This is a genomic window from Caulobacter sp. DWR3-1-2 (genome assembly GCF_049896225.1).
Lineage (GTDB): Bacteria > Pseudomonadota > Alphaproteobacteria > Caulobacterales > Caulobacteraceae > Caulobacter.
The window spans coordinates 50001-103325 of record NZ_JAFCTW010000007.1 but is presented as its reverse complement, the minus strand read 5'-3'; the positions used below and the strand labels follow the sequence as shown (position 1 = coordinate 103325).

Annotated in this window: 59 protein-coding genes and 1 rRNA gene (2 of these 60 running past the window's edge); 36 read left to right on the top strand and 24 right to left on the bottom strand. The window is 66.5% G+C overall.

The genetic code is table 11. The features are described from left to right. From nusG to ACP696_RS12155, 3 genes are all read left to right on the top strand, one after another. On the top strand, positions 1-318 hold the 3' portion of the coding sequence (nusG, locus tag ACP696_RS12165; RefSeq protein WP_426014647.1) for a transcription termination/antitermination protein NusG. It extends 240 nt beyond the left edge of the window; only the last 318 of its 558 coding nucleotides appear in the window; the start codon falls outside the window, past its left edge; its stop codon occupies positions 316-318. 222 nt (positions 319-540) lie between these two features. Next, positions 541-762 (top strand): hypothetical protein, encoded by a 222-nt coding sequence (locus ACP696_RS12160; protein ID WP_426014650.1) that lies wholly within the window; start codon positions 541-543, stop codon positions 760-762. 222 nt (positions 763-984) lie between these two features. Then, positions 985-1251 (top strand): hypothetical protein, encoded by a 267-nt coding sequence (locus ACP696_RS12155; protein WP_426014651.1) that lies wholly within the window; start codon positions 985-987, stop codon positions 1249-1251. Positions 1252-1281: 30 nt separating this feature from the next. Here the strand turns inward: ACP696_RS12155 and ACP696_RS12150 are convergent, their stop codons facing one another. Continuing rightward, on the bottom strand, positions 1282-1620 hold the full coding sequence (locus ACP696_RS12150) for a hypothetical protein (RefSeq protein WP_426014653.1): 339 nt from the start codon (positions 1618-1620) through the stop codon (positions 1282-1284). Between the two features lie 128 nt (positions 1621-1748). Continuing rightward, complete coding sequence (locus ACP696_RS12145; protein WP_426014655.1) at positions 1749-2105, bottom strand: hypothetical protein; 357 nt, start codon at positions 2103-2105, stop codon at positions 1749-1751. Here ACP696_RS12145 and ACP696_RS12140 point away from each other — a divergent pair. The 6 genes from ACP696_RS12140 to ACP696_RS12115 all read left to right on the top strand — a co-directional run bounded on the left by ACP696_RS12140 (position 2082) and on the right by ACP696_RS12115 (position 6059). Further along, a complete protein-coding gene (locus ACP696_RS12140; RefSeq protein WP_426014657.1) occupies positions 2082-2726 on the top strand; it encodes a hypothetical protein in 645 nt (214 codons plus the stop codon). The genes ACP696_RS12145 and ACP696_RS12140 overlap by 24 nt on opposite strands. Before the next feature lie 240 nt (positions 2727-2966). Continuing rightward, complete coding sequence (gene rplK, locus ACP696_RS12135) at positions 2967-3398, top strand: 50S ribosomal protein L11 (protein ID WP_426014659.1); 432 nt, start codon at positions 2967-2969, stop codon at positions 3396-3398. A gap of 3 nt (positions 3399-3401) precedes the next feature. Next, a complete protein-coding gene (rplA, locus tag ACP696_RS12130; RefSeq protein ID WP_426014661.1) occupies positions 3402-4091 on the top strand; it encodes a 50S ribosomal protein L1 in 690 nt (229 codons plus the stop codon). A gap of 122 nt (positions 4092-4213) precedes the next feature. Beyond that, entirely contained in the window at positions 4214-4453 is a 240-nt protein-coding gene (locus tag ACP696_RS12125; RefSeq protein WP_426014664.1) for a type II toxin-antitoxin system VapB family antitoxin, read from the top strand. Continuing rightward, positions 4453-4848 carry a type II toxin-antitoxin system VapC family toxin gene (locus ACP696_RS12120; RefSeq protein ID WP_426014665.1) on the top strand — a complete coding sequence of 132 codons (396 nt, stop codon included), beginning with the start codon at positions 4453-4455 and terminating at the stop codon, positions 4846-4848. The genes ACP696_RS12125 and ACP696_RS12120 overlap by 1 nt, the downstream gene beginning before the upstream one ends. Beyond that, a complete protein-coding gene (locus ACP696_RS12115) occupies positions 4845-6059 on the top strand; it encodes an NAD(P)/FAD-dependent oxidoreductase (RefSeq protein WP_426014667.1) in 1215 nt (404 codons plus the stop codon). The genes ACP696_RS12120 and ACP696_RS12115 overlap by 4 nt, the downstream gene beginning before the upstream one ends. 61 nt (positions 6060-6120) lie before the next feature. Here the strand turns inward: ACP696_RS12115 and ACP696_RS12110 are convergent, their stop codons facing one another. Together ACP696_RS12110 and ACP696_RS12105 are read right to left on the bottom strand one after the other, a co-directional pair. Continuing rightward, positions 6121-7479: an alpha/beta fold hydrolase gene (locus tag ACP696_RS12110; protein ID WP_426043832.1), complete on the bottom strand. Its 1359-nt coding sequence runs from the start codon at positions 7477-7479 to the stop codon at positions 6121-6123. Between the two features lie 104 nt (positions 7480-7583). Then, positions 7584-8903, bottom strand: a complete 1320-nt coding sequence (locus ACP696_RS12105; protein ID WP_426043831.1) for an aspartate aminotransferase family protein — start codon at positions 8901-8903, stop codon at positions 7584-7586. Between the two features lie 152 nt (positions 8904-9055). Here ACP696_RS12105 and ACP696_RS12100 point away from each other — a divergent pair, with 152 nt between their 5' ends. The 8 genes from ACP696_RS12100 to ACP696_RS12065 all read left to right on the top strand — a co-directional run bounded on the left by ACP696_RS12100 (position 9056) and on the right by ACP696_RS12065 (position 18940). After that, complete coding sequence (locus ACP696_RS12100) at positions 9056-9742, top strand: GntR family transcriptional regulator (protein ID WP_426043830.1); 687 nt, start codon at positions 9056-9058, stop codon at positions 9740-9742. 160 nt (positions 9743-9902) lie between these two features. Beyond that, a complete protein-coding gene (locus tag ACP696_RS12095) occupies positions 9903-11258 on the top strand; it encodes an aspartate aminotransferase family protein (protein WP_426043829.1) in 1356 nt (451 codons plus the stop codon). A gap of 37 nt (positions 11259-11295) precedes the next feature. Continuing rightward, a complete protein-coding gene (locus tag ACP696_RS12090) occupies positions 11296-12681 on the top strand; it encodes a glutamine synthetase family protein (RefSeq protein WP_426014676.1) in 1386 nt (461 codons plus the stop codon). Positions 12682-12910: 229 nt separating this feature from the next. After that, positions 12911-14020, top strand: coding sequence for an ABC transporter substrate-binding protein (locus tag ACP696_RS12085; protein ID WP_426043828.1), 1110 nt, complete (start codon positions 12911-12913; stop codon positions 14018-14020). A gap of 160 nt (positions 14021-14180) precedes the next feature. Then, on the top strand, positions 14181-15068 hold the full coding sequence (locus ACP696_RS12080; RefSeq protein WP_426014680.1) for an ABC transporter permease: 888 nt from the start codon (positions 14181-14183) through the stop codon (positions 15066-15068). A 154-nt stretch (positions 15069-15222) separates the two neighbouring features. Beyond that, a complete protein-coding gene (locus tag ACP696_RS12075) occupies positions 15223-16083 on the top strand; it encodes an ABC transporter permease (RefSeq protein ID WP_426014682.1) in 861 nt (286 codons plus the stop codon). 208 nt (positions 16084-16291) lie between these two features. Then, the gene (locus ACP696_RS12070; RefSeq protein ID WP_426014760.1) at positions 16292-17362 is read left to right on the top strand and encodes an ABC transporter ATP-binding protein; all 1071 of its coding nucleotides are present in this window, start codon (positions 16292-16294) and stop codon (positions 17360-17362) included. A 174-nt stretch (positions 17363-17536) separates the two neighbouring features. After that, the gene (locus tag ACP696_RS12065; protein WP_426014684.1) at positions 17537-18940 is read left to right on the top strand and encodes an aspartate aminotransferase family protein; all 1404 of its coding nucleotides are present in this window, start codon (positions 17537-17539) and stop codon (positions 18938-18940) included. On the opposite strand, the gene ACP696_RS12060 is transcribed toward ACP696_RS12065, so the two are convergent. Both ACP696_RS12060 and ACP696_RS12055 read right to left on the bottom strand, forming a co-directional pair. Continuing rightward, on the bottom strand, positions 18935-19267 hold the full coding sequence (locus ACP696_RS12060) for a hypothetical protein (RefSeq protein ID WP_426014687.1): 333 nt from the start codon (positions 19265-19267) through the stop codon (positions 18935-18937). The genes ACP696_RS12065 and ACP696_RS12060 overlap by 6 nt on opposite strands. A 146-nt stretch (positions 19268-19413) precedes the next feature. Then, the gene (locus ACP696_RS12055) at positions 19414-19764 is read right to left on the bottom strand and encodes a hypothetical protein (RefSeq protein ID WP_426014689.1); all 351 of its coding nucleotides are present in this window, start codon (positions 19762-19764) and stop codon (positions 19414-19416) included. Between ACP696_RS12055 and ACP696_RS12050 the strand changes: the two genes are divergently transcribed. The 5 genes from ACP696_RS12050 to ACP696_RS12030 all read left to right on the top strand — a co-directional run bounded on the left by ACP696_RS12050 (position 19754) and on the right by ACP696_RS12030 (position 23580). Further along, the gene (locus ACP696_RS12050) at positions 19754-19990 is read left to right on the top strand and encodes a hypothetical protein (RefSeq protein ID WP_426014690.1); all 237 of its coding nucleotides are present in this window, start codon (positions 19754-19756) and stop codon (positions 19988-19990) included. The genes ACP696_RS12055 and ACP696_RS12050 overlap by 11 nt on opposite strands. Further along, complete coding sequence (locus ACP696_RS12045; RefSeq protein WP_426043827.1) at positions 19932-20408, top strand: PIN domain-containing protein; 477 nt, start codon at positions 19932-19934, stop codon at positions 20406-20408. Before ACP696_RS12050 ends, ACP696_RS12045 begins: the two co-directional genes overlap by 59 nt. Before the next feature lie 27 nt (positions 20409-20435). Next, positions 20436-21836: a glutamine synthetase family protein gene (locus ACP696_RS12040; RefSeq protein WP_426014694.1), complete on the top strand. Its 1401-nt coding sequence runs from the start codon at positions 20436-20438 to the stop codon at positions 21834-21836. Between the two features lie 174 nt (positions 21837-22010). Beyond that, complete coding sequence (locus tag ACP696_RS12035; protein WP_426014696.1) at positions 22011-23291, top strand: NAD(P)/FAD-dependent oxidoreductase; 1281 nt, start codon at positions 22011-22013, stop codon at positions 23289-23291. A 25-nt stretch (positions 23292-23316) separates the two neighbouring features. After that, the gene (locus ACP696_RS12030) at positions 23317-23580 is read left to right on the top strand and encodes a TetR family transcriptional regulator C-terminal domain-containing protein (protein WP_426031631.1); all 264 of its coding nucleotides are present in this window, start codon (positions 23317-23319) and stop codon (positions 23578-23580) included. Between the two features lie 60 nt (positions 23581-23640). Here ACP696_RS12030 and ACP696_RS12025 read toward each other — a convergent pair whose 3' ends face one another. Together ACP696_RS12025 and ACP696_RS12020 are read right to left on the bottom strand one after the other, a co-directional pair. Then, positions 23641-23883, bottom strand: coding sequence for a hypothetical protein (locus tag ACP696_RS12025; RefSeq protein ID WP_426014697.1), 243 nt, complete (start codon positions 23881-23883; stop codon positions 23641-23643). A 295-nt stretch (positions 23884-24178) separates the two neighbouring features. Then, positions 24179-24529 (bottom strand): UrcA family protein, encoded by a 351-nt coding sequence (locus ACP696_RS12020; protein ID WP_426014699.1) that lies wholly within the window; start codon positions 24527-24529, stop codon positions 24179-24181. A gap of 335 nt (positions 24530-24864) precedes the next feature. Here ACP696_RS12020 and ACP696_RS12015 point away from each other — a divergent pair, with 335 nt between their 5' ends. Together ACP696_RS12015 and ACP696_RS12010 are read left to right on the top strand one after the other, a co-directional pair. After that, positions 24865-25674, top strand: coding sequence for a M23 family metallopeptidase (locus ACP696_RS12015; protein ID WP_426014700.1), 810 nt, complete (start codon positions 24865-24867; stop codon positions 25672-25674). 162 nt (positions 25675-25836) lie between these two features. Next, positions 25837-26781, top strand: coding sequence for an alpha/beta fold hydrolase (locus ACP696_RS12010; RefSeq protein WP_426014702.1), 945 nt, complete (start codon positions 25837-25839; stop codon positions 26779-26781). Between the two features lie 203 nt (positions 26782-26984). Here the strand turns inward: ACP696_RS12010 and rpsU are convergent, their stop codons facing one another. Next, positions 26985-27224 (bottom strand): 30S ribosomal protein S21, encoded by a 240-nt coding sequence (rpsU, locus tag ACP696_RS12005; RefSeq protein WP_085953736.1) that lies wholly within the window; start codon positions 27222-27224, stop codon positions 26985-26987. A 180-nt stretch (positions 27225-27404) separates the two neighbouring features. On the opposite strand from rpsU, the gene ACP696_RS12000 reads away from it, so the two are divergent. Beyond that, entirely contained in the window at positions 27405-28049 is a 645-nt protein-coding gene (locus tag ACP696_RS12000) for a COQ9 family protein (protein WP_426014704.1), read from the top strand. A 28-nt stretch (positions 28050-28077) separates the two neighbouring features. On the opposite strand, the gene ACP696_RS11995 is transcribed toward ACP696_RS12000, so the two are convergent. From ACP696_RS11995 to purE, 3 genes are read right to left on the bottom strand one after another with little or no spacing between them, the layout of a single operon-like run. Further along, positions 28078-28788 (bottom strand): aspartate/glutamate racemase family protein, encoded by a 711-nt coding sequence (locus ACP696_RS11995; RefSeq protein ID WP_426014706.1) that lies wholly within the window; start codon positions 28786-28788, stop codon positions 28078-28080. A 3-nt stretch (positions 28789-28791) separates the two neighbouring features. Beyond that, positions 28792-29874 carry a 5-(carboxyamino)imidazole ribonucleotide synthase gene (locus ACP696_RS11990; RefSeq protein ID WP_426014708.1) on the bottom strand — a complete coding sequence of 361 codons (1083 nt, stop codon included), beginning with the start codon at positions 29872-29874 and terminating at the stop codon, positions 28792-28794. After that, a complete protein-coding gene (gene purE, locus ACP696_RS11985; RefSeq protein WP_426014709.1) occupies positions 29874-30377 on the bottom strand; it encodes a 5-(carboxyamino)imidazole ribonucleotide mutase in 504 nt (167 codons plus the stop codon). The genes ACP696_RS11990 and purE overlap by 1 nt, the downstream gene beginning before the upstream one ends. A gap of 229 nt (positions 30378-30606) precedes the next feature. Between purE and ACP696_RS11980 the strand changes: the two genes are divergently transcribed. Further along, positions 30607-31326, top strand: coding sequence for a GGDEF domain-containing protein (locus tag ACP696_RS11980; protein WP_426014710.1), 720 nt, complete (start codon positions 30607-30609; stop codon positions 31324-31326). Positions 31327-31438: 112 nt separating this feature from the next. On the opposite strand, the gene ACP696_RS11975 is transcribed toward ACP696_RS11980, so the two are convergent. From ACP696_RS11975 to ACP696_RS11965, 3 genes are all read right to left on the bottom strand, one after another. After that, positions 31439-31660: a YdcH family protein gene (locus tag ACP696_RS11975; RefSeq protein ID WP_426014712.1), complete on the bottom strand. Its 222-nt coding sequence runs from the start codon at positions 31658-31660 to the stop codon at positions 31439-31441. A 67-nt stretch (positions 31661-31727) separates the two neighbouring features. Then, on the bottom strand, positions 31728-32189 hold the full coding sequence (locus ACP696_RS11970; RefSeq protein ID WP_426014715.1) for a TIGR02444 family protein: 462 nt from the start codon (positions 32187-32189) through the stop codon (positions 31728-31730). Between the two features lie 22 nt (positions 32190-32211). Beyond that, complete coding sequence (locus tag ACP696_RS11965; protein WP_426014717.1) at positions 32212-32823, bottom strand: UbiX family flavin prenyltransferase; 612 nt, start codon at positions 32821-32823, stop codon at positions 32212-32214. Positions 32824-32952: 129 nt separating this feature from the next. Between ACP696_RS11965 and ACP696_RS11960 the strand changes: the two genes are divergently transcribed. Then, on the top strand, positions 32953-33126 hold the full coding sequence (locus ACP696_RS11960; protein WP_426014719.1) for a YdcH family protein: 174 nt from the start codon (positions 32953-32955) through the stop codon (positions 33124-33126). 133 nt (positions 33127-33259) lie between these two features. Here the strand turns inward: ACP696_RS11960 and ACP696_RS11955 are convergent, their stop codons facing one another. Together ACP696_RS11955 and ACP696_RS11950 are read right to left on the bottom strand one after the other, a co-directional pair. Continuing rightward, positions 33260-33979, bottom strand: coding sequence for a DUF1013 domain-containing protein (locus ACP696_RS11955; RefSeq protein ID WP_426015285.1), 720 nt, complete (start codon positions 33977-33979; stop codon positions 33260-33262). A gap of 534 nt (positions 33980-34513) precedes the next feature. Next, entirely contained in the window at positions 34514-35488 is a 975-nt protein-coding gene (locus tag ACP696_RS11950; protein WP_426015286.1) for an NAD(P)H-quinone oxidoreductase, read from the bottom strand. 88 nt (positions 35489-35576) lie between these two features. On the opposite strand from ACP696_RS11950, the gene ACP696_RS11945 reads away from it, so the two are divergent. Beyond that, complete coding sequence (locus ACP696_RS11945) at positions 35577-35783, top strand: DUF1192 domain-containing protein (protein WP_426015288.1); 207 nt, start codon at positions 35577-35579, stop codon at positions 35781-35783. 173 nt (positions 35784-35956) lie between these two features. After that, the gene (locus tag ACP696_RS11940; protein ID WP_426015289.1) at positions 35957-36463 is read left to right on the top strand and encodes a DUF1465 family protein; all 507 of its coding nucleotides are present in this window, start codon (positions 35957-35959) and stop codon (positions 36461-36463) included. 217 nt (positions 36464-36680) lie between these two features. On the opposite strand, the gene rpmE is transcribed toward ACP696_RS11940, so the two are convergent. After that, positions 36681-36908, bottom strand: coding sequence for a 50S ribosomal protein L31 (rpmE, locus tag ACP696_RS11935; protein WP_426015291.1), 228 nt, complete (start codon positions 36906-36908; stop codon positions 36681-36683). Between the two features lie 113 nt (positions 36909-37021). Here rpmE and ACP696_RS11930 point away from each other — a divergent pair, with 113 nt between their 5' ends. Continuing rightward, on the top strand, positions 37022-38875 hold the full coding sequence (locus tag ACP696_RS11930; RefSeq protein WP_426015292.1) for an ABC transporter transmembrane domain-containing protein: 1854 nt from the start codon (positions 37022-37024) through the stop codon (positions 38873-38875). Positions 38876-38904: 29 nt separating this feature from the next. On the opposite strand, the gene ACP696_RS11925 is transcribed toward ACP696_RS11930, so the two are convergent. Then, positions 38905-39612 (bottom strand): ArsR/SmtB family transcription factor, encoded by a 708-nt coding sequence (locus tag ACP696_RS11925; protein ID WP_426015293.1) that lies wholly within the window; start codon positions 39610-39612, stop codon positions 38905-38907. Positions 39613-39741: 129 nt separating this feature from the next. Between ACP696_RS11925 and ACP696_RS11920 the strand changes: the two genes are divergently transcribed. Further along, on the top strand, positions 39742-41109 hold the full coding sequence (locus tag ACP696_RS11920) for an MFS transporter (protein WP_426015295.1): 1368 nt from the start codon (positions 39742-39744) through the stop codon (positions 41107-41109). Positions 41110-41312: 203 nt separating this feature from the next. On the opposite strand, the gene secA is transcribed toward ACP696_RS11920, so the two are convergent. Then, positions 41313-44078: a preprotein translocase subunit SecA gene (secA, locus tag ACP696_RS11915; RefSeq protein ID WP_426015296.1), complete on the bottom strand. Its 2766-nt coding sequence runs from the start codon at positions 44076-44078 to the stop codon at positions 41313-41315. Between the two features lie 286 nt (positions 44079-44364). Between secA and ACP696_RS11910 the strand changes: the two genes are divergently transcribed. From ACP696_RS11910 to ACP696_RS11900, 3 genes are all read left to right on the top strand, one after another. Further along, positions 44365-45354, top strand: a complete 990-nt coding sequence (locus ACP696_RS11910) for a peptidylprolyl isomerase (RefSeq protein ID WP_426015297.1) — start codon at positions 44365-44367, stop codon at positions 45352-45354. Beyond that, positions 45354-46865: a bifunctional glutamate N-acetyltransferase/amino-acid acetyltransferase ArgJ gene (argJ, locus tag ACP696_RS11905; RefSeq protein ID WP_426015299.1), complete on the top strand. Its 1512-nt coding sequence runs from the start codon at positions 45354-45356 to the stop codon at positions 46863-46865. Before ACP696_RS11910 ends, argJ begins: the two co-directional genes overlap by 1 nt. 162 nt (positions 46866-47027) lie before the next feature. Further along, positions 47028-47489, top strand: a complete 462-nt coding sequence (locus ACP696_RS11900; protein ID WP_426015301.1) for a hypothetical protein — start codon at positions 47028-47030, stop codon at positions 47487-47489. 386 nt (positions 47490-47875) lie between these two features. Here the strand turns inward: ACP696_RS11900 and hfaD are convergent, their stop codons facing one another. Genes hfaD through hfaA form a run of 3 tightly spaced genes read right to left on the bottom strand, consistent with a single transcriptional unit; the run spans position 47876 to position 50493 of the window. After that, positions 47876-49087, bottom strand: coding sequence for a holdfast anchor protein HfaD (hfaD, locus tag ACP696_RS11895; RefSeq protein ID WP_426043826.1), 1212 nt, complete (start codon positions 49085-49087; stop codon positions 47876-47878). Further along, positions 49038-50048 (bottom strand): holdfast anchoring protein HfaB, encoded by a 1011-nt coding sequence (gene hfaB, locus ACP696_RS11890; protein WP_426015302.1) that lies wholly within the window; start codon positions 50046-50048, stop codon positions 49038-49040. The genes hfaD and hfaB overlap by 50 nt, the downstream gene beginning before the upstream one ends. After that, positions 50038-50493, bottom strand: coding sequence for a holdfast anchoring protein HfaA (gene hfaA, locus ACP696_RS11885; protein ID WP_426015305.1), 456 nt, complete (start codon positions 50491-50493; stop codon positions 50038-50040). Before hfaA ends, hfaB begins: the two co-directional genes overlap by 11 nt. 228 nt (positions 50494-50721) lie before the next feature. On the opposite strand from hfaA, the gene ACP696_RS11880 reads away from it, so the two are divergent. After that, positions 50722-51153, top strand: a complete 432-nt coding sequence (locus ACP696_RS11880; protein ID WP_426015307.1) for a CBS domain-containing protein — start codon at positions 50722-50724, stop codon at positions 51151-51153. A 70-nt stretch (positions 51154-51223) separates the two neighbouring features. Here the strand turns inward: ACP696_RS11880 and ACP696_RS11875 are convergent, their stop codons facing one another. Next, a complete protein-coding gene (locus ACP696_RS11875; RefSeq protein ID WP_426015309.1) occupies positions 51224-51664 on the bottom strand; it encodes an RrF2 family transcriptional regulator in 441 nt (146 codons plus the stop codon). A 933-nt stretch (positions 51665-52597) separates the two neighbouring features. Between ACP696_RS11875 and ACP696_RS11870 the strand changes: the two genes are divergently transcribed. Continuing rightward, a 16S ribosomal RNA gene (locus tag ACP696_RS11870) occupies positions 52598-53325 on the top strand (it continues 758 nt past the right edge of the window).

Genomic DNA, 53325 nt, shown 5'->3' with positions numbered 1-53325 from the left:
GATGAAGCCTATCACCTGATCAAGAACACTCCGAAGGTCACGGGCTTCCTGGGTAGCGCCTCCAAGCCGCAGCCGGTGTCGGAAAAGGAAGTTCAGCGCATCGTCGGCGCGATCGAAGAGGGCGTCGAGCGTCCCAAGACGGTCGTGCTGTTCGAGATCGGCGAGAACGTCCGCGTCACCGACGGCCCGTTCGCCAGCTTCAATGGCTCGGTCGAGCAGGTCGACGAGGAGCGCTCGCGCCTGCGCGTCACCGTCTCGATCTTCGGCCGCGCCACCCCGGTGGAACTGGAATACAGCCAGGTCGAGAAGATCGCCTAAAGGCGGTTTCACGACCGAAGCATTCGAAAACCCCGCGCTCGCAAGGCGCGGGGTTTTTGCATTCCGCCCCTCGCCGCTGGCAGACCGCGAAGCGGCCAGGTGGGAGCAAGTGGGTGTCGGCAGGCCTTACGCCGCCCTTACGTCTCCAGCCCGATACCGAATGGATCGCTTACGCCTTCCGGCGCGACAACGACGGCCTTATCCGCCGTCCGGAACCGTCCGATGTCCGTCTTCCACTGCAAGCTCGCTTCCCTGACCCTGGCCTTGGCCGCGGTCGGAGGCTTCGTCCTACTGCTCGTCCTCGCCGCGCACCATCCACAAGCCGCGCCTCTGCTGCGCATCCTGGCCTTCCTGTGGTTGATCGCGGCGGGCGCCTCGAAGCTGCTGTTCGACCTGACCGAGGCAGCGGGGCGGGGGAACGACAGGCCTTCTCGTCACCCGTGAAACGGCGGAGGTGGCGCGATGCGAATACGCATCGTGACGGAGGAGGCGCTCCAACGCCGCAGACGCCCCCTCCGTCACGGTGCGAAGGCGCCGCGCCACCTCCGCCGCGAAGCGGGTGAGGAGAAGAGCGGGCAGGATGCAGGCGTCCGTTTTGTGGCAATGGCGAGAATGGCCAACTTCGACCCATAGTGGTCATTGCGGACCCCGGGCCATTCTGAGCTCATGCCGAATTCTGCCTACGATGACCTTCGAGATCACATCTGTGTCGAGCTAGGCTTCTGCGGCTCCATCAAGGATGGGCTACCTCTGCATGTCGATGACCTCATCCCATCGGAAGGCGTCGTCACCGCAGATCAGTTTGCCGAGCTTGCCTTCATCGCCGAGGGCCTCGATTCAAGCAACGATCCGAAACAGCTGAAGGCTGCCATCAAGGCCGCCTTCGTGAACTTGCTGAGTAGCCACACGGTGGATGCAACGGCCCTGCGCTAGGTCGAGGACCGCTAACCCAGTCGCCAAGAACTAGTCGTTCTCGTCTGTCCAGACGTCGAAGACCAACGAGCAACGCTCCTCATCGGCATCCTGCACGATTTCCTTCAGGCGGCCCTCCGATGCTGCCAGCCTCACCGCAGCGGGTTGGTTGGCCTCGTCCGCCGACCCTTGATAAAGCCCTAGCTCGATACGTGGTATTTCGAGTTCACCCGAGATTTCGTAGGCTTCCAAATTACGGATGACCTCGCCATGTGCTGCGACATAATCGGCAAAAGCTCGTAGTTGTCGCTGCCCGAAGATACGGACACTCCCATCGCGAGCGGCAAGGAAAAGAGCGGAAAGCTCGGCCTGTGATGTGTCGTCTTGCATGCGCTTAATGTCGCCTGCGACTTAGCTGTCAACAAGGTCCGCGATCCACCCTTCTCGGACCTCTGGGAAGTTCGCTGCCTAATGATGGGCGGGAGAGCTGGATTTGATGCGAAGGGTCTGTGCCAAGCCTAGCGGGGCCAACGTCGCTTCGGCTCGCCCTTAGCCAGCGCGATGGTGGCCACGTCCCGTGACGAGATGTTGATCACGTGCTGGGGGGCGAACGGGAGTTCGATACCGCTCCAGAATTCATCGTTCTCTTCCAAGGCGTCCGGGTCGTTGTCGAGGACGCCCAGATATCCACCGGGTATGCGTTCTCGAACCAGCACCCACATTCGCTCGACCGCCACTGTCCCTTCCGCATCATCGACGTTGAAGCGGAATATCAGCTTCGCGTGATCACCAAGTTCAAGGCTCTCCCGGCTCTCGCGGGCCGGTATCCAAAAGGTATCAGGAGCCTCGGCATGATAGGCTTCGCCATCTTCCAAGCACCATCCGTCAACTTCAATATCTGGCTCGCGCATCGGCCAAGAGTAGCAAAGGATTGGATGTCCGACATCCACCCGTTGCGAACCCAAGCGACTTCGGGTCTTGATCGCCCTATGGAACCTCTTCCGATTGATCTTTCCGACGAGCGCTGGGGCGAACTCCAGAGCGCCTTCAGGCGGTCGTATGACGTGAGGCCAGCGCTTCGACGGCTCGCTTCAAGAGATGCGGCTGTGTGGGATGAATTCTGGGAAGAGCTGCATCATCAGGGCGACGTAGGCGAAGCATCGTATGCCGCCATCCCAGCAATCGTGCGCATCTACACGGAGCAGGCGCAGCAGCCCGATTGGAACGTGTATGCCCTAGCAGCGACGATCGAAGAAGCTCGGCACGGCAACGACAATCCCGCGATACCGCCTTGGCTAGCCGCGAACTACGATCTGGGATGGGCGGATTTGGAAGCGCGCGCGCTGGCAGAGTTGCCGCCGGCGAGTGACGACGCGTTGGTGAGCAGCATCCTAGCAGTGCTCGCTCTAGCCAAGGGGAAGCGGACTCTCGCCCGCATGGCGCTTCTCACCGAAGACGAACGCAAAGAGATGCTCGACAGCGCTGGATGGGGCTAAGGTTCAAGGTCCGCTTTCCACCCATAACGGTCCTCCCAAGCGTCCGCTTGCAGGCTCGTCTCTTGCGCCCCCACCTAGACTCCCCACCCCGCACCTGCTAGATCCCGCGCCTCGCTCCAGGACTTGCGTCCCGGGGCGTGCCCGTCGTTCGCGGCGAGCTCAAATCCGTGGGAGGGCCGCCAGCCCGGACCACGGCCACACAGCGAAGGCCGCTAAACCCGGCTTTCTTGAGAGGATACAATGGCTAAAAAGATCCTGGGCTATATCAAGCTCCAGGTGAAGGCCGGCTCCGCCACGCCTTCACCGCCCATCGGCCCCGCACTGGGCCAGCGCGGCGTCAACATCATGGGCTTCTGCAAGGAGTTCAACGCGCGCACCGAGAACGTCGAAAAGGGCACCCCCCTGCCGACCGTGATCACCGTGTACCAAGACAAGTCGTTCACCTTCGTCACCAAGACGCCCCCGGCGACGCACTACCTGAAGCAGATCACCGGCCTGAAGTCCGGCGCGAAGCTGACCGGTCGCGAAACCGTCGGTGAAGTCACGCGCAGCCAGCTGCGCGAGATCGCCGGAAAGAAGATGAAGGACCTGAACGCCAACGACATCGAGGCCGCGGCCAAGATCATCGAAGGCTCCGCCAAGGCCATGGGCCTTAAGATCGTGGAGGCCTAGACCATGGCCAAGCAACCCAAGCGCATCCAGGCCTGGACCGGCGATCGCGAAGCCGCGCATGCCGTCGCCGAAGCCATCGCCCTCGTGAAGGCCAACGCCAACGCCAAGTTCGACGAGTCGGTCGAACTCTCGATCAATCTCGGCGTCGATCCGCGCCACGCCGACCAACAGGTCCGCGGCGTCGTCAACCTGCCGTCGGGCACCGGCCGCGACGTTCGCGTCGCCGTTTTCGCCAAGGACGCCAAGGCGGCCGAAGCCACCGCGGCGGGCGCTGAACATGTCGGCGCCGAAGACCTGTACGAAAAGATCGTCGGCGGCTTCATGGATTTCGATCGCGTCATCGCGACCCCGGACATGATGGCCCTGGTCGGTCGCCTCGGTAAGGTGCTGGGCCCGCGCGGCCTGATGCCCAACCCGAAGGTCGGCACCGTGACCCCGAACGTGGGTCAAGCCGTGAAGGACGCCAAGGGCGGCGCCGTCGAGTTCCGCGTCGAGAAGGCGGGCATCGTCCACGCCGGCATCGGCAAGGTGTCGTTCACCGACGAAGCCCTGCTGATCAACGTCAAGGCGATGGTCGACGCTCTGGTCAAGGCCAAGCCGGCCGGCGCCAAGGGCATCTATGTGAAGCGTATCGGCCTGTCCTCGACGATGGGTCCGGGCTTCAAGATCGACGCCGCTTCGGTCAACGCCTAAGCCTCTTCGAACTATGGGTTAGCGAGCGGGCGCTGGAGCCATCCAGCGCCCGCTTTGCGTTTGGAGCCTGAGTTGGCGACGCGTCTAGCCGATGTTATGTTCCGGCTAGACGGAGGTTTCCGATGCCCTTCCATGTCCGAGACGCCGAGGCCGACGCGATGTTGCGGCAATATGCCGAGGACAACCACGTTGGCATTACCGAGGCCATCAAGCTGGCCGTACGCCGGGCGCGCGAGGCGGATGACAAGGTGCGGGCTGAAAAGCTGGCGCGCATGGACGCCATTTTGGCGGAGTTCGACGCCGTGCCTAGAACCGGTCTGACGGCGGACAAGGCTTTCTTCGACATGATCAACGGCGACTGATGTTCGTCGACGCGTCGGCCTGGACAGCCATCGTCCTAAACGAGCCCGAACGCGACCGGCTGCGCATTGCCTTGGCTGCCGCGACAATTGTTTTGACCTCGCCGATCGCCAACTGGGAGACGGTTCGCGCTGTGGCAAGAGAGACGGCGGATGAAATATCGCAGGCCAGCGCGCGTCTGGCCGCCTTCCAGGCCAGCGTTGGCGCACGACTCGTGGATATCGGCGCCGCCGAAGGTGATCTCGCCCTCGTCGCTCACGCTCGCTTTGGCAAGGGCGTGCATCCCGCCAAGCTGAACATGGGCGATTGCTTCGCCTACGCCTGTGCCCGGACCAACGGCGTGCCGTTGCTTTATAAAGGCGACGACTTCGCCCTGACCGACGTCGAGCCTGCGTGACCGCACCCCAGACCCCAGACGTCGCCGTGGTCGGCGGCGGGCCGGCCGGGCTGATGGCGGCCGAGGTGCTGAGCGGGGCGGGGCTGTCGGTGGCGGTTTACGAGCGCATGCCGACCCTGGGGCGCAAGTTCCTGATGGCCGGGCGCGGCGGGCTGAACCTGACCCATTCGGAGGACTTCGAGCGGCTCGCCGAGCGCTACGGCGCGGCGAGCGCGACGCTGCGGTCGCTGCTGGAGGCCTTTAAGCCGGCCGATCTGATCGCCTGGGCCGAAGGGCTGGGGCAGGCGACCTTCGTCGGCTCCAGCGGCCGGGTGTTTCCGAAGGCGCTGAAGGCCTCGCCGCTGCTGCGGGCTTGGATCGCGCGGCTGGAGGAGCAGGGGGTTGCGTTCAACACCCGCTCGACCTGGACCGGGTGGGATGCGACCGGAGCATTGAGCTTCGACACCGCTGATGGCGTCCAGACGGTGCGGCCGCGCGCCACGATCCTGGCCCTCGGCGGCGCCAGCTGGGCGCGGTTGGGCTCGGACGGCGCCTGGGCGGCGCTGCTGGCGGCGCGAGGTGCTGTGGTGGCGCCGTTCCGGCCGGCCAATGTCGGGTTCACGGTCGCCTGGACGGCGCTGTTGCGCGAGCGCTTCGCCGGATCACCGCTGAAGAACATTGGCCTGAGCTTCGAGGGTGCGACGTCGCGCGGCGACGCCCTGGCCGCTGGCTATGGCCTGGAGGGCGGGGCGGTCTACGCCCTCTCAGCCGCCTTGCGTGACGCGGTCGAGGCGCGGGGATCCGCAACGCTCGTTGTCGATCTGCGGCCCGACGTGTCGGAGGCTCAACTGACCGCGCGCCTGTCGCGGCCACGGGGAGGCCAGTCGCTGTCAAGTTGGCTGCGCAAGGCCGCCCGCCTGTCGCCGGTCGAGATCGGCCTGCTGCGCGAGGCCCACGGCGTGGCCCTGCCGGTCGCGCCCGACGCCTTGGCGGCGGCGATCAAGGCCGCGCCGATCGTGCTGACCGGCGTCCAGGGTCTTGAACGTGCGATCTCCTCGGCCGGCGGGCTGAGGTTCGACAGTCTCGACGGGCTGGAGCTGAGGGGCGTTCCCGGCGTGTTCGTGGCCGGCGAAATGCTGGACTGGGAGGCTCCGACCGGCGGGTACCTGCTGCAAGCCTGTTTCGCCACGGGCGTGGCGGCGGCGCGAGCGGTGGTGGATCGGTTTGGCTAGAGCCGGACAACGGACGGGGACAGCCACGTGTGCCTGCCCGCATCCAGGCCCGCCTCGGCGACTATTTCATCGCCGCCCGTATCTTCGCCGCCATCGCCTCGATCGCCTGGGGATCGCCCTTCTCATGCTCGACGAACATCAGCGGCTTGCCGGCCGCGCGGGGGATGACGTGGATGTGCAGGTGCGGCACGCTTTGGCCGACGCCGTTGTTCTGGACAATGGTGAAGCCCTCGACCCCCAGGCCGTCGACCTGGGCCTGGCCCACGCGGGCGGCCACGGCCATGATCCGCGACAGGTCCTGCGGCGAGACCTCCAGGATGTTTCGGGCCTTGGAAGTCTTGGAGATCACCAGCACATGGCCGGGCTCGGCGGGCGCGTAGTCCATGAAGGCCAGCACCTGGTCGTCCTCGTAGACCTTAGGCACGACGACCTCGCCACGCAGGATCTTGGCAAAGGGGTTGGCCTCGTCATAGGGCGCGCTCAGCGGAATCTGCGGCGTGCCCGGCTTGGCGCTCGCCGGATCGAAGCGGCCTAGCCAGCGGATCACCTCGCCCTCCAGCGCGATGCGCGCGTCGGAGAAGCTGTGGTCGGTGTCCATGTAGGTTTCGGTCAAGGCGGTGGCCTGGGCGGCCCGGACTGCGGCCGCCAGCTTGCGCATGGTCGGCGCCCTGGCATGTTCGGCGCCGATCATCAGCACGGGACGGCTGGCGATCCGGGCGCTCAGCGCTTCCAGATTCAGCTTGGCGGCGTTCTCCTCAATCTCCTTGACGAGCAACTCGGCGCTGGTCCCGGCCAGGGGAAGGGTGTCGGGCCGCATCTTGTCGGCGGCCGCCTTGCGCGTGGCGGGGCTGGTGATCTGGGCCGCGTTCTTGCCGATGTCCCAGGCGTCGATCAGTACGGTTCCGGCCACGCGTGGCTCGGTGGACGCGGCGTCAGCGGCCATGAAGCCGCCCATGCTATGGCCGGCCACCACGATCCTGGTAGTGTCGATATGGTATTTGGCGACATTGGCTGGGTCGAACAGGAAGGCCGTGGCCGCCTCGCCGTCTACCCGGGCATTGGCGAACGAGAACTTGCCGGGGCTGCCCCACGAGCCGCGATAATTGATCTTCAGCACATTCCAGCCGGCCCGGCGCACGGCCTGCATCAGGTCGATATTGGTCTCGTTGCCGGGGAAGCCGTGCAGGAACAGCATCGTCGGATGCGGCTGATCGCCCGAGGCCAGGTACATCAGCGCGTTGACGCCCACCCCGCCCGTCGAAACGGTGAAGGCGGCCATGTCGGCCGGATGGGCAGCGTCTCGCGGCGGATCGGCGATCACCGCCTTGGGGATCGGCGGGACGCGCGGCCCGGCGTGGGCCGGCGCGGCGAGGCCGATGAGCATCAGGGCGGCGAAGCCGGCGGTGATCTGGCGTTTCATGAGGGTCCCCTGAGGCAGCGGTCTCTGTTATGCGGAAATATGGGCGCATGGCCAGTCCGCCTCGCGCTTCGCGGAGGCTCTTCCCTTTCTCCGCTAAGAGAGGGTCAATCCACCCCCGCCAGCGCCGCCCGGATGGTGTCCACCACCTGATCGACCTGCGCTTCCTCGATGATCAACGGCGGCGACAGGGCGATGATGTCGCCGGTCACCCGCACCAGAAGCCCCTGGTCGAAGGCCGTCTCGAAGGCCGCCATGGCGCGGGCCGTGGGGGCGCCCAGACGGGGCTCCAGTTCGATGCCGGCGATCAGGCCGAAGTCGCGGATGTCGATGACATGGCGGGCGTCTTTCAGCGAATGCACGGCGGCGCGCCAATAGGGCTCCATCGCCAGAGCGCGGTTGAACAGGTCCTCTTCCTGGTAGACCTCCAGCGCCGCCAGTCCTGCCGCGCAGGCCAGCGGGTGGGCCGAATAGGTGTAGCCGTGGAAGAGCTCGATGGGGGCGTCGGCGCCGTCCATCATCGCCTGGTAGATTCCTTCGGACGCGGCGACGGCGCCGGCCGGGACGGCGGCGTTGGTGAGGCCCTTGGCCATGCAGATCATGTCGGGGATCACCCCGAAGCGCTCGGCGGCGAAGGCCGCGCCGACCCGGCCAAACCCGGTGATTACCTCATCGAAGATCAGCAGGATGTCGTGCTTGTCGCAGATCGCCCGCAGGCGTTGCAGGTAGCCTTCGGGCGGGACGAGCACGCCCGTGGAGCCGGCTACGGGCTCGACGATGACGGCGGCGATGTTGCTGGCGTCGTGCAGGGCGACGATGGCCTCCAGAGTGTCGGCCAGTTCGGCGCCGTTCTTCGGCAGGCCTTGCGAGAACAGGTTGCCTTCCACGCCATGGGTGTGCGGCAGGTGATCGACGCCGGTCAGCAAGCTTCCGAAATACATCCGGTTCTTGGGGATTCCGCCCACCGATATGCCCCCGAAGCCGACGCCGTGATAGCCGCGCTCGCGGCCGATCAGCCGGGTCTTGGTCCCCTTGCCGCGGGCGCGGTGATAGGCCAGGGCGATCTTCAGGGCGGTGTCGACCGACTCCGAGCCCGAGCCGGTGAAGAAGATGCGGTCCAGGCCCTTGGGCGTGATCTGGGCGATACGGCTGGCGAAGGCGAAGGCGGCGGGGTGGCCCATGTTGAAGCTCGGCGCATAGTCCATTTCTCCGGCCTGACGGCGAATGGCCTCGACGATCTTGGGCCGGTTGTGCCCGGCGTTAACGCACCAAAGGCCCGAGGTGGCGTCGAGGATCCGGCGGCCGTCGGGGGTGTAATAGTGCATGCCCTCAGCGCGGCTCAGCAGGCGCGGATTGGCCTTGAAGCGCCGGTTGGGCGTGAACGGCATCCAGAAGGCGTCGAGGTCGTTGGCGCGGATGTCGGCCATGGCGGGTCTCCGTACAGGCTTGCCCAAGGACTTGCATTGTGATCGCAATTGCGGGTCTTCTGGCAAGGTCAATCGGGCAGGGCGCGGATGTGTCGGGGACACATACGAATTCCCCGTCGGTGTGATCGTGGCGCAGGCAGAGGAGTGCGTGTGTGTCCCCATCAGCATCACCGGCCTCGCCGAGACGTCCGCTCACCGACAGCCCCACCGTCCACGACCAGGTCTATGACTCCATCCGCCAGGCCCTGGTCACCGGCCGGATCGCGCCAGGCGTCGGGGTGTCCCTGCGCAGCCTGGCCGCCGAGCTGGGGGTCAGTCCGATGCCGGTGCGCGACGCGGTGCGTCGGCTCGTGGCCGAGCGGGCCCTTGCGATCAACCCGGCCAACAAGCGGCTTTCCGTGCCGTCCCTGACCGCCGCCCGCCTGGAACAGCTGTCCCAGGCCCGGCTGTGGATCGAGCCCGAACTGGCCGCCCGCGCCGCGTCCCAGGCCGACGCCGCCCTCATCCGGGCGCTCAAGGCCATCGACGTGCGCCTGGACGCGGCCCTCGCGGCCGGCGACGTCGACGGTTACATGACCGCCAACCACGCTTTCCACTTCGCCATCTACGAACGGGCCGAGGCGGAGGTGCTGCTGTCGATGGCGCGCGCCCTGTGGCTGCAGATCGGGCCGTTCATGCGGGTCGTGTTCGGCCGGGTCGGCACGGTCGGCCTGCCGGCCGATCGCCACGCCGAGGCCATGGACGCCCTGAAGACCGGCGACGCCGAGGCCGCCCGCCAGGCCATAGCGGCCGACCTGTCGGAAGGCATGGAAAAGATGCGCGTGGCGGTGGGCGGCTAGGGTGCTTTCTTCGTCCTGCTCACGGTGTGAAGATCACGGGGAAATGCAACCTCGCAAACCCGCCGAGGCGATGACGACCTGATCTTGACAGTCGCCTGTCCGACGCAAACTGTGATCACAGTTGAGGATCATCCGTGCCTGCATTTTCTCGATCGACGCCATGACGACTGCCTCCAGCCTCTCCCACCTCATCGAGGCCGAGGCCCAGCGCTTCACGACCGAGCATCCGCGTTCGGCGGCGATGGTGTGCTCGGCGGCCGAGGTCTGGCGCGGCGGGACGCCAATGCACTGGATGGGCGACTGGGCCAGCCCGAGCCCGATCTTCGCGGCCCAGGGCGTCGGCGCCCAGATCACCGACGTGGATGGGAAGTTGTATGATGACTTCTGCCTGGCCGACACGCCGGCGATGTTCGGCCATGGCGAACCGGCCGTGGCCCGAGCCATCGCCGATCAGGCCTTGCGCGGCGCGGGGTTCATGCTGCCCACGGCCACGGCGGTGATCGTCGGCCGGTTGCTGGCCGAGCGGTTCGGCCTGCCGCTGTGGCAGGCGGCGACCACGGCCAGCGACGCCAACCGCGCGGCCATCCGCTGGGCGCGGGCGGTGACGCAGCGGCCGGTGATCCTGGTGTTCGACGGCTGCTATCACGGCATGGTCGATGACGCCTTCGTGGTGCTGGACGGCGGCGTGGCTGTGATGAAGCCCGGCCTGGTGGGTCAGGTGCACGACCTGACCGCCACCACCCGCGTGGCGCCGTTCAACGATCTGGCCGCGCTGCAAGCCGCCCTGGCCCCAGGCGATGTGGCCGCCGTTCTGGCCGAGCCGGTGATGACCAATTGCGGGATGATCCTGCCCGACCCCGGCTTCCACGATGCCCTGCGCGCCCTGACCCAGGCAGCCGGGACCTTGTTGATCCTCGACGAGACCCACACCCTCTCGACCGGCCCGGGCGGCTATAGCCGCGCCCATGGCCTGGAGCCGGATATCTTCGTGGTCGGCAAGGCCATCGCCGGCGGCGTACCGGCGGCGGTCTGGGGCGTGACCGCCGCGCTTTCCGACCGCATGGACGCCGCAGCCGCGCGGATCGGTCCGGGCCAGTCGGGGATCGGCACGACGTTGTCGGGCAACGCGCTGGCCTTGGCGGCCATGCGGGCCATGCTGTCCGAGGTGATGACCAACGCGGCCTATGACCGGATGCTGACCGGCGCCCAGAAGCTGGTCGAGGACCTGCGCGGCATGATCGCCGTGCGAGCCCTGCCGTGGTCGGTGGTGCAGGTTGGGGCGCGAGTCGAGCTGATCCTCGCCGAGCGTCCACCGAAAAACGCCGCCGAGATGCGCGAGACACTGGACGACGCCCTGCTGTCCGCGCTTCATCTGTGGCTGATCAATCGCGGGGTGCTGATCGCGCCCTTCCACACCATGATGCTGGTGTCGCCGATGACCGAAGACGCCGCTATCGACCGCCTGGTCGCGGCGGTCGACGGGTTCGCCGGGGCGCTGGAGGGGTTAGAGGCATGAGCGTTGCGCATTGGGGTTTTGGGATGGAGCAACGCCCGTGACGCTCCCTTCGGTCGCCGATCCCCAGGAATGCCGCGACTTCCTCGCCGCCAACCCAGGCGTCAAATATGTCGAGGTGTTCTTCACCTCCATGACCGGCGTGCCGCGCGGCAAACGCCTCAGGATCCACGAACTGCAAGCGGTCTATGACTATGGCCGCTTCCTGCCCGGCTCGATCCTGGTGGTCGACACCCTGGGGGCTGACTGCGAGGAGACCGGACTGGTCTGGGAAGACGGCGACGCCGACCGCCGGGCGAGGCCGGTCCCCGGCACGCTCACCCTGGCCCCGTGGCTCGGCCAGGACATGTGCCAGGTGATGCTGTCGCTGTACGAGCTGGATGGAACGCCCAACGATCTGGACCCGCGCCATGTGCTCAAACGCGTGCTGGACCGCTTCGCCGCCGACGGCCTGACGCCGGTCGCGGCCTGCGAGCTAGAATATTACCTGGTCGATCTGGAGCGCGGCCCGCACGGCGAGCTGCAACCGCCCAAGTCGGCCCTGACCGGCCGCCGGCCGCAGGGCATCGAGGTTTATGGCCTGCCCGAGCTGGAGGCCATCGCCCCGTTCCTGAAGGACCTGTGGGAGACCTGCGACGTGCTGGGCGTGCCGCTGGAGGGGGCGATCTCGGAGTTTGCCCCCAGCCAGGTCGAGCTGACCCTCAAGCACAAGTCCGACGCCCTGGCCTGCTGCGACGACGCCCTGCTCTACAAGCGCGCCGCCAAGGGCGTGGCCCTGAAGCACGGCTGCGAGGCCACCTTCATGGCCAAGCCCTGGGCCGACAAGGCCGGCAACGGCTTCCACGTTCATATGAGCTTCAACGACGCGGCGGGAAACAACCTGTGCGCGGCCGAGGATCCGGAGGGCTCCGAGCTGCTCAAGCACGCGATCGGCGGCATGAAGGTACTGATGGCCGACTGCATGGCCATACTGGCGCCCAACGCCAATTCCTATCGCCGCTTCAAAGCCAACAGCTATGCGCCGGTGGCCCCGACCTGGGGCGTCAACAACCGCACGGTGTCCCTACGCGTGCCGGCCGGCCCGCCGCCGACCCGGCATGTGGAGCACCGCGTGGCCGGGGCCGACGGCAATCCGTATCTGGTGCTGGCCGTTCTGCTGGCCTGCGCTCACCACGGGATCACCAATCGGATCGATCCAGGCCCAGCGGTGGTCGGCGACGGCTATGCGGCGGCCGCCAAGGAAAAGATCCGCCTGCCCACCGACTGGTATGCGGCGGTCAATCTGTTCGAGGCCTCCGAAATCTTGCGCGACTATCTGGGCGCGCGGTTCGTGGAGATGTTCGTCTCGGTCAAGCGCACCGAACAGGCGCGCTTCGCCGAGGTGGTCACCCAGCTGGATTATGACTGGTATCTGCGCAACGCCTGACGGTTACGCCGAGAGTGGGGAGCGAGAGTTGCAAGGCTGGTCTCCCTTCCCCCTTGATGGGGGAAGGGCCAGGGATGGGGGTGATGCGGCGGTTCAGGACATGGCGCGATCGAGGTCGCCGCCACCGCCCTGGTCACCCCCACCCCCAACCCCTCCCCCATCAAAGGGGAGGGGGGATGTATCGAGATTGTCCGTCACCAGTCGACTTCAAAGGGGAGAGACCAAGGCCATGAGCACCAACCGCATTCATACCGGGCGAGTTTTGGGCACCCGCCGCTCGCTGCTGACCGCCATGGGCGCTGCGGCCATCGGCATTTCCTTCACCGCTTGCGGCGAGAAGCCCAAGGCCCCGACCGGTCCGGGCGGCGAGGAAACCAAGCTGAACTTCTACAACTGGGACACCTATATCGGCGAGACGACCCTGGCCGACTTCAAGAAGACCTCGGGCGTCGACGTGAACATGAGCCTGTTCGCCACCAATGATGAGCTGTTCGCCAAGCTGAAGGCGGGCAATGCGGGCTATGACGTGATCGTGCCGTCCAACGAGTTCGTCACCCGCATGGGCCAGGCGGGCATGCTGGAGGTGCTGGACCACGCCAAGATCCCCAACCTCAAGAACATCGACCCGGCCTTCCTCAATCCCGACTACGACCCGGGCCGGAAGTTCTCCATGCCCTATACTTGGCTGGTGCTGGGCATCGGCTATCGCAAGTCCAAGGTGAAGGGCGTGCCCGACAGCTGGAAGTACCTGTTCGACAGCGCTCAATATAACGGCCGCATCGCCCTGCTGTCGGAAAGCGCCGACCTGATCCGCCTGGCCGCCAAGTACAAGGGCCACAGCGTTAACAATATCCCGCCCGGGCTGGTCACCGAGATCGAGCAGATGTTGATCCGCCAAAAGCCCTATGTGAAGGCCTTCCACGACGACAACGGCCAGGACATGCTGGTGGCCGGCGATGTGGACCTGGTGCTCGAATATAATGGCGACATCGCCCAGGTGATGAAGGACGATCCGGACCTGGATTTCGTGATCCCCAAGGAGGGGTCGCTGATCAATTCCGACACCCTGTGCATTCCCAAGGGCGCGCCGCGTCCAGACAACGCCCACAGGTTCATCAACTACCTGCTGGACGCCCAGGCCGGGGCCGAGATTTCCAAGACAATCCTCTATCCGACCCCGAACGCTGCGGCCAAGGCGCTGATGCCGCCGGAATATCGCGACAATCCGGTGATTTTCCCGCCCGCCGACGTCATGAGCAAGTGCGAGTACGGGGCGTTCGAGGGGGCGGAAAAGGCGAGCCTGTACGAGGAAGTCATCACCCGGGTGAGGGCGGCTTAGCGGGCGTTAGGTCCTCCCCCTGTGGGGGAGGCGATCGCGTAGCGATCGGAGGGGGGAGTTTTAGGGCCGTCGATCCGGGCTGTGGTCGTCGCCCTGATACTCCCCCCTCCGTTGGCTTCGCCGACACCTCCCCCAGAGGGGGAGGACTTGGGAGAGGGACATGGAGCAAAGCTGGAAACAGGCGAAAGCCGTCTTCGCCACGGCGCTTGGCCCGCCGCTGGTGTGGCTGGTGCTGTTCTTCCTGGTGCCCCTGGCCATCGTCTGGGCCTACAGCTTTGGCCACAATGACGGCCTGACCCAGATCGCGATCACCGGCACCTTCAAGAACTACGCGCGGGCGATCGAACCGCTGTATCTGAAGATCTTCCTGAAATCGGCCGGGGTGGCGGCTCTGACCACAGGACTGTGCCTGGTGATCGGCTTCCCCGTCGCCCTGGCCATCACCTTCGCGTCGCAGAAGGCCAAGGCCTGGCTGCTGCTGCTGATCATGCTGCCGTTCTGGACCAACCTGCTGATCCGCACCTACGCCCTGATCGCCGTGCTCCGCGATGAGGGCTATATCAACAAGGGCCTCGAAGCCGTTTGGACCCTGGCCGGCAAGGTCCTGCCCCTGGCGCCGTTCCAGCCGATTCCGATGATGCACACCAATTTCGCGGTGATCGTCGGGCTGGTTTATGTCCACCTGCCGTTCATGGTGCTGCCGCTGTATTCGGCGCTGGACCGGCTGGACAAGTCGCTGCTGGAGGCCAGCCTCGACCTGGGGGCCGGCCATATGCGGACCCTGTTCAAGGTGGTCGTGCCGCTCGCCTTGCCGGGCATCGCCTCGGGCATACTGATCACCTTCATCCCGGCGCTCGGGGCCTATCTGACCCCCGACCTGCTGGGTGGCCCCGACAGCCAGATGATCGCCAATGTCATCGAGCGCCAGTTCAAGCGCGCCAACGACTGGCCGTTCGGCGCGGCCCTGTCGTTCCTGCTGATGTACCTGACCTTCGTGGCGATCGCGGTGCAGGCGCTGCTGGGACGGAAGAAGGGGGTGAGGGCGTGAGCGTTCATCACGGCAAGTCCTCCTCCCATGGGGGAGGTGTCGGCGCAGCCGACGGAGGGGGGAGTGATCGACCATTCGCCGCCACCCCGATCCTCGATCCTAAAACTCCCCCCACCGGCCTTCGGCCGCCTCCCCCAAAGGGGGAGGACCGCGCATGAGCAAGCTCCGCAAATCCCCGCCCGGCCCGCTGGAATATCTCCGCCGCTGGCAGATGCAGGCCTGGCTCTTCGCCGTGGCCGTCTTCCTCTACGCGCCACTGCTGGCCCTGATGGCCTTCAGCTTCAATGACAGCCGGCGCAACATCGTCTGGAAGGGTTTCACACTCAAATATTATGACAAGGCCTTCCACGACTCCTCGCTGATTGAGGCCTTCGCCAATTCCCTGACAATCGCGGCCCTGTGCACGGTGTTCAGCGTGGCGCTCGGCGCCATGGTCGCCCTGGCCCTGTGGCGGTTCCGCTTTCCCGGCAAGACCGTGCTGGACGGAGCCCTGGCCCTGCCGATCGTGGTGCCCGAGATCTGCATGGGCGTGGCCATGCTGGTGTTCTTCGCCAAGGTGTTGCCCTGGCCCGTCGGCCTGCCCTGGCCGCTGAATCTGGGCGCCATCACCATCGCCCACGTGTCGTTCTCGTTCCCGTTCGTGGCCGTGGTGGTCCGCGCCCGCATGGCCAGCTTCAACCGCGAGATGGAGGAGGCGGCCCGGGATCTCGGGGCCGGCGAGTGGCGCACCATCTGGGACGTGATCCTGCCGCACATGGCCCCCGCCCTGGTGGCCGGCGCCCTGCTGGCCTTCACGCTCAGCCTGGACGACTTCGTCATCACCTTCTTCACCTCGGGGCCCGACACCGTGACCTTCCCGGTCAAGGTCTATTCGATGGTGCGGTTCTCGGTGACGCCCGAGGTCAACGCCGCCTCGACCATCCTGATCGTGCTGACCGTGCTGCTGACGGCGGTGGCGCTGAAGATGCAGGGTGATCCGGCCGGGGTGGCGGGTGGTCATGGGGACAAGCCATGATGGACGCGCGGACCAAGTCCTCCTCCTATGGGGGAGGTGGCCCGAAGGGCCGGAGGGGAGAGTTGGCGGCGCTAACCACTCACCCCTCAGTCGCTCCGCGACAGCTCCCCCACAGGGGGAGCAATTTTCTGGCGACGCGCTCGAGGGCCTTCCGGTGATTAACCCACCCATCATCACCTTCGAGAACGTCACCAAGCGCTTCGGCAAGATGGTGGCCGTCGATAACGTCTCCCTCAGCATCCAGGAGGGCGAGTTCTTCTCGCTGCTGGGGCCGTCGGGCTGCGGCAAGACCACCCTGCTGCGGATGCTGGCCGGGTTCGACACACCGACCGAGGGGCGGATCCTGATCGACGGCCAGGATGTCAGCCTGGTGCCGCCCAACAAGCGGCCGGTGAACATGGTGTTCCAGTCCTACGCCGTGTTCCCGCACATGAGCGTGGCCGACAATGTCGCCTATGGCCTGAAGGTCGACCGGGTCAGCAAGGCCGAGCGTGACCGGCGGGTGGAGGAGGCGCTGGACTTGGTGCAACTCCACGGCCTGGCCCAGCGCCGGCCCGACCAGCTGTCGGGCGGCCAACGCCAGCGCGTCGCCCTGGCCCGCGCCCTGGTCAAGCGCCCCCGCGTGCTGCTGCTCGACGAGCCGCTGTCGGCCCTGGACGCCAAGCTGCGCGACCAGATGCGCACCGAGCTGTGCACCCTGCAGGAGAAGGTCGGCATCACCTTCATCATGGTCACCCACGACCAGGACGAGGCCCTGGCCCTGGCTACCCGCTGCGCGGTGATGAACCGCGGCGTGCTGCAGCAGGTGGCCGGTCCCAGCGACCTCTACGAGTTCCCCAACAGCCGGTTCGTGGCCGACTTCATCGGCAGCGTGAACCTGTTCGAGGGCGTGCTGGCGGTCGACGAGCCCAGCCACGCGGTGGTCCGCTCGCCGGAGCTGGACTGCGACATCTTCCTCGACCACGGGGTCACCGGCGCGCGCGGCGGCACGGTCTGGGCGGCCCTGCGGCCCGAGAAGATCGAGCTGCACAAGCGTCCTGATGGCGGGGCCCCGCCCAACATGGGCGACTGCCCGTTGGGCCAGAACGCCGTGGCGGGGGTGATCAAGCACGAGGCCTATCTGGGAGGCACGAGCGTCTACGAGGTCGAGATCAAGAGCGGCCGGCGGATCAAGGTCACCCGCCAGAACCTGACCCGCTGGGACCAGGAAGACTTCAAGCTGGGCGAAGCGGTGTGGCTCGGCTGGCACGCCTGCTCGCCGGCGGTGTTGCTCAGCTGATGCCTTTTCACACCGCTCATCCCGGCGAATGCCGGGACCCAGATGGCAGGCGGCGAGGTGGGTTCCTTGAGCGAGGCGCCTATCCAATCAACCCCAGCGCCATAGGATCTGGGTCCCGGCATTCGCCGGGATGAGCGGATTTTTTACAGATAAGAACAAGACCGGAGTACCCCCATGCCCGTCCCTATCCGCAACCACGACATCGCCGAGCTCAGGCGCCTGGACCTGGCCCACCACCTGCCGGCCCAGACCGATTACAAGCTGCAGCAGGAACTCGGCGGCAGCCGGATCATCACGCGCGCCGACGGGGTCTATATCCACGATGGCGACGGCCACCAGATCCTCGACGGCATGGCCGGGCTGTGGTGCGTCAATGTCGGCTATGGCCGGCAGGAGCTGGCCCAGGCCGCCTACGACCAGATGCTGGAGCTGCCCTACTACAACACCTTCTTCAAGACGGCCTCGCCGCCGCCGATCCGGCTGGCCGCCAAGATCGCCGAGAAGATGGGCGGCCAGCTGTCCCACGTGTTCTTCAACTCGTCGGGGTCGGAGGCCAATGACACGGTCTTCCGCCTGGCCCGCCACTATTGGAAGCTGAAGGGCCAGCCGCAGCGCAAGATCTTCATCAGCCGCTGGAACGCCTATCACGGCTCCACCGTGGCCGGCGTCTCGCTGGGCGGCATGAAGCACATGCACGTGCAGGGCGACCTGCCGATCGCCGGGGTCGAGCACGTGATGCAGCCTTACGGCTTTGGCGACGGGTTCGGCGAAGACCCCGCCGCCTTCCGCGACCGGGCGGTGCGGGCCATCGAGGACAAGATCCTCGAGGTCGGCCCCGAGAACGTCGCCGCCTTCATCGGCGAGCCGGTTCAGGGGGCGGGCGGGGTGATCATTCCGCCCGACGGCTATTGGCCGGCCGTCGAGGCGGTGTGTCGCAAGTACGGCATCCTGCTGGTCTGCGACGAGGTGATCTGCGGCTTCGGGCGGCTGGGCCAGTGGTTCGGGCATCAGCATTACGGGATCAAGCCCGACATGATCGCCATGGCCAAGGGCCTGTCGTCTGGCTACCTGCCGATCAGCGCCGTAGGCGTGGCCGATTTCATCGTCGAGGAGATGCGCGAGAAGGGCGGCGACTTCATCCACGGCTTTACATACTCAGGCCATCCGACCTGCGCGGCCGTGGCCCTGAAGAACATCGAGATCATCGAGCGCGAAGGCCTGGTCGAGCGCACCCGCGATGACACGGGGCCCTACCTCGCCAAGGCCCTGGCCACCCTGAACGACCACCCGCTGGTCGGCGAGACCCGCTCGCTGGGCCTGATCGGGGCGGTCGAGATCGTCCGCGAGAAGGGGACCAACCATCGCTTCCTCGACAAGGAAGGCGAGGCCGGGCCGGTGGTCCGCGACCTGTGCATCGAGAACGGCCTGATGGTTCGCGCCATCCGCGACAGCATCGTCTGCTGCCCGCCGCTGATCATCACCCATGCGGAGATCGACGCGATGGTGGCGATCATGCGCAAGGCGCTGGACGCAGCGGAGCCGGTGCTGCGGGGATTGAAGGCGGAGCCCGCGTCATAGCGTTGAAATTTTGCGGGCTAGCCAGGACATCGGCGGAATAAGGACGCTCGCCGTGACAGCCAAAGCCCAGAGCAGGATGGTGGGGATCATGGCCATGCCCCAGACGGCACCGGCGGCGTCGGCTCCGCCCTCGGGATCGCGCGGCGGCGGCCCGCCGAAGCTGAGGCTGGTGATCAGCAATCCAGCGGGCAGACTCAGCAATATGGACGCGACGATGATGACCCATCCGAAGCGCCGGACACGGCGTGCGACCAGCCAACCGGCGATGATCATGGCGATCGGCGCGATCAAGCCTAGAAAGAAGAGCGCTATGCCCAGTCCGCTCATGTCGCCGCCCCACCATTCCTCATGCCTTCGGGATCATGATCCGGGCCGGACCATCGAGTGGAGAAACGGTCAAGGCGGGGTGCAGGCAGGAAATGGGCTTGGCGGTCATTTCGCCGCGCACGCGATTTCGCAAGGCTTCAAAATATTCAGGGGTGACTGGGTACGTTGGCGCTGAGACCGCCCTTGAGCAATTCACTTCGAAGGTGCATCGGCGTCGGCTGCTGGTCTGGCGTGCCGAGCGTCTTGAGCCATTCGCGCACGCGGGCGTCGGGCACGACGCGACCGGATTTGGCATCCGCGTCGGCCGCCGTTTCGGCGAGGCGGTCGGCCTCGTCGTCGCTGTCGTCGAAGATCGCCGGTTCGGGCTCGGCCATGGCCAAGAATAGCAAAAAACGCCCTCTGAAGCCATTGTTCTCCGGCCCATTGAGCAGAGCGCGAACCCTATCCCGACTTTGGGCTGCAGCCTGGCTGTGATACTGTGAGAACATGAAAAACATCACAGTCGCCGTGGATGACGAAACCTACCGCCGCGCCCGGATCAAGGCGGCGGAGCAGGACACGTCCGTCTCCGCGCTGGTGCGGAAGTTCCTGACCGAGACGGCGGCCGGCGAAAGCGACTTCGAGCGTCGCAAGCGCCTGGAGATGGAGGCACGAGCGGAACTGGGTGATTTCGAGGCTGGACCCCTGCTGTCACGCGACGCGCTTCACGAGCGCGGTCGTTGAGGTGCCCGTCTTCTTCGACACCAACATCTTGATCTACGCGCTCAGCACCACGCCGGCGGAAAGTCGCAAGCGTCGCAGCGCGGAGGCGCTTCTGGACCGCGCGGACGGGGTCTTGTCGGTGCAGGTGCTGCAGGAGTTTTATGTCCAGATCACCAGACCTACGCGGCCCAAGCCGATGTCGCATGACCTGGCGGTGCGGTTCATCGAAGGCTGGCGGCGGCATCAGGTGGTATCGAACACCATCGAAACCTTGTCCGACGCGCTGTCGATCAAGGGACGGTACGGTTTTTCCTACTGGGACAGCGCCGTCGTCGCCGCCGCGCGCACCGCCGGCTGTTCGGAGCTCTACACCGAGGATCTTTCCCACGACCAGATGGTCGAAGGCGTCCGCGTCATCAACCCGTTCAAGATTAGCTAGACTTCCACACGCGCGAGGAGCGCCCCCGTGAAGTACAAAGACAAGAAATCCAAACCCGCCCCGAAAACCACGCGCGGGGTCGCCTCGCTCGACGACGCCAAGGCGTGGTTCGACCGGCAGAACATCGAGGAGATCGAGTGCGTCGTGCCCGATCTGGCCGGCGTGGCGCGGGGCAAGATCATGCCGGTGCGCAAGTTCCTGGGCACGCCGTCGATGAACCTGCCGTTGGCGGTGTTCTACCAGACCATCACCGGCGACTTCCCCGAGTTCGAGGGCGAGGTCAATTCGGTCCAGGCCGACACCGACGTGATCCTCACCCCGGACCTGGCCACCCTGGCCGTGGTGCCCTGGGCCCAGGACCCGACCGCCCAGGTGATCCACGACGCCTTCCACCCCGACGGCCGGCCGGTGGAGGAAAGCCCGCGTCAGGTGTTGCGCCGGATCGTGGCCCTCTATCGCGAAAAGGGCTGGGACCCGATCGTCGCGCCGGAGATCGAGTTCTACCTGGTCGAGAAGAACACCGACCCCGACTACCCGCTGAAGCCTCCCGTGGGCCGCTCGGGCCGACCCGAGACCGGCCGCCAGGGCTATTCGATCGCGGCGGTCAACGAGTTCGACGCCCTGTTCGAGGACATGTACGAATATTCCGAGCGCCAGGGCTTGGAGATCGACACCCTGATCCACGAAAGCGGCGTGGCCCAGATGGAGATCAACCTGCGCCATGGCCATCCGCTGGAACTGGCCGACCAGGTGTTCATGTTCAAGCGCACCATCCGCGAGGTGGCGCTGGAGCACGAGATCTACGCCACCTTCATGGCGAAACCGATGGCTGCCGAGCCCGGCAGCGCCATGCACATCCACCAGTCGATCCTGGGGGCCGACGGCCAGAACCTGTTCTCGGATCCAAAGTCCGGCGAGGCCACGCCGCTGTTCTACGGCTTCATCGCCGGCCAGCAGCGCTATCTGCCGGCGATCATGGCCATACTGGCGCCCTATGTGAATTCCTATCGGCGGATCGCCCGGGAGAGCGGCGCGCCGGTCAATACCCAGTGGGGCTATGACAACCGCACCTGCGGCCTGCGCGTGCCGCCGTCCGACCCCGCCAATCGCCGGCTGGAAAACCGCATCCCCTCGTCCGACGCCAACCCCTATCTGGCCATCGCCGCAGTTCTGGCGGCGGGGTATCTGGGCATGGTCGGCAATCTGACCCCCAGCGCCCCAGTCGACACCGACGCCAATATCCGCGGCATCGAGCTGCCGCGCAGCCTGCTGGAGTCGGTGGCCCTGTTCGAGGCCGCCACCCCGCTGATCGAACTGCTGGGCGCCACCTTCTGCGCCGCCTACGCCACGGTGAAACAGGCCGAGTACGAGACCTTCATGCGCACCATCAGCCCCTGGGAGCGGGAGTTCCTGTTGCTGAATGTGTGAGGCGGTCGTCACGACCTTCTCCCAGAGGGGGAAGGAGGGGCCCGCGCCGCAGGTGTGGGAGGATGACAGGTTACGCCGCTGGCCGGAGCGCCGGCACGCCGTCGGGCGCCCTAACCCCTCACCCTCCCATTGCTACGCAACAGGTCCCTCCCTCTCCCTCTGGGAGAGGGAGTCTTGAACACCGGCCACCCCGCGAGTTGGTACGCCGCCACGGCCAACCCCTTCCCGGCGTTGTCGGCGCTAGCGACCGACACTCGCACTGACGTCTGCGTGATCGGCGCGGGCTATACCGGCCTTGGCGCCACGTTGGAGTTGGCCACGCGGGGTGTGAGGGTCACCGTCCTGGAGGCCGCCCAGGTCGGCAGCGGCGGCAGCGGGCGGAATGGCGGCCAGGTCCATACGGGCCAGCGCAACGACCAGGCCTGGCTGGAGAAGACGGTTGGCCGCGACGACGCCCTGGGCCTATGGCGGATGAGCCAGGACGCCCGCGCCCACCTGCTGGCCCTGATCGCCACCCACCAGATCGCCTGTGACTTCACGCCGGGCATGATCCACGCCCGCCACCGCAAGGGCGGCGAGGCGCAGGACGCCGCCCACATCGCCTTCCTGCGCAAGCGCTATGGCTATGACCAACTGGCCTTGATCGACGCGCCGGACCTGGCGGCCGAACTGGGGACCGAGTTCTACCACGGGGGCTTCGTCGACCATGGCGGCGGCCACCTGCATCCGCTGAACCTGGCGTTGGGCCTGGCGCGGGCGGCGATGTCGGCCGGCGCGGTGATCCATGAGCAGACCCGCGCCACAGCCTGGCGGCGCGAAGGCGGGGCGATCGTGGTCGAGACCCCGACCGGCCGGGTCACTTGTGACCAACTGATCCTGACCGGCGACGGCTATCTGGACGGCTTGGCCGGCGGCGCGGCGATGGCGCGGGTCATGCCGATCAACAACTTCATCCTGGCCACCGAGCCGTTGGGCGCGCGGGCTGACACGATCATCCGGTCGAACGCCGCGGTCGCCGACAGCCGCTTCGTCGTCAGCTATTTCCGCAAGAGCCCCGACGGCCGGCTGATCTTCGGCGGCGGCGAAAACTACAGCCCCGGCTTCCCGTCCGATCTGAAAGCCTTCGTGCGGCGGCACATGTTGAAGGTCTATCCGGACCTGGCGGATGTGAAGGTGGACTATGCCTGGGGTGGGACCCTGGGCATCACCGTCCACCGCGCGCCTTACGTGCGCCAATTGGCGCCGGGGGTGAGGGTGGCCGCCGGCTATTCGGGGCAAGGGGTGATGCTGGCCCCTTGGTTCGGTAAGCTGCTGGCGGATGCGGCGCTGGGGGATCCGTCTGGCGTGGACCTGCTGGCGAAGCTGCCGACGCCGCCGTTTCCGGGCGGACGTCTGCTGCGGTGGCCCCTGACGGTGGCCGGGCTGAGCTGGTACGCGCTGCGGGACCGGATTTGAAGGTCCTCGAAGCGGCGCCGCCCAGCTGCTGGCGGGCGAGCCGGCCAACCTGCGGGTCACCTGGCTGGCCATCGCCCTGACCGCCCTCTTGGATGGCTTGTGGCTGGAACTGTGTCTCGACGAGACCGTCTTCAAGCCCGCCGAAGCCGGGGCCATCGCCGAACGGTTGGCGGCGGGGTGTCTAGAGCATTTTTCGAGCGAAGTGGTTCCGGTTCGCGTGAAGAAAAATGCGTCAAAACAAAAGATTAGAGCCCACGGCCTGACGCAGTCAGGTCGGGAAATGCTCTAGGGTCGTTAAATGGGGACGTGCGTATGCGCACGTCCCAGCCCCTCCACGGAGAGACGAATCTTAAGCTGCGGCCTGAGCCGTGTTGACGATGCTGCGGCCCCAGGTCGCGCGGCGGACTTCCGGCTCGGCGACGTGCACCTTGGCGGTCTTGCCCTGGGCGCGCATGTGCTTGGCCAGCAGCTCGGCGACGCCAACCGCTTCAGGCTGGCACGGATAGGAGCCGATCAGGTCGGGCGCGTCATTCCAGGTGACGTGCCAAACGCCGGAGACGGGTCGGACGAAGTAGTTGTTGTCGTCGGCCATGGGTAACTCCTGGGTCTGGCTCAATCATTAGACGTACTGTGTGCGTGTGACAGATGTATCAATGCTGCACAGCAATAACTTGTTGCATTGCACACTGCAGAAGCCGGGCCAAGAGCGCGCATGGTGAATTCTCTTGCACGATTGGGGCAGCTTGAGCGCCAGAAGCGTGGTGAGGCTTGGGTTTGGGCCTCTTTCCAAAACCCCGTGGGAGAGAGTTGCCCGGCCGTACTCCGCTGCAAACAAAAGCCCCGGACGTTCCCGTCCGGGGCTTTTGCTTCGGCGATCATCCGTCCGCTCAGCGGACGGCGACCGAGACAGGAACGGCGCGCGAGGCGACGGCGACGCTCTTGCGCTGGGTCTTGGAGAGTTGCGAGTCGGCTTGCTTGTGAACAGCGACCTTGCAGCCGGCGATCGTGAAGTTGCCGCTCGGGTTGGAGCGGGCCATGTCGCGACAGACCGTGTCGGCGGCGTCGTTCAGACGGGCGGCGAATTCTGCGGCGTGGGCCGGATTGGAGAGCTCCAGGCCGACCAGGGAGACTGTGGCGGTGGGCTGGGCGGCGTGGGCGGCTTGCAGCAGGCCCAAGGCGGGCACGGCGGCCAGCGACAGGGTGGCGACGGCGGTCAGGCTGGTGATGAACTTGCGCATTTGAGTGGTCCCTTTGGTTTGTATTCGTCCGGCGCGTCCCTGCGCCCCATGTCCAAAGGTATAGTTTCGACTTTTCATGAATACTCGTTACGTCTCATTCATGACATGTAATTAAACAAGTGTACTGGAAGTAATATTCTAAAATTCCTGTAATCTCAGGAGCGGCGCTGGCTGCTCGTCATGGTCATGCTTAACGCATGGTTAAGTCGCCGCCTTTTAGCCGCATGGCTGCGGCATATGGATCGCCTTCACCATCCCGAAAGGTCGGCCATGGGATGGAAACGCGCTTTGGCGCGGTCCCTCAGGTCGACCGAACCTCTGTGAGGATCCTGCTATTGTCGTCACGAGTCCTGGCCGCAACATCATCGCCCTATTCCCTGGCCGCGTTCGCGGCGGTCGGCGGCGCTATTGTCGTCTGGGGCATGGTCAACGCCGTCTCGGCCGTGGGCGCGATGAACAGCGGGCTGGACGCGCCCGCGGCGGTCCCCGTCGCCGCGCCGGTCGACAAGGTTGAGCCACCGCCTCCGCCGCCGCCAGCCTTCGTGTTCGACGCCCCTCTGCCGGGCCGGACCATCAATTCGCCCTTTGGCCTGCGCCAGATGCCTTGGGAGGAAAACGGCCGCCTGCACGAGGGCGTCGATATTGCCGCCCCGGCTGGCGCGGCGGTCCACGTCGCCACCGACGGCGTCGTCCTGCGCAGCGGCGTGTCGTCCACCTACGGCCGGTTCGTGGAAGTGGTCCACAAGGACGGCTTTCACAGCTTCTACGCCCATCTGGGACGCGACGCGGGGCTAAGGCGCGGGACCTTCGTCAAGCGCGGTGCGACCGTGGCCTATGTCGGCAACAGCGGCCGCTCCACCGGCTCGCACCTGCATTTCGAACTGCGCAACAAGGCAGGCGAGCCCCTGAACCCGGCTCTGTTCATGGGCAAGACTTTCGCCGAGAAGGGCGATTTGCCGCTGAAGGCCGCCGCCAGGGTGGGTCGCAAGGTGCGCCTGGCCCAGGTGTCCAAATGGCCTGAGGGCATGAAGGCCAAGATGGCCGCCCAGATGGCGGAGAAGGAAGGCGCTTCCGAAGTTGGCGGCCAGGTCATTCGCGTCAAGGGCGGCCGGGTGCGCACGCGGATCAACGTCGTCGACGGCTAGGGCATTTTTCGAGCGAAGTGGTTCCGGTTCGCGTGAAGAAAAATGCGCCAAAACAGAAGATTAGAGCTCACGGCCTGACGCAGTCAGGTTGGGAAATGCCCTAGGGTTCAATATTACAGCCGCGTCACTCGACCGACATCGAAGCTCGGCTAGACTGCCCACATGCTCAGACACGTGGGACGCGCCCTTGCCGGATTTGCTCTTCTTCTCGTCTCGTTCGTCGCCGTGGGCGGCGTGATGGCCATGGCGGGACAGCCCTCCCCACGCGGGGCCATGACCGACATTGGCGAGGGGCGAACGCTGCGTCTGGTCTGCGAAGGTCCCGCCAGCGATCGCCCCGTGGTCTGGCTCGAGGCCGGAGCCTTCGGCTTCGCCGCCGACTGGGGCGCGACCCAGGAAGCGCTTACCGCCGCCGGCTGGCGCTCGTGCGCCTATGACCGGGCCGGCATGGGGTTCTCAGCCCCAGGCCCGGAGCCGCGCGACGGCCTCGCCATCGTCTCCGACTTCGAGAAACTGGTCGCCGCCTCGGGCGAGAAGGGGCCGTTCATTCTGGCGGGCCACTCGATGGCTGGCCTGCGGCTGCGCCAATATGCCGGCCGCAATCCCAGCCAGGTGAAGGGGCTGGTGCTGGTCGACGCCGCCACCGCCGAAGCGTCGCAGTCCAAAGCCTTGGGGACCTTCATCAAGGCCTTCGCCGAGGCGTCGCGATGGGCGGCGCGCGGCGCCTCGATGGGTCTGTTCAAGCCGCTGGTCCATACCGGCATAGCCGACAAGATCGGCCTGCCACCCACCGCCAAGGCCGAGAAGCGCTGGGCCTTCGCCAATGGCCGGCATAACCGCACGGCCGCCCAGGAGGTGGTCCTCTGGCCCGAGGCGGCGGTCCAGGCGGCGGCCGTGGCGTCTTATGATCCTGAGTGGCCGGTGGCGGTGGTGACCGCCGGTCCCCTGAAGGGCCGCGAGTTCTGGAAAGCGCTGCAAGCCGCTCCGGCCCAGGCGTCGAAGCATGGCTATGTGGATCATGTGGAAGCCGCGACCCACACACGGCTGCTGGGCGAGACCTTCGCCGGGCACATTGTCAAGGCGGTGGAATTCGTGGGGGAACACTAAGTCCTCCCCCCGTGGGGCAGGTGTCGGCGCAGCCGACGGAGGGGGGAGTGGTCGGCAGACGGCCACAACCCGGAGCGACCTCCTAAGACTCCCCCCACCGATCGCTTTGCGATCGCCTCCCCCACAGAGGAAGGACCAAGCAAAGAAAAGCCCGCGTGGATCGCTCCACGCGGGCTTTTGCTTCGTCGCCGTGAGGGCGTAATCTACCGAGCGCCGACCGGCTTCTTCGGCATCGGGATCAAGCCTTCGCGCTGGGCGCGCTTGCGGGCCAGCTTGCGAGCGCGACGGACGGCTTCGGCCTTTTGACGGGCGCGCTTTTCCGACGGCTTCTCATAGTGCACGTGCCGCTTCATTTCGCGGAACGAGCCTTCGCGTTGCATCTTCTTCTTCAGGGCCTTGAGGGCCTGATCGACGTTGTTGTCGCGGACGAAAATCTGGACCAGGGGTCTCTCTCCATTCGACGGCCCGACCAATGTCCCGAGTCCCTCTCAGGGGCCGGGCGGGCGAACAAAACCTGATAAACCCGGAAGGGGGGCTTCCGGGAAACGAGGGGCGGCTGATAGCAGAGGGATGGGGCTCTGTCCATCGCGACGCGGCCTAAACTCCCGTATAGACTCGGATTCATGAGCGACACCGCGGACTGGTCCGATATCACCGAGCAACGCGTGCTGGACGAGGCCCTGCGCCTGGCCCCGCGCCTGGGCTGGAACGCTGGCATGGCCAAGGCCGCCGCCATGGCCGCCGGCCTCAATGCCGGCGAGGCGCAACTCCTTTTGCCGCAAGGCCCCAAGGACCTGGCCGCCCTGCTGTCGCGCCGCCACGACAAGGCCGCCCTGGCGTCGCTGAGCGCCCTGGACCCGGCGTCCCTGAAGATTCGCGACAAGATCCGCCGGGGCGTCGTGGCGCGACTGGACGCTGCGGTCGGCGACGCCGGGGCCTTGCGAAAACTGGCCGCCTTCCTGGCCTTTCCGACCAACATGCCCCTCGCCATGACCCTGGTCTGGGAGAGCGCCGACGTGCTGTGGCGCTGGGCGGGCGACACGGCGACCGACGAGAATCACTATTCCAAGCGCGCGATCCTGTCGGGGATCCTGGTCTCGACCCTGGCGGTCGACATGGCGTCGGGCCGCGAGTCGGCGCTGCAGCACCTGGACGCGAGAATCGACAACGTCATGGCCTTCGAGAAGTGGAAGGCCGGCGTCAAGCCGATGAACCTGATGGTCGAGGTGGCGGGGGCCCTGGCGCGGATGAGATACGGGCGGGGGTAGAAGTCCTCCCCCACAGGGGGAGGACCCTCTAGCTCGGTCCGCCCAGCGCCATCTCCACCGCCGCCTGCGCATGCAGCGCCGTCGTGTCGAACAACGGAACGCTGCTGTCGGCCTGCGAGACCAACAGCATGATCTCCGTGCAGCCCAGGATCACCGCCTGCGCTCCACGCTCCACCAACCGTGCGATCACCGCGCGATAGACTTCGCGGGAGGCGTCCAGCACCTGACCGGTCACCAGCTCGCGATAGATGATGTCGTGCACTGCGGCGCGGTCCTCGACCTCGGGGATCAGCACCTCCAAGCCGAACCTGTCGGCCAGCCGGCCGCGATAGAAGTCCTGCTCCATGGTGAAGGCCGTGCCCAGCAGGCCAACCCGCGTCAGGCCCGCCGCCTGGATCGCCTGGGCCGTTGGATCAGCGATATGCAGCAGCGGGATCTTGACCGCCGCGTCGATGGCCCAAGCGCAGCGGTGCATGGTGTTGGTGCATAGCACCAGGAAGTCGGCCCCGCCGCGCTCCAGCGCCTGGGCGGCCACCACCAGCTCGCCGGCCAGGGCGCCCCAGTCGCCGACGTGCTGCAGGGCCTCGATCTTCGCAAAGTCAAACGACCACATCAGGCTGCGGGCCGAGGCCACCCCGCCGACGCGATCGCGAACGCCCTCGTTGATCAGCCGATAGTACTGCGCCGAGCTTTCCCAGCTCATGCCGCCGATGAGGCCGATGAGCGCTTGCTCGACCATGACCTAGTCCCTCAAACCGCGCAGCCTGTTCACGTGGCCCATCTTCCGCCCAGGCCGGGCTTCGCCCTTGCCGTAGAGATGGACGCGGGTCTCGGGCTCGGCGGCCAGCTTGGCCCAGGCCTCGACCTCGGGGCCAAGCAGGTTGGTCATCTCGACATGGGCGCGGGCGGCCGTGGGGCCCAGCGGCCAGCCGGCGACGGCGCGGATGTGCTGCTCGAACTGGTCGACCTCACAGCCGTCCTGGGTCCAGTGGCCGGTATTGTGCACCCGGGGGGCGAACTCGTTGACCAGCAGCTTGCCGCCGGCCAGCTCGAACAACTCCACCCCGATCACGCCCACATAGTCCAGCGCGGTCAGGATCTTGATGACGATGGTCTCGGCCTGGTCGCGGGTGGCGTCGGTGACCTTGGCTGGGGCGCTGGTGCGGCGCAGGACGCCGCCTTCGTGGTGGTTGTCGGCGAGGGGATAACAGGCGATCTCGCCGTTGCGGCTGCGCGCGGCGATCACCGACAGCTCGCGCACGAAGTCTGCGGGAGCCTCGAGGATGGCCGGCTTGGCGCCGATCTTCTCGAAGCTGGCGGCGGCGTCGCTGGGGCGCTGGATCCAGGCCTGGCCCTTGCCGTCATAGCCCTCGCGGCGGGTCTTCAGCAGCGACGGGGCGCCGATGCGCGCCACGGCGGCGGTCAGGTCTTCGGCGGTCTCGACCGACGCGAAGGCCACGGTGGGAACGCCGATCTCGGCCAGGAAGCTCTTTTCGACCACCCGGTCCTGGGCGGCGGCCAACGCCTTGGCGCCGGGGGCGACCAGCACGCCCAGGGCGGTGAGTTCGGCGACGGTGTCGGCCGGGACGTTCTCGAACTCGTAGGTGACCACGTCGCAGGCCTCGGCCAGGCGTTTCAGCGCCCAGCGGTCGTCATAGGCGGCGACGATCTGGCGGGCGGCGACCCGGCCGGCGGGGCTGTTTTCCTCGGGATCGAGGATCACCACGTCGAAGCCCAGCCGCGCGGCGGCCAGTGCCAGCATGCGGCCCAGCTGCCCGCCGCCCAGGATGCCGAGGGTGGAGCCGGGGGGGAGGGGAGCCGTCATCAGTCTTCCACGCTTTCCACCACATCCTCGGTCTGCGCGTCGCGAAACGCTTGCAGGCGCTGGCTGAGCGCCGGGTCCGACAGCGCCAGGATCTGCGCCGCCAGCAGGCCGGCGTTCCTGGCCCCCGCCTCGCCGATCGCCAGGGTCGCCACCGGTACGCCGCCGGGCATCTGGACGATGGAGAGCAGGGAATCCAGACCGTTCAAGGCCTTCGACTGCACCGGCACGCCCAGCACCGGCAGGATCGTCATCGCTGCAACCATGCCCGGCAAATGAGCAGCGCCGCCGGCCCCGGCGATGATCACCTTGTATCCGGCGTCTTGCGCGCCCGTCGAGAACGCGACCAGGCGCTGGGGGGTGCGGTGGGCCGAAACCACCTTGGCCTCATAGGCCACGCCCAGGGCGTCGAGCGCGTCGGCCGCCTTCCTCATCGTCGGCCAGTCCGAGCGGCTGCCCATGACAATGACCACGGGGGGGGGGACGGGTGGCGTGGTCGTGGGCATCGGCGATGATTTCCCTGGGCGGGCGAAGGGGCGTCATGACCCCTGAATCGCGGGCCTTATAGCCGCTGGCGCCCCGCCTCCAAAGCGCCATCTCGTCGGAAAACCTCAGGTGGGCCGGGCCGATGTCTTGACTCCGCGACGCTGCGACACAGGGTGGTGACCATTGCCATGGTTAATGAACGAACGCAGAAATGCGTGAAGCTTTGCAACAAGTGATTCCCGCCACCCCATGAAGATCACGAGCGCCCGCACCGAATCCTTCTCGGCGATCCGCCGCCGAGCCCTGACCGAGGCCGCCGGCCCGGCCGTGGCCCGCGCCGTGGTGGCCGCCGACAAGGCCGGGTTCCTGGGCCTGGGCGAGGACGACCTGACGCCCCAGGTGCAGGCCGCGCTCAAGACCCTGATGGTCGAGATCGATGATCTGCGGGCCGAGGTCGGTCGCCTGAAGTTCAAGCTCAATGAGGCCCAGGGCCTGGCCGACATGGACGTGCTGGCCCCGGTGCTGAACCGGCGGGCCTTCCTGCGCGAGATCAAGCGGGTCGCCGCCTTCGCCCAGCGCTACGGCTCGCCCGCCAGCCTGGTGTTCTTCGACCTCGATGGCTTCAAGAGCGTCAATGACCGCTTCGGTCACGCGGCGGGCGACGAGGCCTTGAAAGCCGTCGCCGAACGCCTGCTGGCTAATGTCCGCGAGACCGACGTGGTCGGCAGGATCGGTGGCGACGAGTTCGCCGTCCTGCTGGTCCAGGCCGACCAGCAGACCGCCATGGCCAAGGCCGACACCCTGGCCGCCGCCGTCAGCGGCACGCCGGTGCAGTTTGGCGAATGGTCGGCGCCGTTGCACATCTCCTATGGCGTGCGCGAGATCGAGCCTGGCGCCGATCCCGAAGTCGCCCTGGCCGAGGCCGACGCCTCGATGTTCCTGAGGAAGCGGACGCGCAAAGAGGCCTGAAACTCGCTGTCATGGACGTGCGAGCGAAGGGGACACACACTCGTCCCACCGCTCAGGACATGATCGCACAAGCCGTAGGACGAGTGCGTGTCCCCTGCTGATCCACGGCGCTCTAAGCGATGATATCCGGCATCAGCTGATCTTCGAGCCGGACGATCTCGTCCTTCAGGGCCAGCTTGCGGCGCTTGAGGCGGGCGAGCTGCAGCATGTCGGGCAGGGGTCGGTCTTCCAGGGCGGTCACCGCGTCGGCGAGATCCTGGTGCTCTTCGCGCAGGATCGCCAGGCGTCGCTCGAGGGCGATGTCGCTGTCTTCGAAGGCTTCGTCGTCGTTCATGGACGCTCCTCAAAGCCGCGCGCCTGGGCGGTGATAGATACCAAAGCCTGACAGCGGGTAAAGGGCGTCATGAAGCTTCACCGTTCAAGGCGTCGGCCAGGGCGCGCAGGGCGCTCTCGCGCGGCGGGTCGCCGGAGGCGCCGGCGGCGTCCAGCAAGGTCGAAAACATGTCCAGCGCCTGGCCCGGTTCGCCGCTCAAGGCCTCCAGGCTTTCCATCAGCACCTTCTCGCCCGCCAGTTCCGTGTCCTTGACCCGGTTGCGGAAATCGTCGCGAGCGCAGCCGTCGATCCCGGGCCAAGCGGCCTTGATCGACCGCCGCACATCGCGCAGGGGGGCGCCGACCGCCTTGTCCCAGCGCTTGACCAACTGGAAGGCGACGGCGGTGTCGGCCGCCCGGCCCTCGCTGGCCCGCCAGGCCGCCCACAGCAGATAGGGCGCGTTCTGGCCGTGGCCGTCCTGCAAGGCCAGGCACGCGGCTGCGACAGACGGTCGCGCATAGACCTCCAGCGCCCACTGCCAAAGTCGCATCTTGGTTAACCCCCAGGCCTTTTCAGGCCTCTCCGGTGATCGTCGCCAGGTCTTCGCCCCAGCGCTTGACCGGCCGCCAGGACAGGCCGAACAGGTCGAGCGCCCGGCCCACCGACTGGTCGACCATTTCCGCGATCGTCGCCGGCTTGGTATAGAACGCGGGAAGCGGCGGGGCGATCACCGCCCCCATCTCGGCCAGCTTGGTCATGGTGCGCAGGTGACCCAGGTGCAGCGGCGTCTCGCGGACCATCAGCACCAGGGTGCGGCGCTCCTTCAGCGTGACGTCGGCCGCTCGGGTCAGAAGCGAAGCCGTTACGCCCGTTGCGATTTCGCTCATGGTGCGCACCGAGCAGGGGGCGACGATCATGCCCAGCGTCCGGTACGACCCCGACGCGATCGCGGCGCCGACGTCGCCTGCCCGATGCACAACATCCGCCTTCAGATTGATCTCCGCGACGCTGAGGCCGGTTTCTTGAGACAAGGTCAGGGCCGCCGACTTGGACAGAACCAGGTGACTCTCGACTCCCAGTTCGCGGCACGCATCGAGGGTGCGCAGGCCGTAGACGACGCCGGAAGCGCCTGAAATTCCAACGACTAAGCGCGGCTTGTCCGGGAGGGGGGCAGGGTCCGACATGGTGAATTTTCGTCCGTCATGGGAGCAAGCGGGGCCACGTCAAGCGGGGCTGAGTGCAATCATATGTGATCTGACAGCGCGGCGCAGCGGGTGTTGTCTTTGATCTCCAACAGCAAGGAGCCGACAGCCATGGCCATCGAATCCCGTATCCGCGAGCTTGGGTCCCGCCACGAGAACCTCGACCGCACGATCCAGGAGGAGACCAGTCGACCGGTCAGCGACACTTCCCGCCTCAAGGAGTTGAAGCGGCAGAAGCTCAGGCTCAAGGAGGAGATCGAAGGCCTCAGGGCCAGACTTCACTAGCCCCCTCTGCGTCATCGCCTGAAGCGCGGTGACCGATTGAGGAGGCCGAAAACAGAAAGGCCCGCCCCGCGTGAAACCGGGGCGGGCCTTTTGTCTGCGGTCGGGGCAGGCGCATGCGCCTGTCCCCAATTCATCAGTCCTCGTCGTCTTCGTCCTCGTCCGGCACATAGGTGGACTTGCCGAATACGTCCTCGGCCTTGGGCTCGATGCGGCCCTTGCGGATCGCGGCCTCTTCGGCGTCGTGGTCATCGGGCAAAGCGCTGGTCTCCGACGCGGGACGCAGGGTCGGATCCTCGGGCAGGATGCCCTTCTTCAAGTCGTCCTTGGCCTTCTTCTCGGCGGCCTTCTTGACCAAGGCGTCCAGTTCCAGCTGGCCCACCAGGCCCAGCGTCACCGGATCGACCGGCTTGATGTTGGCCGAATTCCAGTGCTGGCGGTTGCGCACCTGGTCGATGGTCGACTTGGTGGTGCCCAGCAGTTTGGAGATCTGCGCGTCGGTGACTTCCGGGTGATGGCGGACGAACCAGGCGATGGCGTCCGGACGGTCCTGACGGCGCGACACCGGGGTGTAGCGCGGGGCCTTCTTCTGCGGCTTCAGCAGCTCGGCGTGACGGCTGACTTGGGCCTTCATGCGGTACTGGTCGTTGGCCTGGGCCTTGTCCAGCTCTTCGCGGGTCAGCTGGCCATTGCCCATCGGGTCGGCGCCGCGGATGTCGCGGGCGACCTCGCCGTCGGCGATGCCGCTGACTTCCAACGGATGCAGACCACAGAAGTCGGCGATCTGCTCAAAGGTCAGCGACGTGTTTTCCACGAGCCAGACGGCGGTCGCCTTGGGCATCAGGATGTCGGCCATGAGGGGCTCCAGAAATGACGGCGCCCGACCTTGCGGCCGGGCGGGATGTTCTAGTGTGGACCTATAATGCGGTTCTTCTCGAAAGGGAACGGGGATCGCAATGTGCGTCTATCAGCCCAAGTTCGCGGGGGGCTGCCGGCCATAGCGCCGCCTTTCAAGTGCTATGCGGTCTCGGATTGGCATGCGGCGGTTACGTAGAATTTCCCGCGCCGTGACCATACCGCCCACAAGCAACCCGATGCTTGCTAGCACCGCCAGGTGTGGAACTGAGGTGTCGAGACCTGTGCCCTTCGAGTCAGACCCAAACAACATCATCCCAGCAATCACCACCGACCAACCTGATCACTGAAGCAGGGGATGGGGCTTCTTAGCCGAGATCAATCCTACACCAGCTAAAACAAGGGCACCCAGCGCCACGTGGTGCGGATTCTCAATCAAGTCGCGCAGGCTATTGAGGCTCATAACGCTTCCCCGCTTTGAACCTCTAGCGCACTCAACATTGTCTCAGAGCAATCGTAAACGCAGCATGGCTCCTCACGCCAGCAGCACCACCTTGCCGACATGCTCGCCCGCTTCCAGGTGGGCGTGGGCCCGGGCGGCGTCTTCCAACGGGAAGGTCGCGTCGATCACCGGCTTGACCTTGCCTGCCGCGATCCACGGCCAGACCACGCGCTCGACTTCGGCGGCCAGGCGGGCCTTCTCGTCGGCGGAGCGGGGGCGCAGGGTCGAGCCGGTCAGCACCGCGCGCTTCTGCATCAGGGTCATGACCGGAACCTCCAGGATCGGCCCGGCCAGGGCGGCGATATAGACGATGCGGCCGCCCAGCTTCAGGGCGTCGAGATTCTTGTCGAGATAGCTAGCCCCGACCATGTCGAGCACCACGTCAACCCCGCCGGCCGCCTTGGCGATCTGCGCGAAGTCCTCGGTCTTGGCGTCGACCGCGATGTCGGCGCCCAGGGCCAGGGCCTGGGCCTTCTTGTCGGCGCCGCGGCCGGTGGCGATCACCTTTGCACCGTGCGCCTTGGCCATGGCGATCGCCGTTGTCCCGATACCGGACGTCGCGCCGTGAACCAGCAAGGTCTCGCCAGGCTTCAACGTGCCATGTTCGAACACGTTGGCGAAGACGGTGAACACCGTCTCGGGCAGGGCGGCGGCATGGGCGAAGTCGAAACCGTCCGGAATCTGCAAGGCGTGGCGCGCGTCGACCACGGCATATTGGGCGTAGCCGCCCCCGCCCAGCAGGGCGCAGACCTTGTCGCCTTCCTTCCAGCGGCCCGATCCGATCACCACCTCGCCGGATACCTCCAGGCCCAGGATGGTCGACGCGCCGGGCGGCGGCGGGTAGTAGCCCAGGCGTTGCAACAGGTCGGGACGGTTGACGCCGGCGGCTCGCACCCGGATCAGGATCTGGCCGGGGCCGGGCTCGGGTCGCGCCACGGTCTCCGCGAACAGGGCGGCGGCGGGGCCCTTGCCGCCTTCGATGGCGATGGCGGTCATGGTGTCAGACATGGCGGAGAATCCCGTGAGGCTTGCGTCCCGCCCTTGGTAGGCGTCAGATGGCGGCTCGAAAAGGGGTCGAGCCAAGGGAGACCGATCCATGCTGGAAGAACCGGTCGAGCCGCGCGCTTTCCGCGGCGATGCGCTGAGCGCGACCACGCATGAAGATCTAGAGACGTACGGGGTCGCCGAACTGGAAGAGCGTATCGACGCACTGGAGGCGGAAATCGCCCGCACCCGGACGCAGCTCTCGAAGAAAAAAGCTGGGCGCGACGCGGCCAATGCGCTGTTTGGTCGCCTGGACTAACGAACGGTTTACCCTAAAGGCGGAGTCTTCAACCCGCCTGACTCGGACAATTCGACTTCATTCGGACTTGGGGGGGCGGTCGCGAAACGGCACGGTTGCGTCTGGCACGGGGGTTGCAGTCCTCCTGCCTTGGCGAGACGTCTCGCGGCCTTTCGAAGGGGCAATGAGTAGCTATGACCGAGTTGAACGCGTCCGCGGCCCCTTGGCGCGCCGGAGTCATCCAGGACTTCGCCCGCTCCGAACTGTTCGACCGCACGTTCGAGGAAGGCATGATTCTGGTCGAGGAAACCGCCGCCTATCTCGACGGCGCGGGCCGCCACGACAGCAAGATTCTGTCGCGTAACGCGGCCCTGGCCTATGCCAGCGAAAGCATGCGCCTGACGACCCGCCTGATGCAGGTGGCCTCGTGGCTGCTGGTGCAGCGCGCGGTCAAGGAAGGCGAGATGGCCGCCGAGGCCGCCTGCGCCGACAACTATCGCCTGGGTCTGGAGTCCGGGAACCCCGCCGCCATCGAGGACTTGCCCTTCGGCCTCGTCAACCTGCTGCAACGCTCCGAGCGCCTGTACGAGCGGGTGCGCCACCTGGACAAGCGGATGTATGTCGAGGCGGCCCTGGAAGAGGCTCCGCGCCCGGTGCAGGCGCATTTCGACCGGCTGACCGCGGCGTTCGGCGCGGCTTAAAGATGGATTAGAGGCTCTTCCCCCTCTGGGGCAGGAGGGCCGAAGGCCCGGAGGGGGCAAGTGTTCGCGGCACGGGCAGCCCGCACTTACCCCCCACCTGGCGGCTTCGCCGCCTGTCCGCCCCCATAGGGGGCGGAACTCCCCCAAAACCAAAAAGGCCGGCCCGCGAACGCGGTACCGGCCTTTCGTCGCCTTGCGGCGAGAAGCGTTGGGACGCCTACTTCTTGGCGGTGAAGCCGGCGAACTTGGCGTTGAATCGCGAGACGCGGCCGCCGCGGTCCATCATGTGGGCGTTGCCGCCGGTCCAGGCCGGGTGGACGCGCGGATCGATGTCCAGCGCCAGGGTCGCGCCTTCTTTCCCGTAGGTCGAACGGGTCTGATAGGACGTGCCGTCGGTCATGGTGACGGTGATGAAGTGGTAGTCGGGGTGAATGTCTTGTTTCATCGGGCGATCCAACCGACTTGAGGCGGCGTGTAATGTGGGCGGGGGCCAGCCTTGCGGGTGGCTCTCGGAGACGCGCGGATATAAAGAAAGCGCGCGAATTTGGCAAGGGACAGTTGATGAGTGACGTGAACGCGGGCGAGATTTCGGCCGAGGGCAGGCCGAGCGCCGGCGCGGAGCTGGTGCAGAACCTGGCCGAGGCGGCCAACCGTCGTCCCCGTCGGAAAGACATCCGTCCCCTGGCCCATCTGCTGCCGTTCGTGCGCCGCCACGTGGGCGACGCCCTGGCGGCCGGCTTCTTCCTGCTGTTCTCCACCGGGGCCACCCTGGGCCTGACAGGGGCTTTCAAGGGGGTGATCGACAAGGGCTTCACCAAAGGCTCGGACACCGCGATCAACAGCGCCTTCCTGGGCCTCGGCGCGGTCGCCGTGCTGCTGGCCGTGGCCACGGCCCTGCGGTTCTTCTTCGTCACCCGGCTGGGCGAGCGCGTGGTCGCCGACCTGCGCCGGGCGCTCTATGGCCACACGCTCAAGCTGGACCCGGCCTTTTTCCTGAAGACCCGCACCGGCGAGGTGCTGTCGCGGATGACCACCGACATCACCATCATTGAGCAACTGGTCGGGACCAGCGTCTCGGTGGCCCTGCGCAACATCCTCAGCCTGATCGGCGGCCTGGGCTACATGGCCTTTGTCAGTCCCAAGCTGGCGGGCTTCATCGTGCTGATGGTGCCGGTGATCCTGGCGCCGATCTTCCTGCTGGGCCGCAATGTCCGCAAGCTGTCGGTCAGCGCCCAGGACAAGTTCGCCGACGCGGTGGGCTATGCCGGCGAGAGTCTGGACGCGCTGGACACCGTCCAGGCCTTCGGGCGCGAGGGCGCAGCCGACATCCGGTTCGGCGGCGCCGTCGAAGGCGCCTACAAAGCTTCCGTCAAGCGTATCAATGCCCGGGCCGCGATGACCGCCGTGGTCATGGCCCTGGCCTTCTGCGGCGTGGCCCTGTTGCTGTGGGTGGGCGCGCACCTGGTGCTGGCGGGCGAGATGACCGGCGGCACCCTGGCCCAGTTCGCCCTGCTGGCGATCTTCTCCGCCGGCTCGGTCGGCGCCCTGGGCGAGGTCTGGGGCGACGTGCAGAAGGCGGCCGGCGCCATGGAGCGAATCTCCGATCTGCTCAATTCCGAGCCCGGCATCGCCGCGCCGGAAAAGCCCCAGGCCCTGCCCATGCCGGCCCTGGGGGCGATCGCTTTCGAGAACGTCACCTTCGCCTATCCCGGTCGTCCGGACCTGCCGGCGCTGCGGGGCTTCGACCTGACCGTCAGGCCCGGCGAGACCGTGGCCCTGGTCGGACCCTCGGGGGCGGGCAAGAGCACCGTCCTGCGGCTGCTGCTGCGCTTCTATGACCCGCAGATGGGGTCGGTGAAGCTGGACGGCGTCGATCTGCGCGCTGCCGACCCGGCCGAGGTCCGCGCCCGCATGGCCCTGGTCGCCCAGGACTCGCCGCTGTTCTCCGGCTCGGCGCTGGACAACATCCGCTTTGGCCGCGAGGAGGCGACGGAGGCCGAGGCCCGCGCCGCCGCCGCCGCCGCCCAGGCGACCGGCTTCCTGGAAGCCCTGCCGGAGGGGTTCAACACGCCCGTCGGCGAACGCGCCAAGACCCTGTCGGGCGGCCAGCGCCAGCGCTTGGCCATCGCCCGCGCCTTGGTCCGCAACGCCCCGATCCTGCTGCTCGATGAGGCCACCTCGGCGCTCGACGCCGAGAACGAGCGGCTGGTTCAGAAGGCCCTGCACGACGCTATGTCAGGCCGCACCACTTTGGTCATCGCCCACCGCCTGGCCACGGTGCTGAAAGCGGACCGGATCGTGGTCATGGAAGACGGCCGCGTCGTGGAGCAAGGCACCCACGCCGAGCTCTCGGCCCAGGGCGGGCTGTATGCGAAGCTGGCGCGGCTGCAGTTCGGGGTGGAGGCGGCCTAAATCTTTCTCCCCTTGCGGGAGAAAGGACGCTAAGCCGCCTCCCTACCCTCCATCGTCTCCAAGTCTACACCCAGCCGCAAGCGTAGTTCCTCACGCCCCAGCATGGTCAACTTCACCGCCCGGCTGCCGGTGCCTGCGTCGATCCAGCCCAGCGCCACCATCCGCGACAGCAGGGCCACGCCCAACGGGCCGGCCAGGTGGTGGCGGCGTTCGGTCCAGTCGAGGCACTGGCGGGCGACGCCGCGCTTGGCGCGTAGGGCGGTAGGCTCCAGGCCCAGGTCCCCGAACCAGGCGCGGCCGGCGTCGGGGACCGCGTAGAGCTTGTCGTCGGCCAGCGCGAGCACGCCCCGCGCGACGAGGGCGTCGGTCACGGCGATGCCCAGCCGTCCCGCCAGGTGACCGTAACAGCGGCGGCCTTCACGCAGCGCGCGGGCCTCGGGCGAGCGGGGCTGTTGCAGCGACCGCACCGGCGCAGCCAGCACGGCCAGGGCCTCGAGCACATGGGCGACCTCGGCGTTGGCCAGGCGGTAATAGCGGTGGCGCCCCTGGCGCTCGACGCTCAGCAGGCCGCCGTCCACCAGCCTGGCCAGGTGGTTGCTGGCCGCCTGGGCGGTCAGGCCCGCCGCCCAGGCCAAGGCGCCTGCGGGGTGAGCGCGGCCGTCCATCAGGGCCTGCAGCATGGCCGCCCGGCTGGGATCGCCGATCAGGGCGGCGGGGGAGGCGATGTTGGCTTCCATGACCTAACCTTTCTGCCGCTCATCCCGACCTTTGCCGGGATGAGCGGATTTTTAGAATATTCTGGGCCGCCAGCGAAAGCTTCAGTCTTCGCTGTAACATCCATGCCCGCGCTGGGCGAAGATCACGCCATGACCACGCCCCGAGTCGCCCAACTGCCGCTGATCCTGCTCGCCGCCAGCTTCGGCTTCACGATCGTCCAACTGGACGTCACCATCGTCAATGTCGCCCTGGATGCGATCGGCCGCGAGTTCAACGCGCCGACCGCCAGCCTGCAATGGGTGGTCGACGCCTATGCGCTGCTGCTGGCGGCGCTCTTGCTTTCGGCGGGCGCGCTCGGCGACCGGTTCGGACCCCGGCGGGCGTTCCTAAGCGGGCTGGTGCTGTTCGCCGTCTCCTCGGCCGCCTGCGGCCTGGCCCAGAGCGCCGCGCAGTTGGTCTTGTCGCGCGCGGTGCAGGGCGCGGCTGCGGCCCTGCTGGTGCCGCCGTCCCTGGCCCTGATCACCCACGCGGCGGCGGGCGATGACGAGGCGCGGGCCTGGGCCGTGGGGTGGTGGACGGCGGCCGGCGGGGTGTCGATCGCCGCCGGGCCGGTGATCGGCGGCCTGCTGATCGGCGCGCTGGGCTGGCGCTGGGTGTTCCTGGTCAACCTGCCGCTCTGCCTGGCCGGGGCGATCCTGACGCTGCTGTTCGTCCCAGAGGCCCCGCCGCGCCAGAAGCGGCCGCTGGACCTGCCCGGCCAGGCCCTGGCCTTCGTGGCCCTGACCCTGCTGGTCGGGGCGGTCATCGAGGGCGGCCACAGGGGCTGGAGCGACCCGCTCGTGCTGGGCGCGCTGGTCGGCGGCTTGCTGGCCGTGGCGGCCTTCCTGACGGTCGAGAGGGGCAGCGCCCATCCAGCGGTTCCTTTGGAGGTGTTCCGCAACCGGATGGTCTGGTCGGTGGTGGTGGTCGGGGTGTCGGTGAACTTCACCTATTACGGGGTCATCTTCGTGCTGGGCCTCTTTCTTCAGCGTTCCGCCGGCTACGACGTGGTCCAGGCTGGCCTGGCCTTCCTGCCCCTGACGGCGACCTTCATCGCCGCCAACCTGCTGAGCGGTCGGATTGCGGCCCGCTTTGGACCCGCGCGGACCATGGCCGGCGGGGTGCTGGTGGCGGCGTTAGGCTACGCCCTGACCAGCCGGCTGACGCCGACGACACCCTTCTGGCTGATGGTCCCCGGCTTCCTGCTGATCCCCGGCGGCATGGGCACGGCGGTGCCAGTGATGACCAGCGCCCTGCTGGCCAATGTGGACCGGCACTTCTCAGGCACCGCGTCGGGGGTGCTCAACGCCTGCCGCCAGGCGGCGGGGGCGGCGGGCGTGGCGGTGATGGGCGCGTTGGCGGCCGGCGGACCCGACCGGATCGCGGCGGGGCTCCGGGCGTCCGGGATGATCGCGGCCGCAGTGCTGGTGGGGGCGGCGTGGGTGGCGGCGCGGAGTGGGGGGAAGAGAGTCACTTAAACTCCGCTCATCCCGGCGAATGCCGGGACCCAGATGGAATGGTCCGAGGCGGGTTCCGCTCGCTCAGAGGTCTTCCAATCAGCCCGGCGCCTTGGGATCTGGGTCCCGGCATTCGCCGGGATGAGCGGGTCAAAAAGCCAAAAGAAAAACGCCCGCCCTGGTTTCCGAAGGCGGGCGTCTTCAGATCACCAAGCGCTCAGCGCCTAAACCAGCGCCCCGTGGCAGTGCTTGAACTTCTTGCCCGATCCACACGGGCAGGCGCCGTTGCGGGCGGTATATTCCCAGCCTTCCGGCAACACCGAGACTGGCAGGGCTTCGCGTTGCTGGGGCGACAGGCCCTCGGGCAGGGCGCCGGCCACGGCGACGTTTTCGCCGGTCAGCGGGTCCAGGTGGACCTCGATCAGGCCTTCAGGAGTGTGCAGCGGCTCGGGATCGGCATAGGCGATCTCGACCGTCATCAGCCAGCGGGTGGTGTTGGTCCGCAGGTCGCCCAGCAGCTTCTCGAACAGCGAGAAGGCCTCGGTCTTGTACTCGTTCAGCGGATCGCGCTGGCCGTAGCCGCGCAGCCCGATGACATTGCGCAGGTGGTCCAGGTGCATCAAGTGCTCGCGCCACTGCAGATCGATCATCTGCAGCAGGAAGCTCTTTTCCACTGAGCGCATCTGGTCGGGGGTGATGATCGCCTCGCGCTCGATCGCCCGTTCGTCGGCGGCCTTGGCGATACGCTCGCGCATCTCCTCGTCGCCGATGCCTTCCTCGGCGGCCCAGTCCTTCAGCGGCAGCTCCATGCCGAAGATCGACTGGACGCGCTCGTCCAGGCCTTCGATGTCCCACTGCTCGGCATAGGCCTTGGGCGGCATGTAGCGGGCCACGAAGTCATCGACCACGTCGCGGCGCATCTCGGTGATGATCTCGGAGAGGTCGGTGGCCTCCATAAATTCCTGGCGCTGCTCGAACACGGCCTTGCGCTGGTCGTTGACGACGTCGTCGTACTTCAGGAGGTTCTTGCGGATCTCGTAGTTGCGCTGCTCGACGCGCTTCTGGGCGGTGGCGATGGCGTTGTTCAGCCACTTGTGAGTGATCGCCTCGCCTTCCTGGACGCCGAAGGTGCGCATGATCGCGTCCAGCCGCTCGCCGGCGAAGATGCGCAGCAGGTCGTCCTCGCACGACAGGAAGAACTTGCTGTGGCCCGGGTCGCCCTGACGCCCGGTGCGGCCTCGCAGCTGGTTGTCGATGCGGCGGCTTTCGTGGCGTTCGGTGCCCAGCACGAACAGGCCGCCGGCGGCCAAGGCCTGGGCCTTGGCGACGGCGATCTCGGCGTCCAGCTCGGCCTTCTGAGCCAGCTCGTCCTCATGGGCCGGGGTGATCCCAAGCCCCTTCTGCTGCTGCAGCCAATTGGCCAGGCGCATGTCGACATTGCCGCCCAGCTGGATGTCGGTGCCGCGGCCGGCCATGTTGGTGGCGATGGTGACCGCGCCGGGCACGCCAGCGTCGGCGACGATGCCGGCCTCCTGCTCGTGGAAGCGGGCGTTCAGCACCTGGTGCGGGATGCCCTTGTGCTTCTTGCCTTCCCATTCCCAGGGATAGACGGCCAGCAGGCGCGACAGCTCCTCGGACTTCTCGATCGATACGGTGCCGACCAGGATCGGCTGGCCGCGGGCGTGGCAGTCGGTGATCTGCTTGAGGATCGAGTCGTTCTTCTCGCGCTCGGTGCGATAGACCTCGTCGTCGTCGTCGATGCGCTGGACCGGGCGGTTGGTCGGGATCTCGCTGACGCCCATCTTGTAGATGTCGTCGAATTCCTGGGCCTCGGTGGCGGCCGTGCCGGTCATGCCGGCCAGCTTGCCGTAGAGGCGGAAATAGTTCTGAATCGTCACCGAGGCCAGGGTCTGGTTCTCGGGCTGGACGTCGGCGCCTTCCTTGGCCTCGATGGCCTGGTGCAGGCCTTCCGAGAGGCGGCGGCCGCTCATCATGCGGCCGGTGAACTCGTCGATCAGGATCACCTCGCCGTCCTTGACGATGTAGTCCTTGTCCAGCGTGTAGAGGATGTTGGCGCGCAGGGCCTGGTTGACGTGGTGCACCACCGAGATGTTGGCGGCGTCATAGAGGCCGGCGGTGTCCTCGGCGAGGTGGCCGCCCTCCATCAGGATCTCTTCGATGCGCTCCTGGCCGTCCTCGGTGAGGATGACCTGTTTCTGCTTCTCGTCGTGATCGTAGTTGGTCTTGTCCTTGATCAGATCCTTCACCAGCAGATCGATGGTCTTGTAGAACTCGCTGCGGTCCTCGGTCGGGCCCGAGATGATCAGCGGGGTGCGGGCCTCGTCGATCAGGATCGAGTCGACCTCGTCGACGATCACATAGTGGTGGCCGCGCTGGACCATTTCCTCGACGCTGTAGACGAGGTTGTCGCGCAGGTAGTCGAAGCCGAACTCGTTGTTGGTGCCGTAGGTGATGTCGCTGCGATAGGCGCGCTGGCGCTCGCCCTGGCTCAGGCCGTTGACGATCACGCCGTAGGACAGACCCAGGAAGTTGTGGATCTTGCCCATCCAGTCGGCGTCGCGGCGGGCCAGATAGTCGTTGACCGTGATGACGTGGACGCCCTTGCCCTCGAGGGCGTTCAGATAGGTGGGCAGGGTGGCGACCAGGGTCTTGCCCTCGCCCGTGCGCATTTCCGAGATGCCGCCGCCGTGCAGCACCATGCCGCCCACCATCTGGACGTCGAAGTGACGCATGCCCAGCACGCGCTTGCTGGCCTCGCGCACCACGGCGAAGGCTTCGGGCATCAGGTCTTCCAGGTTCTCGCCCTTGGCCAGGCGGGCCTTGAACTCGTCGGTCTTGGCCTTTAGGGCGTCGTCCGACAGCGCGGCGTATTCCGGCTCCAGCGCATTGATCTTCGCCACGCGGGCGGACATGATCTTGACCTTGCGGTCGTTGGAAGAGCCGAAGAACTTTTTGGCGAAGCCGAGCATGAATACAGGATCCGGAGGTGTGTCTGTGAGGCCGGCGCTAGGGCTTTGGGGCCTTCACTACGGTAAATTCGTGGCATGGAAGCCAGCGGAAACTGGCGTCTAGGGCGCGCGCGGAGACTTAAGCACCGCCCTTGCGGGTGTCAACGCGAGGCGGGGCGGCCTGGTGGCGGTTTGAGCGGCGTTTAATAGGTTCGGGCCTTTTCCGATCCGCATCGCGAAGCTGTTTCCTCTTGGCGGTAATCCGCGCTAGAGCGCTGAAAGCGTTGCAGCCGGAGATCGGCCCCTTATGAATATTGCTAAGCCTCGCGCCTTCGGCGTCGCCGCCGCGATCGTCCTGACCCTGCTGGTCGCCGCCTGCGGCCGCAACAAGGCCGACGAGCGGCCGCCCGAGCCGGGCGACACCGCCGTGGCGCGGGTCGACGGCCATACGGTCTGGGCGTCGGACGTCAAGCGCGAGGCCGTGGCCCAGGGGCTGATCAGCGAGGGCGAGCCGCTGGACATCGGCTCGGACCTGTTCCGCCAGCGTCTGGACGAGGTGGTCGACCAAAAGCTGTTGGCCGCCGAGGCCCTTAAGCAGAAGCTCGACAAGGACCCTGTCGCGCAACGCCGCCTGGCCGCCGCTCGCGAGCGCATCCTGGGCGACATGCTGGTCGAGAACGTCGTCGAGAAGGCGGTCAACGAGAACGCCATCCGCGGCCTCTATGCCGAGCAGCAGAAGCTGTCCAAACGATCGGAAGAGATCCGCGCCCGCCAGATCCTGGTCGGCAGCCAGGCCGACGCCGAGGCGGTCAAGAAGCTGCTCTCGACCGGCGCGTCGTTCGACGCTTTGGCCATGGAGCGCTCCACCGACCCCGCCACCCGCTTCAACGGCGGCGACCTGGGCTATTTCACTGTCGACGTCATGCCGGCCGCCTATGCCGTGGCCCTCAAGGACGCCCAGAAGGGCGCGCTGGTCGGGCCGTTCCAGACCGAGGGCGGCTGGGCCGTGCTGCGCGTCGAGGACAAGCGCCTGGAAGAGCCGATCACGCTCGAGGCCGCCCGTCCGCAGATCGTCCGCTTCCTGACCTATGACCAGGTGCGCGACCTGCTGGAAAAGCTGCGGGGGGCCAGCAAGGTGGAGATGCTGACCAGCAAGCCGCAGGACGTGCCCGGCGCGCCGCAGGAGCCGGCCTCGGCGCCCCCCGCTTCGCTGCAGCCTGGTCCCGGCAATCCGCCTTCCGACCTCGACGCCGCCGCGCCCGCCGCCGCGCCGGCCGCCGCGCCGGCCAGGAAATAATGACCAAGCCCCCCGTTCCCAAGACGACGGCCAAGGCCGTCGCCGCCGCGCCAAAAGCCGCCGCCGCGCCGTCGCCGACCCCGGCCGAGATCGTCGGCCAGGTCGGGGCCAGTGTCGGCCACACCCTGGAGCGGGCGCTCGACCCGCTGACCACGGCCCTCAAGCGCGCCGGCCTGCGCCGCGCCGAGAAGGCCGCCAGCCAGGGCTCGCCCCCCCTTGTGTCCGAGGAGGCGGTTCAGGCCGCCAAGCCCGCCGCCGTCGCGCTGGGCAAGCCGGGCCTGGCCGTCTCGCCCCTCGCCGTGCCGTTCCCGACCATCCCGCCGATCGCCGGGGTCGAGATCGCCACCGGCCGGGCCGGCTTCTACAAGTACGCCCGCGAGGACATGCTGCTGATGCGCTTCGCGGAGGGCACCAGCTGCGCCGGCGTGTTCACCCGCCACGGCGTCGGATCGGCCCCGGTCGACTGGTGCAAGCGCCAACTCGCCGCCACCGGCGGGCAGGACGTGCGGGCCCTGGTGGTCAACGCCGGCTGCGCCAACAGCTTCACCGGCAAGCCGGGCGCCGACGCCGTGCGCCGGGTGGCGACGGCCGTGGGCAAGCGCTTCGACTGCCGCCAGCGCGACGTGATGATGGCCTCGACCGGCGTGATCGGGGTCATACTCGACGACGCCAAGATCATCTCCAACCTGCGCGAGGTGGAGGCCCGCTTCACGCAGGACGCCTGGGCTGGCGCCGCCTCGGCGATCATGACCACCGACACCTTTCCGAAGGGGGCCTACGCCACCGCCCTGATCGACGGGCACGAGGTGCGGATCGCCGGGATCACCAAGGGCTCGGGCATGATCGCGCCCGACATGGCCACCATGCTGGCCTTCGTGGCCACGGACGCCGCCATCGCCCCGGCCGCTTTGCAGACCCTGGTGTCGCTCTACACCCGCACCACCTTCAACTGCGTGACGGTGGACGGCGACCGTTCGACCAACGACACCTTGCTGCTGTTCGCCACTGGCCAGTCGGGCGCGCCGAAGATCCACCGGGCGGGCGACCGCCGCCTGGCCGACTTCCGCGAGAAGCTGGAGGCCGTGCTACTGGACCTGGCCCTGCAGTTGGTCCGCGACGGCGAGGGCGCCAGCAAGTTCGTCAAGATCACCGTCAATGGCGCGGAAAGCCCGCTTTCGGCCCGCAAGATCGCCCGCACCATCGCCGAGAGCCCCTTGGTCAAGACCGCCTTCGCCGGCGAGGACGCCAATTGGGGCCGCATCGCCATGGCCGTCGGCCGCGCCGACGAGCCGATCAACCGAGAGCGCATCAGCATCCGCTTCGGCGACCTCTACGCCGCCCGCGACGGCCTCGTCTCGGCCGACTATGACGAGGCTGCGATGAGCGCCTACGTCAAAAAGGCCGAGTTCGAGGTGTCGGTGGATGTCGGCGTCGGCAAGGGGACGGCCACGGTGTGGACGTGCGATCTGACCAAGCAATATGTGGCGATCAACGGGGACTATCGGTCATAAGGGGGCGATCTATCTTCCGTCTCCCCGGCGAAGGCCGGGGCCCGGATGGAATGGCTTTGAGGCTGACGCCACGGGCTCCGAGCCCCTCCAATCAGTCACACCGCCATGGGATCTGGGTCCCGGCATTCGCCGGGATGAGCGGATTTAAGTAAGGACAGGCTCATGTCTGAGATCCAGCTCCACGACATCGCCGCCGCCTGCCATGCCGCCGGCTACCGCGTCGCCGAGATCGACAATGGCCTCGAAGTCTCCGGCGCCGAGGATGGCGGAGCCTTCTACCTGTTCCCGCAGAACGGCTGGCTGCAGGTGCGCTGCCAGGTGCTCGACGGCGCCGATCTCGACCAGGCCCGCACCCTGGACGCCCTGTTCGAGACCGTGGCCCGCGCCCAGTTCCGCCTGATCGGCTGCCGCTTCGGCTTCGACCCCTTCACCGGCCTGTGGCTGGTCGAGGACCTCTATCCCGGGTTCGAGGCCGAGCGGTTGCCGGCCGTGCTGGAGCAGCTGGCCTTCGTCTGGGGCTCGCTGGAGGGCGTGCTGGACGCGGCGCTCAAGCGGGGCGAGGCGGCCAACGACGACGCGCTGGACGCGGCGTTCGAGCTGGTGGCGGAGGGGCGGCCGAACTGAAGGGGCCGCTTTTCGACCCGGTGCGGACCGATGGTCGATCAGTTCAGAGGTGCGAGGGTAGCGGAGCGCCTGACCCTTTGCACACACGGGTGATCGCTCTCAATAATCTCAGCACGTCTCGGCCGACGCGCTCGCTCGTTTCCGGGGAAAGGGTCGGCCCGAAGTCGGGAAGCGCCTTAACCTCGACTTCGGTCTGATGGGGTAATGGCTGGTCAAGGACGACGGTAAAGACATTGGGGCCGCGTCTTGAATCCACGGCGCCGCACGCGACTCTGGCGTCCGGACTGATGTTCATTTCGAGTATACGACGGACAGACTCGCCGCCGCGCATAGCGCGAACCTGCTCGGCGCGAACTCCTGGAAAGCAGACCCACGCGCCGGGGGGGCTAGTACCCCGGACTGGTCACCGAGAAGCTGGCGTTGTTGCCCATGGCCGACGAGACGCCGACCACCGAGCGGGCGGCGCCGGTCAGGGACACGGTCGAGCGCGCGCTGATATCGACATTGTTGGACTGGCTGTTGGTGGCGCTCATCGTGCCGCTACATTGGTTGCAGACATAGCCGCTGACCGCGTTACCCACCGCCGTGGCGCTGGATCCGGCGTCATAGCCGTTGTCGCCGGTGAAGCTGGCGATCACCTCGACGCCGCCGCCGTCATTGACCTGGCTGTTGTCGAGCACCAGGTCCGGCCCGGTATTGCCGGCCAAGACCGAATTGCCCACGCCGTAGGCCGTGGCCTGGGCCCCGCCGAACGCGTAGGAGCTACCCTCGGCTTGGGCCCGGACATAGGCGGTGTTGTACTGGTGGCTGGCCACGTCGAGCAGCGGGCCCTCGTTGGAGGCGTTGAGGTTGTTGCCCGAGGCGGTGGCCGCCGTGGTCGTCAGGTTGCTGTTGCCATAGGCGGTGAACTTGGTGGCCGTGACATTGGCCGCGACGTTGTTCTGGTCTGTGATGACGCGGGCCGCCGACTGGTCGGCCCCGGTCAGGTCAATATTGTTGCCGGCCGCTGTACCCGCCACGACAGCGATGCCGGCCACATACTGGATGATCGCCCCGCCGTCGGCGGCGACGTCGGCCTGGTTGTTCTGGCTCACCCGCGCGCCCATCGATCCATTGACCAGCAACAGGCCCTGGCTGTTACCGGCCGCCTGGGTGCTTTCGATCACGTCACCGGCCAGGGCGCTCACGGCCTCGATCTGGCTGCGGGCGGTGACCGATCCGTAATTGGTCTGGACCATGAAGGCGCTGAGCGTGCCGCCGGCCGCCAGGGCCGTGCCGCTGTTGCCGACAGCCGTGGTGTTGATGTTGCTGCTGTCGCCCAGCGAGCCCGAGGCGTTGACCACGCCATGGGCCAGCACGGCGCCCTGGTTGTCCTGGTTGGAGGTCAGGCCGCCGTCGGCCCCGTTCAGGGTCATGCCAAAGCTGTTGGCGCCCGCCGTGGTGGTCGCCGTGACGCCTTCGTCAGCCGTGACGACGTTCAACGTCTGCTCGGCGTTGATGGCGCCGAGGTTCAGCTGGTCGTTCGAGCCCTGGCTGGGCAGGGTCTGGCTAGTAGCGACTCCGCCCAGCGCCACGCACATTGGGATCGCTGCGATCATTCCAGCGAGACGGGTCTTCGCGGGTTTGCGCATTGTTGGTTCCCAGGTTGTTGTAGGCGGGCACGAAGGCCCCGGTCGCGCCGACGGTGTTGCCGGCATAGGGGTCGTAGCTCAGGCAGGTCTGCGGACCAGGCATGCCATACAGGTTGGCGCTCATCTCGATCGCCGCCCGCTCGATCAGCGAGCGCACGGCCAGTTGCATGGGCTCCAGCGCGCCGCGACCGGCGGAGATGTCGAAGATGTTGCCATTGAGGAAGTCGAACACCCCGAGGCTGACTTCGCGGCCAACCACCTGTTTCTGGTAGGAGATCACATCGACCACCTCCAGCGTGCGGGTGTTGATCAGGCGCAGGTCCAGCGCGATGTTCATCACGAACACGCGGCGCTTGAAATTGCCCTTCAGGCCGTCGGTGTCCTTGTCGCCGGCATAGGCGTCCACGCCGGCCGAGCGGATGTTGTAGTTCAGCTCCGTGATCCCGCCGGCTACGTAGAAGTCCGAGCCCGGGACCTGGCCCGCGAGGATCTTGCGATACTCGGCCGGCGCGTCGGCGCCGGGCTTGGGGTTGTCGGAGATCAGCTTGTTGTTGGCGTATTTCAGCTCATATTCCGACACCGAGGTGTCGAAGCGCTCGACCATCGGCATGCCGGCCTTGGCGAAGGCGGTCATCGCCAGCAGGGACGCGCCCTGGGTGACCTTGCGGCCCGAACCGTCAGACTCCTCCTTGCCGGTATAGTCGGCGATGCGGCCGATGGCGACGCGCGGGGCGACCACCCGGTTGGCGCGGGCATATTGCGCCAGACACACCAAGCCCGCCGTGTAGGGCGTGGGGTTGGCCGTCACCGGCGCCGTGCCGATCGGCGTGGCGTAATTGCCGTTGCCCATGGGGGTGGGCACGCTGCCACAGGCGCTCAGCGCCGCGCAGGCGCTGGCCAGCAGGAGGAGGAGGCGCTTACTGGCCATTGCCCGATGTCCCGACATTCGTTCCGGCGCTGATATTGCCGTTGTTGATCTGGTTGGAATTGACGATCACGGTGTTGTTGTTGCCTTGGGTGACGACCGTCAGATTGTTGCCGATCGCCGTCGAGCTGCCGTAGCCGCCGAGGCCCCCAACCCCGGAATAGCTGTCGAGCGAGCCCGTCGATTGGCCAGAAGAATAGACGCTCTGGTCCGCGCCGGTCAGCATAACGCCATCGACGATGACCCGATTGCCGTTGGCGTCGCGGGTGGAATACTGGACGACGTGGTTTTCGGAGCCGGCCAGACGGCCGTAGCCGGCGTTGAAGGCGGCGGAATTGGTTTCCAAGGTCTGCGCCTGGGCCGCGCCAGCGCCGAGGGGCAGGACGGCCAGGGTCAAAACAGCCGAGCAAAGGCCCAAAGCACCCATGCCACCCGGCAATTTTTTCATGGAAACGACCATCTCAAGCTCCGCGAATGTCGACACGGGGCTGTTAAGCAACCCTCGTGCCAAAATCGGACAACGTTCGACCTAACCCCCAAGGTCTCGCGATTTCGTTAAGGTAAAGCCCGGAGGCGGCCGGAGACCCGAAACTGCGACATTGATGCTGCCCATTGATCTGAAGCGCGCTTTGGAGGACGCTCAACAAAACAAAGATATCGCAGGGAGGATTAAGCTTTGCTGGTTTCTCAGATCCTGAAGGAGAAGGGCGACCTTGTGTTTACCGCCTCGCCCAATGAGACGGTGGGCGCTGCGGCGGCGCTGCTCCACACCCGCAAGGTCGGGGCGATGGTCGTGCTCGAGGAAGACGAGACGATCGCCGGCATTCTCTCCGAGCGCGACATCGTGAGGGTTATCGCCAAGGAGGGCGCCAGCGCCCTGACCCGGGCGATCGCGACCTGCATGACCCGCGACGTGGTCTTCGCCCAGCCCGAGGAGACGGTCGACGCCCTGCTGGAGCGGATGACCGATCGCCGGATCCGCCACCTGCCAGTCTGCAGGGGCCAGCGCCTGGCCGGCATCATCTCGATTGGCGACCTGGTAAAGTACAAGATCCGCGAGACCCAGGCTGAGGCCGACGGCCTCAAGGCCTATATCGCGGCCGGCTGACCACGGCTTCGAAGGGCCACTGGCGCGCCCTCTATATAGAGGGCGCAATATTAGAGAGAGGCCGTGCGCCTCAGCGCTCCGCCTCGCCCAGCAGTTCGGCCCCCGGGCCGCTGACCGCGTCGGCCAGGCTATAGCCTTCCAGCACCTGCGCCGTGGCGTCGCGCGCCCGCAGCAGCGCCTCGCGTAGGGAGCAGGTGGCCAGATCCCGGCAATCCTCGCAGCGGCGGAAGGCCGTGCGGCTGACACAGGGGGCCAGGGCCAGGGGGCCGTCGACCAGCCGGATCACCTCGGCGAAGCTGATGGTCTCTGCGGCGCGGCCCAGTAGATAGCCGCCGAACTTGCCGCGCCGGCTCGTCACCAGGCCCTTGCGCGCCAATGCAAGAAGTATTGCCTCCAGAAACTTGCGCGGCGCATCGGCCCGCACCGCCAGCTCGCCGGCCGTGACCTGGCCGCTCTCGCGGGCCAGTTCGATCATGGCGCGCAGGGCGTAGCGAGCTTTCTGGGACAGCATGGACGCGAAGACTCCTGATTACACGGGTCTATGAAGCCAGGGCGGGGCAGGGCGCAAGCGGCGGCCTGCGGGCGCGGCGCGAAACCATGCACAGATCCGCGCACAGATAAGGGATAGGTGCGATTGATCGGGTCGCTTTTGCGGTTGCGACTCTCCGAAGCGATGGCTAAACACCGCCCTCGCTTCGGGGCTGACGCCCGCCGGACCGATCCAGGGCCTTGCGGCCTTGCATTTGGGAAGGTGGATCGTTAAGTTCTGCGGCCTCAGCCGGCTCGGTGACGAATTTGCGAAGACCCTGTCTTCAAGGGCTCCGTCACCCCGTCTTTTGTCCTTCGCAACGGCCTCGGCCAGAGCATCGACTGGGAAGGAAACAGTCAGTTGACACGGAGTTTTGCTTTCACTAGAAAGCGCGGCTCCGGAGTAACTGGAAAGAGTTCGCAAGAGCTTTTGAGGTTTCTTAGGACGGTTTCTGAGGGTTTCTTTGAAATTCTTTATTGACTGGATTGGCGCTGTTCTTTAGAAGGGCGCTTCGGATTTCTGGGTTGGTTAGAAAGCTGGCTTGGTGGTTTGGTTGGGTCGTTTTGAAAGAAACGGTTTGACACGGAAGTCGAGGTTGGATAGATAGCCGCCTCCGCCGACATCGGGCGCTAAACGGGTGGTTCTGCCGAGAGGCGGTTCTGGGAGCTTTGGCTCTGGGTCTTTGACATTGTTGATTTGGAAAGAGAAACGCAGGCGGCGGCGCTCTGGCGATGACCTCACGGGTCATCATCGAACGCTGACAATTGCGGTCTCTTGAAGACACCATGAATATCATGGACCGGAGCTTCGGCTTCGATCCATCGATGTGATTGGGAACTCGTCAAGATACTATGCAAACCAGAACCGGTTCCTCGGTTTTCCCCTTGGAACTGAAGTCTGTGTTAGCGGTCAACTCAACCTGAGAGTTTGATCCTGGCTCAGAGCGAACGCTGGCGGCAGGCCTAACACATGCAAGTCGAACGGATCCTTCGGGATTAGTGGCGGACGGGTGAGTAACACGTGGGAACGTGCCTTTTGGTTCGGAACAACTCAGGGAAACTTGAGCTAATACCGGATAAGCCTTTCGAGGGAAAGATTTATCGCCATTAGAGCGGCCCGCGTAGGATTAGCTAGTTGGTGGGGTAAAGGCCCACCAAGGCTACGATCCTTAGCTGGTCTGAGAGGATGATCAGCCACATTGGGACTGAGACACGGCCCAAACTCCTACGGGAGGCAGCAGTGGGGAATCTTGCGCAATGGGCGAAAGCCTGACGCAGCCATGCCGCGTGAATGATGAAGGTCTTAGGATTGTAAAATTCTTTCACCGGGGACGATAATGACGGTACCCGGAGAAGAAGCCCCGGCTAACTTCGTGCCAGCAGCCGCGGTAATACGAAGGGGGCTAGCGTTGCTCGGAATTACTGGGCGTAAAGGGAGCGTAGGCGGATAGTTTAGTCAGAGGTGAAAGCCCAGGGCTCAACCTTGGAATTGCCTTTGATACTGGCTATCTTGAGTACGGAAGAGGTATGTGGAACTCCGAGTGTAGAGGTGAAATTCGTAGATATTCGGAAGAACACCAGTGGCGAAGGCGACATACTGGTCCGTTACTGACGCTGAGGCTCGAAAGCGTGGGGAGCAAACAG

What these genes read in the sequence shown, in the direction of transcription:
- ACP696_RS11975 (WP_426014712.1), bottom strand. Translation starts at nt 31,660, where the DNA reads ATGAACGACGACGAAGCCTTCGAAGACAGCGACATCGCCCTCGAGCGA.
- ACP696_RS12095 (WP_426043829.1), top strand. Translation starts at nt 9,903, where the DNA reads ATGACGACTGCCTCCAGCCTCTCCCACCTCATCGAGGCCGAGGCCCAG.
- ACP696_RS12000 (WP_426014704.1), top strand. Translation starts at nt 27,405, where the DNA reads ATGAGCGACACCGCGGACTGGTCCGATATCACCGAGCAACGCGTGCTG.
- ACP696_RS12105 (WP_426043831.1), bottom strand. Translation starts at nt 8,903, where the DNA reads ATGGCCGACATCCGCGCCAACGACCTCGACGCCTTCTGGATGCCGTTC.
- rplA (WP_426014661.1), top strand. Translation starts at nt 3,402, where the DNA reads ATGGCCAAGCAACCCAAGCGCATCCAGGCCTGGACCGGCGATCGCGAA.
- ACP696_RS11940 (WP_426015289.1), top strand. Translation starts at nt 35,957, where the DNA reads ATGACCGAGTTGAACGCGTCCGCGGCCCCTTGGCGCGCCGGAGTCATC.
- ACP696_RS11910 (WP_426015297.1), top strand. Translation starts at nt 44,365, where the DNA reads ATGAATATTGCTAAGCCTCGCGCCTTCGGCGTCGCCGCCGCGATCGTC.
- ACP696_RS12110 (WP_426043832.1), bottom strand. Translation starts at nt 7,479, where the DNA reads ATGAAACGCCAGATCACCGCCGGCTTCGCCGCCCTGATGCTCATCGGC.
- ACP696_RS12010 (WP_426014702.1), top strand. Translation starts at nt 25,837, where the DNA reads ATGCTCAGACACGTGGGACGCGCCCTTGCCGGATTTGCTCTTCTTCTC.
- hfaB (WP_426015302.1), bottom strand. Translation starts at nt 50,048, where the DNA reads ATGGCCAGTAAGCGCCTCCTCCTCCTGCTGGCCAGCGCCTGCGCGGCG.
- ACP696_RS11965 (WP_426014717.1), bottom strand. Translation starts at nt 32,823, where the DNA reads ATGTCGGACCCTGCCCCCCTCCCGGACAAGCCGCGCTTAGTCGTTGGA.
- ACP696_RS12020 (WP_426014699.1), bottom strand. Translation starts at nt 24,529, where the DNA reads ATGCGCAAGTTCATCACCAGCCTGACCGCCGTCGCCACCCTGTCGCTG.
- ACP696_RS12065 (WP_426014684.1), top strand. Translation starts at nt 17,537, where the DNA reads ATGCCCGTCCCTATCCGCAACCACGACATCGCCGAGCTCAGGCGCCTG.
- ACP696_RS11990 (WP_426014708.1), bottom strand. Translation starts at nt 29,874, where the DNA reads ATGACGGCTCCCCTCCCCCCCGGCTCCACCCTCGGCATCCTGGGCGGC.
- ACP696_RS12050 (WP_426014690.1), top strand. Translation starts at nt 19,754, where the DNA reads ATGAAAAACATCACAGTCGCCGTGGATGACGAAACCTACCGCCGCGCC.
- ACP696_RS12085 (WP_426043828.1), top strand. Translation starts at nt 12,911, where the DNA reads ATGAGCACCAACCGCATTCATACCGGGCGAGTTTTGGGCACCCGCCGC.
- ACP696_RS12120 (WP_426014665.1), top strand. Translation starts at nt 4,453, where the DNA reads ATGTTCGTCGACGCGTCGGCCTGGACAGCCATCGTCCTAAACGAGCCC.
- ACP696_RS11900 (WP_426015301.1), top strand. Translation starts at nt 47,028, where the DNA reads ATGTCTGAGATCCAGCTCCACGACATCGCCGCCGCCTGCCATGCCGCC.
- hfaA (WP_426015305.1), bottom strand. Translation starts at nt 50,493, where the DNA reads ATGAAAAAATTGCCGGGTGGCATGGGTGCTTTGGGCCTTTGCTCGGCT.
- rplK (WP_426014659.1), top strand. Translation starts at nt 2,967, where the DNA reads ATGGCTAAAAAGATCCTGGGCTATATCAAGCTCCAGGTGAAGGCCGGC.
- argJ (WP_426015299.1), top strand. Translation starts at nt 45,354, where the DNA reads ATGACCAAGCCCCCCGTTCCCAAGACGACGGCCAAGGCCGTCGCCGCC.
- ACP696_RS12160 (WP_426014650.1), top strand. Translation starts at nt 541, where the DNA reads ATGTCCGTCTTCCACTGCAAGCTCGCTTCCCTGACCCTGGCCTTGGCC.
- hfaD (WP_426043826.1), bottom strand. Translation starts at nt 49,087, where the DNA reads ATGATCGCAGCGATCCCAATGTGCGTGGCGCTGGGCGGAGTCGCTACT.
- ACP696_RS11995 (WP_426014706.1), bottom strand. Translation starts at nt 28,788, where the DNA reads ATGGTCGAGCAAGCGCTCATCGGCCTCATCGGCGGCATGAGCTGGGAA.
- ACP696_RS12150 (WP_426014653.1), bottom strand. Translation starts at nt 1,620, where the DNA reads ATGCAAGACGACACATCACAGGCCGAGCTTTCCGCTCTTTTCCTTGCC.
- ACP696_RS12055 (WP_426014689.1), bottom strand. Translation starts at nt 19,764, where the DNA reads ATGTTTTTCATGTTCTCACAGTATCACAGCCAGGCTGCAGCCCAAAGT.
- ACP696_RS11970 (WP_426014715.1), bottom strand. Translation starts at nt 32,189, where the DNA reads ATGCGACTTTGGCAGTGGGCGCTGGAGGTCTATGCGCGACCGTCTGTC.
- ACP696_RS12025 (WP_426014697.1), bottom strand. Translation starts at nt 23,883, where the DNA reads ATGGCCGACGACAACAACTACTTCGTCCGACCCGTCTCCGGCGTTTGG.
- ACP696_RS11920 (WP_426015295.1), top strand. Translation starts at nt 39,742, where the DNA reads ATGACCACGCCCCGAGTCGCCCAACTGCCGCTGATCCTGCTCGCCGCC.
- ACP696_RS12140 (WP_426014657.1), top strand. Translation starts at nt 2,082, where the DNA reads ATGATAGGCTTCGCCATCTTCCAAGCACCATCCGTCAACTTCAATATC.
- ACP696_RS11960 (WP_426014719.1), top strand. Translation starts at nt 32,953, where the DNA reads ATGGCCATCGAATCCCGTATCCGCGAGCTTGGGTCCCGCCACGAGAAC.
- ACP696_RS11875 (WP_426015309.1), bottom strand. Translation starts at nt 51,664, where the DNA reads ATGCTGTCCCAGAAAGCTCGCTACGCCCTGCGCGCCATGATCGAACTG.
- ACP696_RS12060 (WP_426014687.1), bottom strand. Translation starts at nt 19,267, where the DNA reads ATGAGCGGACTGGGCATAGCGCTCTTCTTTCTAGGCTTGATCGCGCCG.
- ACP696_RS12075 (WP_426014682.1), top strand. Translation starts at nt 15,223, where the DNA reads ATGAGCAAGCTCCGCAAATCCCCGCCCGGCCCGCTGGAATATCTCCGC.
- purE (WP_426014709.1), bottom strand. Translation starts at nt 30,377, where the DNA reads ATGCCCACGACCACGCCACCCGTCCCCCCCCCCGTGGTCATTGTCATG.
- ACP696_RS11950 (WP_426015286.1), bottom strand. Translation starts at nt 35,488, where the DNA reads ATGTCTGACACCATGACCGCCATCGCCATCGAAGGCGGCAAGGGCCCC.
- secA (WP_426015296.1), bottom strand. Translation starts at nt 44,078, where the DNA reads ATGCTCGGCTTCGCCAAAAAGTTCTTCGGCTCTTCCAACGACCGCAAG.
- ACP696_RS11925 (WP_426015293.1), bottom strand. Translation starts at nt 39,612, where the DNA reads ATGGAAGCCAACATCGCCTCCCCCGCCGCCCTGATCGGCGATCCCAGC.
- rpmE (WP_426015291.1), bottom strand. Translation starts at nt 36,908, where the DNA reads ATGAAACAAGACATTCACCCCGACTACCACTTCATCACCGTCACCATG.
- ACP696_RS11955 (WP_426015285.1), bottom strand. Translation starts at nt 33,979, where the DNA reads ATGGCCGACATCCTGATGCCCAAGGCGACCGCCGTCTGGCTCGTGGAA.
- ACP696_RS12155 (WP_426014651.1), top strand. Translation starts at nt 985, where the DNA reads ATGCCGAATTCTGCCTACGATGACCTTCGAGATCACATCTGTGTCGAG.
- ACP696_RS11980 (WP_426014710.1), top strand. Translation starts at nt 30,607, where the DNA reads ATGAAGATCACGAGCGCCCGCACCGAATCCTTCTCGGCGATCCGCCGC.
- ACP696_RS12070 (WP_426014760.1), top strand. Translation starts at nt 16,292, where the DNA reads ATGGTGGCCGTCGATAACGTCTCCCTCAGCATCCAGGAGGGCGAGTTC.
- ACP696_RS12125 (WP_426014664.1), top strand. Translation starts at nt 4,214, where the DNA reads ATGCCCTTCCATGTCCGAGACGCCGAGGCCGACGCGATGTTGCGGCAA.
- ACP696_RS12080 (WP_426014680.1), top strand. Translation starts at nt 14,181, where the DNA reads ATGGAGCAAAGCTGGAAACAGGCGAAAGCCGTCTTCGCCACGGCGCTT.
- ACP696_RS11945 (WP_426015288.1), top strand. Translation starts at nt 35,577, where the DNA reads ATGCTGGAAGAACCGGTCGAGCCGCGCGCTTTCCGCGGCGATGCGCTG.